This window comes from Geothrix terrae, from assembly GCF_022808775.1.
GTDB lineage: Bacteria > Acidobacteriota > Holophagae > Holophagales > Holophagaceae > Geothrix > Geothrix terrae.
Map to the genome: position 1 here is coordinate 221721 of NZ_JAKZLA010000004.1, position 55664 is coordinate 277384.

The following is a 55664-nucleotide window of genomic DNA, read 5'->3' on the forward strand; positions in this document are numbered from 1 at the left end:
GCCGGCCACCCACGTTCACCATTGACCCTTTCCGGAGGGTTTGGATGGCGCTGGGCAAGTTCGCGACCGATGTTGGGTATGGACCGTGGTCCTCAGGATCGGAGGTTCCCATGACCACCCACGCCCACCCCCATCCTCATGGTCATCCCCACTTTCATCCCCAGGTGCCCCTCGCCCGGTTCACCCTGGATCATCCCTACGCCGCCGAATGGACCCTGGTGATCCTCGGCACCCTGGCCGCCCTGCTGCTCTGGTACTGGAACAGCTGACCCCCGCCCCGCCTGGAGGCTCGACAGCCGCCCCCGTTCCGCTAAGATAGAGCTTCGCGCTGGCGCGTAGCTCAGGGGTAGAGCACTACCTTGACACGGTAGGGGTCGGCGGTTCGAGACCGCCCGCGCCAACCAGCCAAAGGCCGCATTTGCGGCCTTTTCTGTATCTCCAATCGGGCGGTCTCGAGCCGCCGAGAAAGTCCGGCGGGCAGGTAGGGGCCCGCTGGAGGCCCTCCAGTGGAGGGCCGGAGGCGATCAGGCCCCGTGCCCAGCCGGACGCATGCTGACTCGGGGCTCCGCCCCTCGCCCTTCGGGCGGCAATCCGCTCCGCGGATTCCGTCCTATCCTCCCTCCGCTCCGCTTCGGTCGAATGGTCGAGACCGCCCGCGCCAACCAGCCAGGAAAAGCTCGAACCCCCTAGGCCGGACTGTTGGTTTCCAAAAGCCACATGGGCCTGTAACCTTTCGGCGCCCGGATGCGTGTCGTCTGTTGAAGGGGCAGCCGAGCAGGATCCCCATCCCAAGGACGGGCGGGACCCTGAATGACGCGCCAAACCCACAACAAGCATCCTTCGCGGCTTCTTGCCATGGATGCCAGCAAACAAGGAGAAGCAATGCAACCTCGACTGGATTACACCAAGGCTTCATCGGGTGCCTTCAAGGCGATGCTGGGCTTGGAAATACACGTGAGCAAATCGGGGCTGGAGCCGTCGCTGGTCGAGCTCGTCAAGCTGAGGGTCTCCCAGATCAACGGCTGCGCCTTCTGCCTCGACATGCACACCAAGGAACTGAGGGCTTCGGGTGAAACCGAACAGCGGCTCTACCTTCTGAGCAGCTGGCGGGAGGCCGCCCTGTACTCCGAACGGGAACGGGCCGGGCTGGCCTGGGCGGAGGTCCTCACGCGCCTCCCGGAGGGGGGTGTGCCGGATGAGACTTTCGAGCTGGTCCGGAACCATTTCAGCGAGACCCAGTTGGTCGACCTGACTCTGGCCATCGTCTCCATCAATGGTTGGAACCGGCTGAACATCGGTTTCCGGACTCCGGCCGGGGGCTATGTCGCCCGGTCGGCGGCGGCGCTGCTTGCGGGTGACTAGGCCCGGTTCCTCTGGCTGATCGTAGGCGCATCTGGGATGCAATAGCCGGATGGCCAGGTCCTTTGATCTTAGGGATGCCCCCTCCTGAACCAGTGGCCCGGGGGGGGGCAAAGGGCAGGAAATCACCATGCAAGCCAGATCGCAGACCCAAACCCGGAGTACGGAGGGGCTCCGACGTCGGCGCGTGCGATCCTTTCCCTTCCATGCCGAGGGGACCATGGACTCCACCGCCCTGGCCGAAGCCTTCGAAGCCCACCGGAAGCTGCTGTGGGGGCTCAGCTACCGCATGACGGGATCCCCCGCCGATGCCGATGACGTCGTGCAGGAGACCTTCCTTCGCGCGCTCAAGCGTCCACCCGCGGACCAGGAATCTCCCCTTCGCCCCTGGCTGGCGGCCATTGCCGTCAACCTGTCCAAGGATCTGCTGCGGCGCAGGAAATCGCGGCCCTATCCGGGAGTCTGGCTCCCGGGCCCCGTCGAATGGGAGGCCTCCGACTGCGTGGTCGAGGCGCCCCAGGAGCATTTCGACCTGTTGGAGACCGGATCCTACTCCTTCCTGGTGGCCCTGGAGGACCTCAGCCCCCAGCAGCGGGCGGTGTTCCTTCTCCGGGAGGTGTTCGATCATTCCGTGGATGAAACAGCGCAACTCCTGGGCATCTCAGAATCCAACGTGAAGGTGACCCTGCACCGGGCGCGGAAAGTGCTCAAGCGGCCGAGCTACCCGACAAGCAGGAAGCGGGAGCTCACGGGTCGGGCCCTCCGGCGGTTCCAGGAGGCCTTGGCCGCTCAGGACCTGGAGGCCCTGGAGTCCCTGTTCACCCCGGATGCCAAGGCCTGCGGGGATGGGGGCGGGATCTACGCATCTGCCGAGATCCCCATTCTGAGGGCGCGTGCCATCGCCCAGTTCTTCCTGCTCATCGCGCGGCAGGATCCCTCCATGCGGCTGCAACTCCGGGAGGTCAACGGATTGCCTGCCCAGGTCGGAGAGAGGGACGTCCCGGAGACCGGGCCGCGGGCCCCTCGCTGGGTCCTGCTGGTCGAGGTGGACGAAGCAGGGCGCATCTCCTGGGTTCGCTCCGTACTTGCCCCCCAGAAGCTCACACGGATCTCCTGGAAAACCTCCAAGGGGTGAAGCCGCTCCCACCAGGGCCCTCCTTCACCGGACCGACCAGCCTTTCCAACCGGGGAACCATCCAGAGGAGACCAGCCGTGGATCAGCCATCTCAACTAAGGGAGCGTCTGCTGCTCGGGGAATGCTTCCTGACCGAGGCGGCCGTGGTCGAACGCATGCGCCGGGAGTTCCTGATTCCCGCGGATGACCATCTTGTCTATGGGGGATCCATCTACGATGCCCATGCCCGCACGGCTCTGGCCAGCATCTATCGGAGCTATCTCCAGATCGCCCGCAGCGCCTCCTTGCCGATCCTGATCACGACCTCAACCCGGCGATCGAATCCAGACAGGATCAGCGTCTCCCGTTTCGCGAACCGGAACATCCATCAGGATTGGGTGGCCTTCCTCCGTGAGATCGCCGCCGATTTCGGGGATTCCACCTACATCGGCTGCCTTCTCGGTACCAAGGGAAACGCCTATCAACCTCAAGAAGCGCTTCCGGAAGAGGAGGCCTTGTCCTTCCATCGCACCCAATGCCAGGCCTGCCTGGAAGGGGGCGCGGAATTCCTCATGGCTGGCGTGATCCCGTCGCTTAGCGAGGCGAAAGGGTTGGCCAGGGCCATGGGGGAGACAGGGCTGCCTTTCATCATCAGCTTCATCGTCACGCGGAGGGGCTGTCTCCTCGACGGGACGCCCATCCACGAGGCCATTGACGCCATCGACGATGCCAGCACGCCACTCTGTTTCATGGTGAACTGCGTCCATCCGGACCATGTCCGCGCCGGCCTATCGGCTGGGGTCAACCGCAACCGACCCTCGATGAGGCGCCTGATCGGCATCCAGGCGAACGCCTCGACACTGGACCCTGATGAGCTGGATGGCCGTGCAGAGCTTCATTGCGATGGTTCTGCTTCCCTGAGCGAATCGATGCTGACCCTCCGCCGCGATCATGGATTCCAGATCTTCGGCGGGTGCTGCGGTACCGATGCCACCCTTTTGGAGGACCTCGCCGCTCGTCTACACGAGCCCCACCCGCCCTCGAGACCCTGACGGTCCGGCCCCAGTCGTGGCAGCCCCGAGTCCCGGCCCAATCCATGACCAGCCGATCAACCACACGCATGCATATTTCAACACACCGCTCCACCCTCATGCTGAAGTCGGTTTCTGGCGGAGCTGCTTCATCCCTTCTTTCATGCCATCTCTCATTGGAGCCTTCCATGCACCCGGTCTCGATCCAGAATGCTGATCACTATGTGTGGGGCGATCAGTGCGATGGTTGGCATCTTCTGAAGGGCGACGATCTCCACGTCATCCAGGAGAGGGTCCCGCCGGGAAAGTCCGAGAGGCGGCATGTCCACGCCACCGCACAGCAGTTCTTCTTCATCCTCGCAGGCCAAGCTGTCATGGAATTGAATGGTGAGGACCACCAGCTCTCGGCGGGCGAGGGCATCCACATCCCGCGTGGCATGCCCCATCAGTTCAAGAATCCCTTCCGCGATCCCGTCGAGTTCCTGGTCATCTCCCATCCGACGACCCGCGGGGACCGCACCGATCTGGCCTGACCGATCGTTCGCCCCTTCTGCGACATCCGCGAAACACCCCAGTCCATCTCCAGCAGTACGGGGTAATCCCTGCATTCAGGTCCCGCCGCTCGCCTTGACAGGCCTGTCCAAGCCGAGTGAACCTGAAGGAACCGGGTGTTTTCATGCATTCCAACCTCTCCCATCGTGCTGACTGGTGGTGGCGCCACCGATGGGCAAGGCGCGTGAACCCCTAGCAATCTGCTAACCGCTCCTCAGGCCCGTCGGATCGTTCCGGCGGGCTTTTTTGATTTGGACAAGAGACCATCCCATGACCGCACCCACCACGACCCCTCAAGACACCTTCGAAGCGGCTCGCCTCCGCAGCGAGGAGCTGGAAAAGAAGGTGCTGGACCACCCGGATCAATTCCGCGTCCTCACTGGAGACCGGCCCACGGGAAGGCTCCATGTCGGGCACCTCTTCGGCACACTCCAGAATCGGGTTCGGCTGCAGCGGTTGGGTGTCGCCTCCTTCATCGTGATCGCGGACTACCAGGTGCTGACGGATCGGGAGGCTTGCGAAGGCATCGCCAAGAACGTTCGAGAGCTCACCCTCGATTACCTGGCCGCAGGCTTGGACCCCCACTGCGCCCACACCTTCATCTTCCCCCACAGCCATGTGCCCGAGCTGAACCAGCTCCTGGTGGTCTTCCTGACGCTCGTCACCAATGCGGAGCTGGATCGGAACCCCACGGTGAAGGAGGAGATCCAGGCCACAGGGGCGAAGCAGATCAATGCCGGCATGTACACCTATCCCGTGCATCAAGCGGCGGACATCCTCTTCTGCAAGGCCAACCTGGTTCCCGTGGGCAAGGATCAGCTGCCCCACCTCGAGATGACCCGTACCATCGCCCGGCGCTTCAATGCCCGCTATGGCCCGGTCTTCCCTGAACCACAGGCCTTGTTGAGCGCAGCTCCCCAGATCAAGGGTCTGGATGGTTCCCTGAAAATGAGCAAGAGCCGGAACAATGCGATCGCCCTGAGCGCCTCCGAGGATGAGACGGCCGCCCTCATCCGGTCCGCCACGACCGATGGGAACCGCATCATCACCTACGAACCGGAGACGCGCCCCGAGGTGGCCAATCTGCTCTTGCTGGCGTCCCTCGCCAGCGGGGAAGCCCCCGAATCCATCGCGGCCCGCATCGGCGATGGGGGCGCAGGCATGCTCAAACGGATCCTCACAGAGGCCCTCAACGAGCATCTGCGTCCCATGCGGCAGCGAAGAAAGCTCCTGGAACAGAACCCGGACCACATCCGGAACGTCCTCATGTCAGGGATCGGCCACGCGCGGGAGATGGCCGAGAAGACGCTTTGCGAAGTCCGGAAGATCATGGACATGGAGCTGTAGGGGATGAACGCGGTACCACCCCATGGCGCCGGTCGGGAGGGCTCCCAGGCTCCTCTCCTTCCGGGCGATCTCGGATCGCCCGGAAGTGCACAGCGGACGCCTGGAGAGGTCAGGCCCGGGTCACGACCTGGCCGTTCTTTGCGATGACCTTGTCGGCGGCGGCCTGGATCTGGCCACGGAGTTCCGCGTCATGGAGGCCGGTGGCCAGGTCGCGGAGCGCCAGTGCGATGAGGATCTGGGTGGTGGGGCGCTTCCCCCACTCGGGATCCTCCCAGTGGCCATGGAACCAGTCCGTCAGGCGAAGCAGGAAATCCAGGGCGGCTTTGGACAGCATGGGGTCCTCCTGAAACCGGGTTGCTCGTGGGACGCCGCCATGGCCGCAACCCGTTCGCGACAGCGGTGATTGGAGTGCCAGGTCACCCAAATCCATGCGAATGGCCATGGAAGAACCCGGAACGAAGGGCGTCAATATGGGCTCCCGCTTATCTTCAGGAAGAAAAAACAGGCGAACGGTCGTTTTTGGGCCCCCAGCGGTAGACGTCCGCCCCTTCCGATCGGAACCACGTCCTGGAGCAGCCCGCCCCCTCTTCAGGCGGCGGGGGACCGGACCCAGCTCAGAACTGGAATCCGGCCGAGATGAGCAGGCTCTTGAGCTGGGTGTCGCGTTCGTCCTGGGTGCGGGGGCGCCCCATGATGCGCTTCCAGTCGGCGGCGTATTCGAGCTTGAGGGGGATGCCCAGCTTCAGGATCAGGCCCACCCCGAGGGTGGTGCGGAGGGGCGGGAAGGAGGGTGGAATCCGCTGGAGGGTGACGGGATCGGTTTCGGCGGTCAGGCTCCGGTAGACCTGGCCACTGTCCAGGAAGACCTCGGCCCAGACGCTCTGCATGCCGAACAGCGGAAAGCGGTACTCGAGGTTCACGACCGCCAGCCCCTGGCCGCCGAGCGGAATGGGCTGGGGCAGCAGGTTTCCCAAAGAATCCGTGCGCTGGACGTCACCCAGCATGTCCGGTTCCACGCCTCGCACCGTGAAGGATCCCCCGCCGAAGAACCGCTCGGACAGCGGCAGGTCCTTGGCCGATTGCGCGGTGGGACGGGCCAGGCCCAGCCGGACGCTGGCCATGACCACACCGTTCTCCGCATGGAAGCCCATGGGCCAGTTCCATTGCTGGCGCAGATCCAGCTTCACGAAGCTGCTGTTGATGGAGGTGCCGAAGACCTGGTTCGCCAATTCCAGCCGGCCGAAGAAGAAGGTCCCCTGGGTGGGATCGAAGGGCTTGTCCCGGCGGTCCACGACCACCTGCAGGTAGGGGGCTGAGATGATGCTCCGGGCCGGCGTGCGCGCGAGGAGGAAGAGATCCTGGTCCGCGAGCAGGGGTACGCCGTTGCTGTCCGTGTTGGAGGCCACCTCCACGCGCTCGAAGCGGTAGCCGAGCTGCACGGATTGCACGGGGCTGATCTTCCACTCCAGGCTCGGCGTGAAGCGCCGCCGGCGGGCGAAGAAAGCCGCCTGGGCCTCCTCGATGTAGGCGCCCTCCACCCGGAAGCGCGTGCGGGGCGCCAGCAGCGTGTCCAGGGAGCCCGGCAGGAACCAGGGATCGGTGTAGCCGATGCTGTAGCTGTCCACAGACCGCTTGATATCGCCCGTGGGGAAGGCCTTCCGCAGGAAGGGGCTGTCCAGGGTCTGGTCCCCGGCCCGCAGGCCGAAGTCCAGGGTCCGGCCCATGCCGCCCACATTGAGGCGCTGGGCATTCAGGCCGAAGTGGTAGCCCTGGGTCTTGTCGTAGCCGAAGGACTCGGTGAACACCCAGGGGCTGCGTTCCTGAAGGCGCAGGGCCAGGTCTCCGCGCTCCCAGGGCTGGTTCTCCTGGCCCGGAAGGTCCTTCATGGTGAGAAGGTCCACCCGCTGGAAGGCCCCGAGGCCGCCGAGCTGGACCTGGCCCTCGTCCAGCTTCGCCGGATTCAGGGGGATGCCCGAGGCGAGGCCCGATTCGCGCAGCACCGCCTCGGCGCGGGTCCGGTCGCTGCCCTGCACGACCAGGCGGCGCGTGCGATCGAGCGGCTGGGCGGGCACCTGGATGCGCACCACGGGATGGGTCTCATCGTCCTCGAAGGAGATCTTGACCTGCGGGTTGGCCGATCCCACCGAGGAGAGCCGCTGGCGGAGGTCGGAGACCACCAGGGCCAAGTCGTTGCGCACCAGGGGGAGCGGCGGCTTGAAGCTCAGCCGCGCCCCCTCCGGCGTAGGCTCGAGGGTGCCCTCGAACCCCTGGAGGTGCCTCCGGTCCGACCGGTAGCGCTGGGTGCCCCGCACGGACACGGGATGGTCCGCCAGCGAGAGCAGCAGGCTCCGGGCCAGCCGGTCCCTGGGAAAGGCGGGATCGGACGGGAGCTCCAGCACGAGGGCGTCCAGGAACCGCCTCGACCCTTCGCGGATGATGAGGCGCACGTCCACCGCGCCGCTCTTCCCGACTTCGACACGGCGGCGGACCTGCACCTCGGGGAATCCGCGCTGGAGATAGTGGGCCGTGAGGCGGTCCTCCAGGGCCTTCATGGCCTCGGATTTCGCGTGCGGCGACAGGAAGAGGAACCGCTTGGGGAGGCTCACCGCCCGCGCCAGTTCCGCGTCGGACAGCTCGCGGTTCCCCTCGAAGCGCACGGTGCCCAGGACGCGCCGGGGACCAGTCTCCACGGTGTAGGTGATGGTCACGGCCTCGGGCCGCTCGGCAGTGCCCGCCGCCACGACGCGCTCGTGGGACACCTTGACCTCGGGATAGCCCTGGTCCCGGTAGTAGGCGGCGATCCGGCCGTCGCCCTCATCCAGCACGCTCGGCGAGTAGCGCTCGGCCCGGGCCAGAGGCACGAACTCCAGCAGCCGGGGGCGTCCCCAGAGCACCGGGCCGAGCAGGTCCATGCCCTTGGCCTTCAGGGTGACCTCCGGCCCCGGCTTGACCTCCAGCACGAGGACGCCGCCCTCTCCGTCCGCGGGGGCGAGGCGGATGGAGCCCTCCATGCGGCGGTCCTTCACCAGCCGCTGGCGCAGGCGGCGCTGGGCCTCCCGCTGGACGATCGGGGTCCAGTGCGTGCGGCCGGGCGTGATGCCCGCGACTTTCAGCAGGTATTCCCGCGTGTACGGCGCCGGATCCCCCTCCAGGCGAACCTCCTGGATGAGCCGCGGGGCTCCGAGGCTGAGCACCAGGTGAAGCTGCCGGCCCCCCTCGTCCACCACGGCCTTCACATCGGCCTGGCGGTACCCGGCCTCCCTCAGGCGCTGCTCGGCGCTGCGTTCCAGCAGCGCCAGGCGCTGGGTCCCCAGCCGCTGCCCCTTCCGCACTTCCGGCAGGAGGGTCTTGCGCAGGTCGGCGGGCAGGGGATCCCCTTCCCAGCGCCAGGTCTCCAGGGGCAGCAACGGGTCCAGGCGCAGGAGGATCTCGCCGCTTCCACCGAAGGTCCCTTCCACCGTGCGGTAGCGGTCCACCAGGCGCACGGCGGTCAGGGCCTGCTGGAAGGCCGCCGGATCCACCATCTGCCCGGGCTTCAGCCCCAGGGCGGCCTGCGCGAAACGCCGGTCATCGACGCTTCCCCCCTCGATCCGGATCGCCGTCACCACACGGGCGGACGCAACCTCCTGACCCACGAGGGGAGCCAGGGCCAGGAGGCTGCACCCGAGGGCGGCGCGAGAACGCACCGCCTCAGAATCCGGCGAGGGCCTCTTCCTCGGTGTCCTTCACTTCGAAGACCGAGTGCAGGCTGGTCATCTTGATGAGGCTGAAGATCTTGCCGCTCATGCCGCAGATGCGCAGCTCTCCGCCCTTGCCCTTGATGGAGGTGTAGCAGCCCACCAGCTCGCCCACGCCTGAGGAATCCAGGTAGCTCACCTTGCTGAAGTTGATCACGATCTTGCGGGCGCCGTTGGTGAGCGAGGTGCGGACCGCTTCGCCCAGTTCCTGGTCGCCATCGCCCAGGGTGATCTTTCCCTCGGGGTATAGGATCAGCACGTCGTTGTGATTGCGTGAGTTCATGATCATGGGGGCCTCGGGGTGAGGGGCCAGTGTAGCAAGGCTTCCAAGGCTCAGCGCAAGCCCACGGCCGCATGGAATCCTCCGGCATGGGGTGGCCCCGGGCCTCCAGGGCCGTCTGGGCCGAGGCCCAGCGAGCGACCCGGTCGACGGCCCGGCGGGCGGTCCGGCGGACGACATAGGTGGGTACACTGAAATCTTTGATGTCGAGGTCCCATGTCCGACCAGGAACTCCAGCCCCTCGCCCCCCGCCGGAAGACCCGCCAGATCCTGGTGGGCAAGGTGCCGGTGGGCGGGGACGCCCCCATCACCGTCCAGAGCATGACGAAGACGGACACCCGGGACGTGGAGGCCACGGTCCAGCAGATCTACAACTACGCCAATGCCGGCTGCGAGATCGTGCGGGTGAGCGTGCCCACCAAGAAGGCCGGCGAGGTCTTCCACGAGATCTGCGACCGCAGCCCCATCCCCGTGGTGGCCGACATCCACTTCGACTACCGGCTGGCCCTGGTGGCCGCGGACGGCGGCGCCGCCTGCCTGCGCATCAACCCCGGCAACATCGGCGGCCAGGACCGGGTGAAGGCCGTGGTGGACAAGGCCGGGGCCAAGGGGATTCCCATCCGCATCGGCGTCAACGGCGGCAGCCTGGAGAAGGACCTGCTCGAGAAGTTCGGCACGGCCACCCCCGAGGCCATGGTGGAGAGCGCCCTGCGCCACATCGAGGTGCTGGAGCGCGAGGGCTTCCGCGACATCAAGATCAGCCTCAAGGCCAGCGACGTCATCCGCACCGTGCAGGCCTACCGGCTGCTGGCCAAGCAGGTGGACTACCCCTTCCACCTCGGCATCACCGAGGCCGGCACGCCCTTCGGCGGCACCATCCGCTCCAGCGCGGGCATGGGCATCCTCCTGGCCGAGGGCCTGGGTGACACCATCCGTGTCTCGCTGACGGGCGACGGGGAGGACGAGTGCCGCGTGGGCCACGAGCTGCTGCGGTCCCTCGCCCTGCGCAGCGGCGGCTTCCGCATGGTGAGCTGCCCCAGCTGCGGCCGGGTGCAGATCGACCTCAACCGCGTGGCCCACGAGATCGAGGAGGGCCTCAAGGCCATCAACCACGAGAACATCACCTACGCCGTCATGGGCTGCGTGGTGAACGGGCCCGGCGAAGCCAAGGATGCCGACCTGGGCGTGGCCGGCGGCGCGGGCGAGGGCCTCATCTACCGCAAGGGCGAGCTCATCCGGAAGGTGAAGGAGGAGGACCTGGTCCCCGCCTTCCTGGAAGAAGCGCGCAAGGTCAAGGCCGAAGCGGATGCGGCGAAGGCCTAGGGCATTGGACTGGCTGGCGGCCCACCCCCTGGCGGCCATGGGGCTCTACCTGGTGGTGGAGGCCTTCCTGCCCGTGCGCTTCCAGCCCTCCGCCTGGATCTGCCGGGGCGCCATCCGCGCCTACCAGGCCACCCTCTCCAGCCACCTGCCCACCCAGTGCAAGTACACCCCCACCTGCAGCCACTACGGCCTGGGCTGCATCCAGAAGTACGGCACCCTCCGGGGCGGCCTGCTCACCACCTGGCGCCTCATCCGCTGCTCGCCGTTGACGAGCGGCGGCATCGATCCGGTTCCCTAACCGGCGATTCCGTCCGAGGATGAGGGCTGGAGGTCCCACCGTGTGCGGAATCGTTTCGCTCTGCTATGCGTCTGAAGTCGCCGCCATGGGCCATGAGGCCGGGGAGCTGCTGAAGCGGCTGGAATACCGCGGCTACGACTCCACGGGCGCCTCCTTCATCGGCGCGGACGGTGTCATCACGCTCCTCAAGAAGGTGGGCGCCCCCAGCCGCGTGGTGCCGGAGCTGGGCATCGATCAACAGCGGGGCCAGCGCTTCATCGGCCAGGTGCGCTGGGCCACCTACGGCGCCGTGACCGACGTGAACAGCCAGCCCCACCATGTGCGCTGCAAGGTAGAGCTGGTGGGCGCCCACAACGGCAACATCTCCAACACGGACGCGCTCAAGCCCGCCCTCACAACCCAGGGCCACGCGGTGAAGTCCGACAACGACGGGGAGATGATCACCCACCTCACCGAGGACGCCTACGCCGCCAACCTGGCCGAGCCCGGACCGGCCCTGGCCGCCTGCCGAGCCGCCTACGGGGCTTCCGGCCTGGAGGGCGCGGTTCCCGAGGGCGCCTTCCTGCTCATCGATGCAGCCCGGAAAGCGGATGCCCGGGCCGAAGGCTCGTACGCCGCGGCCTTCGCCGATCCCAAGGTGCCCGGGGTCGTGGCCGTGAAGTCGGGCTCGTCCCTCTACGCGGGCCTCGGCAGCGACACCCACGGTGAGTTCGTGGTGGTCTCCAGCGACCTCACCTCCGTGCTCTCCAAGACCCGCATGCTCATCCCCCTCTCCGAGGGCGAGGGCATCTGGTTCACGGAGCGCGAGTACCTGGTGTTCACCCTGGGGAAGGAGCTGGCCTTCTCCGTGCCCCGGCCCAAGCGCTCCAAGCTGAACGTGCGCGACACGGGGCTGCGCCCGCCCTACCGCTACTTCATGGAGCAGGAGATCGCCTCGGCCCCGGACAACCTGGACGAGGTGCTGCGCTACTACTTCCGCGATGCGGGGACCGAGGGCCTCTTCGCCGCCTTCGAGGACCGCCAGGACCTCTGCAAGGCCCTGGTGGCCAAGGTCCTGGCTCTTTACGAGGCTCCAGAGGAAACGGCCCTGCGGAAGGCCTTCGGGGCCCTGCTGGCGGAACCCATCCACCGGGAGCTGGCCGCCCGGGTGGAGCCCCACGCGGACGTGCTGCGCGCCCATGGCCAGCCGGTCTCGGACGAGCGCCAGCTGCTGGCGGACCTGGGCCGCCTCGATCCCTCGGCCCAGGAGGCCCTGGCCCTCTTCGACCTGCTCTTCGTGTGGAAGAAGCGCCGCAGGGTCACCCGTCACCTCCAGGAGCTGGTGCAGGCCATCCGAGAGTCCCAGAAGGAGGGTGGCCGCGTCTTCCTGGTGGCCTCGGGCACCTCGTACCACGCGGCCCTGGTGGCGGCCACCTTCTTCAACAACCTGGCGGGCGTGGCTGTCTTCCCCTGCAACCCGGGCCAGTTCCGGTCCATGTACCTGAACGCGGTCCAGCCGCATGACCTGCTCATCGGCATCACCCAGTCCGGCGAGACGAAGGACCTGGTGGACATCTTCCAGGACGTGCGGGCCCGCGTGCCCGCCCTGCGCCGCATCGCGCTGGTGAACAACGAGAACAGCCGCATCCCGCAGGAGCTGTCGGAGTTCTACCTGCCCATCCTCTGCGGCCCCGAGATCGCCGTGGCGGCCACCAAGAGCTTCCTCAACCAGGTGGCCATCCTCTACGTGCTGGCCGCCTCCTTCTCGCTCACGGAGCGCAAGATCGCGGCGAACCTGGAGCGGGCCAAGGACCTCATCGCCGAGACCCTGCGCCGCTGCGAGACCGATGTGGAGGCGGCCGCCAGGCGCCTCTACCTGGAGCCCTCGCTCCACATCCTGGGCACGGGGCTCATCGGCCTGGCCCGGGAGGGCGCGCTCAAGATCCGCGAGGTGGTGCTCAACCATGCGGAGGGCTACGACGCCGCCGAGTTCAAGCACGGCCCCAACACCATCCTCGGGAAGAACACCCTGTTCTCCATCCAGGACCTGGCGGGGCTGCTGGAGGTCTACGAGCAGCACCGGGACGGCCGCCCCTTCGCCGGTGGCATCGAGGCCCTCCAGGCCTGGCCCGAGCTGGTGGAGACGCGCTTCTCCAACTACCCGCTGCTCTTCGTGTGCCCGGCCGAGGAGCGGGACGTGCGCATCACCATCAGCCAGATCCACACCCACAAGATCCGCGGCGCGGACATCCTCCTCATCGCCGAGAGGAACCCCGAACTGGCCCTGGCGGTGGCGGGGAAGCCCATGGGCCAGGACCGCTACTGGTCCAAGTACATCGAGGTGCCCCCCGTCGGCGATGCCAACCTCTTCGTCTTCGCCGCCACCGTGGCCCTGCAGCGCCTGGCCTTCCGCATGTCCGTGCTGAAGATGGAGTACCTGGACCGCCTGACCGTGGCCGACCACGGCGTCCACCCCGACGCCCCCAAGAACGTGTCGAAGTCCATCACAGTAGATTAAAAACACTGTATTCAATAGTTTGAATATGATGTTCGAGTTATTTAAGAAAATATGACCTTTTTAGTCAAGATGTGACTTCCCTCACGGCCCGGAGGCCCCATCTTGGGTGCCAGGGGGTGATCCCCATCGATGGAGCCGTCATGAACGTGGAACTGGACACCAAGGTGGGCGAGCTGGTGATGGCGCGTCCCGAGACCATGCGCTACTTCGAGCGCCTCGGCATCGACTACTGCTGCGGGGGCCACCGCAGCCTCGGGGAGGCCTGCGGCCTCGCCAAGCAGGATGCCGACAAGGTCCTGGCGGACCTGGCCACCCTGGAACCGCCCGCGGCCGGCGTGCCCTCGCTGAAGGACTGGACCACGGCTTCCCTGGCCGACCTCATCCAGCACATCGTGCCCACGCACCACGACTACCTCCGCGAGGAGATGCCCCGCCTGGAGCTGCTGCTCGCGAAGGTGCTCCGGGCCCACGGCGAGCGGCACCCCGAGCTGGCTCGCGTGGGCGAGCTCTACCGGGCCATGGTGGCCGACCTCACGCCGCACCTGATGAAGGAAGAGCAGATCCTCTTCCCCTACATCACCCAGATGGAGCGGGGCCAGTCAGGCTCCTCCTGCTTCGGGAGCGTCCAGAGCCCCATCCGCGTCATGGAGATGGAGCATGAGGCCGTGGGGGCGCTGCTGGCGGAGCTGCGGGAGCTCACGGACAGCTACACCGTGCCCGCCGACGGCTGCAACACCTTCCGCGCCTTCTACGACGGCCTGGAGACCATGGAGCGGGACCTGCACCTGCACATCTACCTGGAGAACCAGATCCTCCATCCCCGCGCCCTGGCGATGGAAGGCGCCGTCAAGGTCTGATCCGGACCACCCCCGGACCATCGCGGAGAAGCGGCCCGAGGCCCCGAGGCGTCGGGCCGCTTCGCGTCTGGCGGCCTCAGTGCGCGTCTTCGAGGCTCCACCGGTCCGTGCAGCCGTGGCTTTCGACCACCTGCCGGGCCTTCCGCAGGCGCAGGGTGTGCTGGACGTTCTGCATGACGGTGAAGAGCCGGTCGTGGATGCCCAGGCGCGCCAGGTCTTCCGCGGTGAACCAGGTGACGCCGTCGTGGCCCTTCCGCGTGGCGTGATCAGCCAGGATCTGCTCGGTGATGCCCACGGGAAACCTCCGGAACTGATAGGTTGAATATCACGGAGGGGCATTGTGGCCAACTGGCGAAACACCGGATGGGGCGCAGTTGTGATGGCGGTCTGGGGCATGGTCCTGGTACCGGTCGTCGTGCTCGGCATCCTGCTGGCCGTTCCCTTCCTCGGGCGCCGCCGCGCCTTTTTCGGCATCGGGCCGCTGTACGCCCGGGGGCTGGGCTGGTTCTGCCGGATCCCGCTGGCCCTGACGGGCTGGGAGCGGCTGCCGGAGGCCGTCCGGGAGGGACGCCAGCCCGTGATCTTCATGTCGAACCATGAGAGCCAGCTGGATCCTCCAGTCCTCATCGGGATCCTGCCGGTGCCGGCGGTCTACATCGCCAAGAAGGAGGTGAAGTACCTCCCCTTCGTGGGCTGGGCGGCCTGGGTCGCGGGCGTGATCTTCATCGATCGCCGCGACCGGGAGCGGGCCATCCGGAGCATCCGCGAGGCCACCGACGAGATCCGGGGCGGCAAGAACGTGGTGATCTTCCCGGAAGGCACCCGCAGCCGCACCGGCGAGATGCTGCCCTTCAAGAAGGGCGGCTTCGCCCTAGCCCTCGACGCCGGCGTGCCCATCGTCCCCATGGCCACCGTGGGCGGCCGGGAAGTGCTGCCACCGGGAAGCCTCCGCCTCCGCCCGGGCAGGTACGTGGTGGCGGTGGGCGAGCCGGTGGATCCTGCGGCGCTCGCCGATCGGGAGGCCCTCATGACCGAGGTCCGCGGCCGCATCGAAGCGCTCGTGACCGAGGCCAGGAAGGCGCTCTGACCGCTCAGCGGAAGGCGGGGTCCTGCTGGGCGACCCGGCGCTTGCCGGGGTGCAGGCGGTCCGCCAGCTCCAGCAGGCTCCGGGCCTCGACCGCATTCCCCAGCTTCGCGGCCATGCGGGCCATGAAATAGAGGTTCACCGAGAGCACCCGCCGCTCGTTGTGCTTCTTGGCCGCCAGATCCGAGGCGAGGACCTTCTGCCGGTGGGCTTCGAACAGGGCCAGGGCCCCGGCAGAGTCCCCCGCGAGGGCCTTCTTCAGCCCCGCCAGCAGGACGGTGTTGGAGTGGTCCGGAGGCCAGGCCCCTTCCAGCTCCCGCAGGTAGCCTTCGGCGGTGCCGGTGTCCTGCAGGTCCCAGGCCGCATAGACCATGAGGCTGCGCAGCACGTTGGAGCCCGGCACCTCCCGGAGTCCCGCCCGCAGCCGGAGCTCGGCCTCCGCCGACCGGCCCATCCACAGCAGGGCGTCGGCGGCGGTGACATAGGCGTACTCGGCCGCGGGACGCAGGGCGATGGCGCGATCCGCGTGCTGGAGCGCCGCCGCCAGGTCGCCTTCGTTCTGCAGCAGCACCCCGTAGCGGTGGTGGGCCTGCCAGCCCTCCGGGAAGAGCTCCAGGGACTTCTCGAAGTAGCGGCGGGCGGCCGCATGGTTGTCCGACCCCTCCAGCCCTGCGAAGACGTCCGCCAGCACGTCATAGGCCCGGTGGTCGGCCGGGTCGAGGCGCACGGCCTGGAGGGCCGACCGGCTGGCACCCTCCAGATCCCCCAGGCGCAGGAGGATGGAGCCCAGGGCCCGGTAGGCCTGCGAGGCGCCGGGATCCAAGGCGATGGCGGTCTCGGCGGCCGCCTTCCCCTGGCGCAGCAGGGCCTGCCCCTCTGCGAAGCGCCCCTGGCTGAGGGCGCGCGTGGCGCCCAGTTCCGCCAGGGTCCAGGCATACTCGGCGCGCGCTGGCGCGTAATCCGGTTCGATCTCGATGGCGGATTGCAGGAGCGAGTTGGCCAGCTGGACCGAATCCTGGTTGCCCTCGGTGAGCACCTGCTGCGCCTTGGTGTAGAGCTCCCGGGTGCGGGGGTTCCGGGCCTGGATCCTGGGCGCGCCGGCCTCGCCGGCCAGGCCCATTTCCTGCGGGAGGCGCTGCTGCAGCTCGTCCTCGATCTTCAAGAGGTCCCCCACGGGACGGTCCAGCTGGAACTGGTGCGTGGTGGCCCCGTGGGCGGCGTCCACCACCCGGACGCCCATGCGGATCTGCCCGCCCACCACCTGGAAGCTGCCCAGCACCAGCAGCTCGGCCTTGAGCTGGCGCCCCAGCTCGCCCAGGGCCTTCGGGGCCCTCCCCGGCGTGTCGCCCAGCTGGTTCATGGCCTCCACCACCCGCAGGCGGTCCACCACCAGCATGTCCTCCCGCCGGACGAGCCCGTAGGCCATGGCGTCGGCAAAGCTGTTGCTGAGCCAGGCATGTTCCGCATCCGGCTGCAGCTGCTCCAGGGGCAGGATGGCCACCACGCGCCGGCCCTTGGTGAAGTCCACCCGGGAGGCCCGCCGCGCCTCGCCCAGCCCGGTGCCCAGGGCCCGCCGCACCAGCAGGGCGCCGACGCCCCCTCCCGCCACCAGCACCAGCGCCGCCGACACCAGCAGCCACCGGCGCCGGGTCCGCTGGATCCGCACCGCCGACAGGCTGAGGTGCGGGATGGTGGCCGTGGGGTTGTCCTCGGCCAGTCCGGCCGCCAGGGCCTGGAGGTTGGGGAAGCGGTCCCTCGCGGACTTGGCCATCAGGCGGTGGATGGCGTCCTGGAGGGTGCGGGGAAGGTCCGGCCGCAGCTCCGACAGGGCCCGGGGCTCGTCCCGCGTCACCGCGTAGAGCGTATCCACCAGGCTGGCGCGCCGGAACGGGTGGGTCGCCGTGGCCAGTTCGTAGAGCACCACGCCCAGGCTGAACTGGTCGGACTGGCCCGTGAGCGGCTGGCCGTTGGCCTGCTCGGGGCTCATGTAGGCCGGCGTCCCCTGGCTGTAGCCCGGCGCCGTGCTTTCCACCAGGGTCATGTGGTGGGAGGTCTGGCCCATGGGGAGATCCTCGACCCCTCGGCGCGCGATGCCGAAATCCAGGATCTTGAGCTGGCCATCGTCCGTGAGCAGCATGTTCTCGGGCTTGATGTCCCGGTGGACGATGCCCTTCTGGTGGGCATGGAAGAGGGCCGAGGCCGCCTGGCGCGCCAGGTCCTGGAGAGCGTTCCCATCCAGGGGATGGCCCACCAGGGTGCGGAGGGTCTGCCCCTCCACCAGCTCCATGGCGATGTAGGGGATGCCGTCCACCTCCCCGGCGTCGTAGATGTGGGCGATGTTGGGATGATTGAGCTGGCAGGCCAGCTTGGCCTCGCCGATGAGCGCCTTGCGGCGCAGGTCATCGGCATCCTTGAGGATCTTGAGGGCCACTTCCCGCTCGAGGCGCAGGTCCAGGGCCTTCCAGACCTCGCCCATGGCGCCTTCGCCCAGCCGGGCAAGCAGACGGTAGGAACCGAAATGAGTGGCGTCAGGGGTCAAGCGTGTCCTTACGGAGGTAAGGCAGTATACCGATCGGACTAGGCGGGGGATTAGCACCCGATTGGCGGCTTGACTGGACTCTCGAAATATCGAGAATCAAACAGGAGGTGCCCGTGGCCGCGCTGGATCTCGAGACCGCCCTCACGGGAGCCCGGCTGGTGGAGGAGGCAGGCGTCCTCCTCACCCTCGGCGAGGAGCCGGAGCGCATGGTGGCCCATGCCTTCGAGCGCCTGGGCCAGCTGGTGCCCTACGACCTGGCCACCGTCCTGCTCCGGGAGGGGGAGGCCCTCCGGGTGGCCTATGCCGTGGGCCCCCTGGCCACGCCCCAACTCGCGAAGGCCCTCATCCCCGTCCGGGGGAACCTCCGCCTGCTGAACGCCCTCAAGGCCCGATCCAAACCCGCCACCTTCGAAGAGGAGGATCCCGGCGAGGACACCTTCCACGGCCTCCTCGACATGCCACGCGGCCACAGCTGCCTGGTGGCCCCCCTGCGCAGCCAGGGTGAGACCTTCGGCCTCATGACCCTGGATGCCATGGTGTGCCGCCAATATCCCGAGAGCGTGCTGCACCATGTGGGTGTCTTCGCCTCGCTGCTGGCGCTGGGCATCAAGCAGGCCGAACACCTGGGCCGCCTGGCCGAACGAGAGCGGAGCCTGGCGGAGGAGGTCAGCTACTTCCGGGAGGTCCAGCGCCGGGATGTCCTGCAGGAGCCGCTCCGGGCTGAGAGCCCCGCCATGCGCGCCATTCTGGATCAGCTGAGGCAGGTGGCCCCCACGGTGACGACGGTGCTCGTCACCGGCGAGACCGGCACGGGCAAAGAGAAGGTGGCCCAGACGCTGCACCATCTCTCGCCCCGCCGCGAGCGGCCCTTCATCAAGGTGAACTGCAGCGCCCTGCCCGCGACGCTCATCGAGTCCGAGCTGTTCGGCCACGTGAAGGGGGCCTTCAGCGGCGCCGCGTCGGCGCGGAAGGGGAGGTTCGAGCTGGCGGACGGCGGCACCCTCTTCCTGGACGAGATCGGCGATCTGCCCCTGGACCTCCAGCCCAAGCTGCTGCGGGCCATCCAGGAGAAGGAGATCGACCCGCTGGGCGCCGAGAAGCCCCGGAAGGTGGACGTGCGCCTCGTGGCAGCCACCCATGCGGACCTGCGCAAGGCCGTGGCCGAGGGGCGGTTCCGGGAGGATCTCTTCTATCGCCTCAGCGTGTTCCCCATCCACCTTCCGCCCCTGCGCGAGCGGCCCGGCGACATCGCCGCCCTGGCGGAGAGCTTCCTCGACAAGTTCGCCCGGGAGAACCGCCGCGCGGCCATCCACCTGCCGGCCCCGGTCCTGGAGCAGCTGGAGGCCTACCCTTGGCCCGGCAACGTGCGGGAGCTGAACAACGTGCTCGAGCGGGCCGCCATCCTCTCGACGGGCCGTGAGCTCCGGCTGCCTCCGGGCGCCCTGGCCGCGCGCGGAGGCGTGGAGAGATCGGGACGCCCCCACACCTGGGAGGCCCAGGAGCGGGCCTACCTGGAGCGGCTGCTCCACCACACCCGCGGCAAGATCGCCGGTGCCGACGGCGCGGCGGCGGTCGCCGGCCTGGCCCCCTCCACCCTGCTCTCGCGCCTGGAGAAGCTGGGCCTCAGGCCCAGGGACTTCAAGGAATCGTGATAGGTTAGGCACTTCCTTCCGGAGCGACGGATGAGCGACATCCCAGGCCCGATCGATCCCCTGCCACCGGCCACGCCGCTGGACGCGCCGCCTTCCCCTGACCCTGCCCCAACTCAGACTCCGGCCCCCCTCCGCCCCATCCCCTTCGAGGACCTCGAAGCCCTCCCCGGCTTCTGGGCCCGGGTGGGAGCCATGTTCCGCCTGGTCTTCAGCAACCCCATGGAGCTCTTCGACCGAGTCCCCACCACCGGCGGCCTCGGCGCACCGTGGCGATTCCTCCTCCTGATGTCCGTCCCCGTCTTCCTCGTCACGGCCCTGCTGTTCTTCCTCCTCGGCATGGGCATCATGGTCGCGGCCCTGGAAGAGGCCGGCAAACCCGAAGGCCGGGTCATCGCCGCCGCCATGCCCCTCGTCTTCGGCGCCCTGCTGCTGCTCATGCCCCTCTTCACCTTCCTGGGCATGGTGGTCTTCGGCGCCCTGAGCCACGCCTTCCTCTGGATGTGGGGCGGTCTCAAGCCCGGGGTGGGCGTAGGCCAGAGCATCCGCGCCTACGGCTACGCCTCGGCCTTCATCCAGCTCGGCGCCTGGATTCCCACCCTCGGCTTCCTGATCCAGATCGCCGGCCTGGTCGTGATCGGAATGGGCCTGGCACGGATGCACAAGACGGAGGCCTGGCGCGGGATCTGCGCCGTGCTGACGCCGCTCGTGCTCATCTGCTGCTGCGGCTTCATGCTCATCATGGCCGTCCCTGCGATCCTCGCGGCGGTGGGACGGTAGCCTCGAGCCAGGCCCGCACGGCCGGTCCCGCCGAGTCCGCCTCCAGCACCCGGTGGACCGCGCCCGCGGCCAGCGCCTCGGCCGCGCCCCAGGTCTCGAAATGCCGGAACAACCGGTCCGCGCCGTCGCGGCCCAGGATCTCCGGAAGGCGGACGGTGCCACCGAAGCCCGTGAGGATGCCGTGCTTCGCCGCCGGATGGGCCAGGCGGAGACCGCCCTTGCCCGTGACGGGATCGGCCGCCACGGCCCAGCGTTCCTGGCCATGCAGGGCCAGGTCGCAGCCGCCGCCCATAGCCACGCCGGAGATCAGCGTGAGGGTGCGCCAGCCGGGCCAGAGCAGGTGGTTCATCACGCGCTGGCCCCGGCGCGAGAAGGGCTCCGCCGACCTGGGGTCGAGGGCCCCCACCTCGTGCAGGTCCGCGCCCGCTGTGAAGTGGTGGCCCCGGCCCGTCATCCAGGCGGAGCCGCTGAGGGCCACCCGGCGCGCGCCGCCTCCCCGCAGCTCGATGAAGAGACGGTCCAGGGCCACCAGCAGATCGCTGTGGAGGCGGTTGAGGCCATCGCCGGAGCGCAGCCCGACCCAGGCCCAGTCCGCGCCGCGCAGCAGGTCCAGGGAGGTGCGCCCCTCGTGCCAGGCGGTCGGCCTCATGCCAGCCTCAGCCGGGCGAAGGCCGCCTCCAGGGGCTCGGCATCGGGATCCCACGCGGGCGCTCCGGGCAGCTGGTTGCGGAACCAGGTGGCCTGCCGCTTGGCGTAGGCCTGGGTCTCTTGCACCACGGCGGCCTGCAGGGCCGCGGGATCGCCCCCGGCCATCCAGGCCGCATAGCCCAAGGGCCTCAGGGCCTCGAGGTCGCCCCCATGGCCCCCGGCCACCAGGTCCGCCACCTCCCGCGGCCAGCCCGCGGCCACCTGGGCGGCCACCCGCGCGGCGATGCGCTCCCGCTGACGCTCGCGGCCAGGCGCGACCACCAGCACCCGCCAGCCTGCGGGAATGCCCCTGTCCGGGGCGGACAGGAAGCTCGAGGGAGCCCGGCCGGAAGCGAGATGGAGGGCCAGGGCGCGCTGGACACGGGCGCTGTCGTTGGGATGGAGGGCCGCGGCCCGGGCCGGGTCCACCGCCGCCAGGAAGCGGTGCAGCGCGGGCGTGCCGAGGGTCGCGCCCCAGCGCCGCACGCGATCCACCAGGACGGCCGGCACGTCCGGCAGGGCGCTGAGCTGGTCCCAGATGCCCCGCAGGTACAGACCGGAACCCGTCACCAGCACCGGCTCGCGGCAGGCCGAGAGCCGTCCCCGCACCCAGGCGCCGAAGGCCGTGGGGTTGGGACGGGTCGAGAGGGGCAGCTCCCCGTAGCCCAGGTGGGGCACTCCGGCCCGCTCCGCCTCATCCGGCTGCCCGGTGCCGATGGCGAGGCCGGCGATGGCCTGGTACGGGTCCCCGTTCACCACGGTGCCGCCGGTGCGCCGGGCCACGGCCACGGCCACGGCGGACTTGCCGGAGGCCGTGGGTCCGAGGATCGCGATGGGCATGGGTTGAAGCTATCAGCTATCAGCTGTCAGCTGCCAACCCCTGGGAACCTTCGGAGCCCACGGCTCACACCAAGGCCATGCGCCACCTGGTCTGCCTCTGCCTCGCCTCCAGCCTCCTGGCCGGGGGGAAGCCTGCCTCTGAGGTGCCCGAGCCCGGAAAGAACCGGGCCTTCCTGTCGCGGATCACGGGTGACAGCGAGGGCGGGGCCCGGCCCTGGCATACCTACAAGGCCCCTCCGGAATCGGCCTCCGCCGTGGTGGAGGTCATCGGCGAGCTCACCCGGGAGGAGCTCCGCCAGGTCGCCTTCCAGGAGTTCATCGTCTGGTTCCGGGAGGACCTCCGCCGCTTCCTGAAAGCCCACGGCGGCGTCCTGCCCGAGCCCACCAGCCTGGCCTCCGCCACCCTGCCCGTGGACCGGTTCGGCGGCAACCCCGTGCCCCGGAACGTGCCTTTGGGGCGTGTGGGCTTCTGATCGCCCGTCCCTCCAAAAGCGGAACGCGAAGCGCGCGAAGCCGCCTACGGCAGAGCGAAGGGCTTCCCCATTCACATCTCTATTCGCGCCCTTCGCCTCATTTGGCGCCCTTCGCCTTCTTCATTTCTGTTCGGGCTGCCTACTCCATCAGCCGCGGCAGCAGCAGGGCGGCCTGGTCGCGAGCCAGGCGGGCGGCCTCCAGGGCGTTGCGGGCCGCGTCTTCGGGGGACTGGTGGGGCGTGAGCAGGGCCTCGAGCTGGCCCCGGAGACGGGCGGTCTCCCCATCCGGATCGGGGAGGTGTCGCTGGGCCGCCGTCTCGAAGACCGCCAGGAAGCACTGGATGGCATCGCAGGCCGCCGAGACGATGGCCCCGCTGTGCCGGCGGTCGATGTCCAGGGCAAGGGCCGCGGCCAGGAAGCGCAGGCCGTCCTCGAAGCGGTCCTGGGAGGGGTTCGAGGGCCCAGATCCGCTCATGCCGGGCCGCCTGCGGGGGGCATGGCCCAGCGGGTATCCGTGCGCCCGGCAAGCTGGCCTGCGGGATCGAAGCGCCATTCCGTGAACCGCACCGCGCCATCCCTTCCCAGGGTGGTGATCGTCGTGCAGCGGGTTCCATAGGCCGGATCGACGATGAAGGCCGGCGACAGCCGGCGCTCCAGCTCCAGGCCCACGCCCGTGTCCGGCAGGTCGGCGTCGGCGGCGAGCGCCCGGTCCGCCAGCGCGGCCAGGAGGGGCGTCTCGTCGCCATCCCCGGAGGCCACCCAGGCCCCCATGGCCCGCCGGAGCTTCTCGGTCTTGGGCCAGGGCGTGTCCAGATCCGCGTTGGAGACCACATGCACCCCCGGCGGCACCTCCCGGGAGAGGAACCGCGGATGGTTGTTCAGGTAGCGCAGGTCCCTCCCGTCCCAGAGCAGCAGGTTGAACCCCGCGAAGGCCATGGCCCGCTCCCGGAGTTCGTCGGCGAACACCCGGGCCGGTTGCCGGCCGCGCACGAACGAGGCCACCAGACCGCCCCGGGATGGGGCGGACGGGTCCGGGACGACCCGGCGCCGCACGTTGGTGACGCAGGCCAGGCGGCCCTCCCTCGACAGGGCCAGCCAGCTGCCGCCCTGGGACAGGTCGCGGCCCCCGAACACCTCGGGGGCGTCCTCCCAGGCCGCGGCGGGCGCCGTGGGGCGCGCATGGTACTCGTCGCGGTTGGCGGCGATGACGAGTTCGAAGTCCGGGTGGGCGCGGTAGGCGAGCGCGATGAGGCACATGGCTCCCCATCATAGGCCCCATGCCCCCGGCTCAGCCCATGGCTCAACCCGGGGGGGAGTTCCCCGTAGTCCTCCCATCCGAGGTGACCCCATGCGTCCTGGCCTGCCCCTGCCCATGGCCCTGGCCTTGCTGCTCTGCGGCGCCCTGCTCCGAGCCGACGGTCTCTCGGACCTGAAGGCCGCGCTCAAGGGCCTGCCGGCTCCGTCGAAGGTCAAGGTGAAGGTGGAGGCGGAGAGCCTCGAGCGGGAGTCCGGGAAGGACAGCACGGAGCGCCGGACCACCGTGGTGGAGGATGGATCGGAGGGGATGCGGATCCTGGAGGACAGTCGCGCCGCGGCCGCCCCGGCGAAGGCGAAGGGGAGCACCCGGGCCCCGGGGGCGGCGAAGAAGGGCTCCGGCGAGTTCCACGACGAGCTGCGCCCTGCCGAGGGCCTGCTGGAGCAGCTGGAGAAGGCCCGGCTGCTGGAGGAGAAGGCCGAGGCCTACGAGGGCCGGCCCGCCCGCCGACTGCGGCTGGCCATGGACATGGACCTGGATGCCGAGGCCCGCAGCCACATGAAGAAGGCCGACTACGAGGCCACGGTCTGGATCGGGCCCGACGGCCTGCCCCTGGCCATGGATCACCGCATCGAGGTCCGGGCGCGGGTGCTGCTCCTCGCCAGCGTCTGGACGAAGATCGACATCCGGCGCCGCTTCCAGCGCGCCCAGAACCGGCTGCTGGTGCTCGACGAGCACGCGGACGTCCAGGGCTCGGCCCTGGGGAAGTCCTTCAGCGCGAAGGAGACGACCCGCTGCACCGTGCTGTGAGCGAGGTTACGGCTTGGCTTCCGGGACCACCGGATAGTCACCCGTGAAGCAGGCGTAGCAGTACCCGTGGCCGTCATCGCCCATGCAGGATTCCAGGTCCTTCAGGTCCAGGTAGCCGAGGCTGTCGGCTTCCACGAAGCCCTCGATCTCCTTCAGCGACATGTACGACGCGATGAGGTGCTGCCGCTTGGGCGTGTCGATGCCGTAGAAGCAGGAGTGCGTCGTGGGCGGGCAGGCGATGCGCATGTGCACTTCCTTGGCGCCGGCCTCGCGGACCATCTGCACGATCTTCTTGCTGGTGGTGCCGCGCACGATGCTGTCGTCCACCAGCACCACCCGCTTGCCCGCCAGCAGGTGCCGGACGGGGTTCAGCTTCACCTTCACCCCGAAGCTGCGGATGGTCTGCTTGGGCTCGATGAAGGTGCGGCCCACGTAGTGGTTGCGGATGATGCCGAAGTCGAAGGGGATGCCGGACTGCTCGGAGTAGCCCAGGGCCGCGCTCACGCCGCTGTCGGGCACGGGCACGATGAGATCCGCCTCCACGGGATGGCGCAGGGCCAGGAGCCGCCCCATCTCGCGGCGGGCCACCATGACGCTCTTCCCGTACACCAGGGAATCGGGCCGGGCGAAGTAGATGTGCTCGAAGACGCAGGGCTTCGGCTGGACCTTGGGCAGGGGGAAGACGGAGCGGAGCGTGCTGCCGTCCCGGGGCACCACCACCATCTCGCCGGGGGCCACGTCGCGGATGTAGGCCGCGCCCACCAGGTCGAAGGCGCAGGTCTCCGAGCTGAACACGGTGGTGCCGTTCATGTGGCCCATGGCCAGGGGCCGGAATCCATGCGGATCCCGGGCCGCGATGAGGGTGTGGTCCGTGAGGATGAGCAGGGAGTACGCCCCCTCGGCCTGCCGGAGGGCCGAGACCACGGCGTCCTCGAGGGTGTCCGCCTGGGCCCGGTTGATGAGGGCCAGCAGCACCTCGGAATCCGAGGGGCTGGTGAAGGTGTGGCCGTCCGCGATCAGGGCGGCGCGCAGGGTCTCGGTGTTGGTCAGGTTCCCGTTGTGGCAGAGGGCCACCTGGCCGAAGCGGCCGTGGATGAGGAAGGGATGGGCCGCGGAGGCCACGTTGCCGCCGGTGGTGGAGTAGCGCGTGTGGCCGATGGCCGCGTCGCCGGGCAGGGCATCCAGGACCGCTTCGGAGAACACGTCCGCCACGTAGCCCAGGGCCTTGTGCAGGTGCAGCCCTTCGGCGTCGCCGGAGCAGATGCCGGCCGCCTCCTGGCCCCGGTGCTGCAGGGCGTAGAGGCCCAGATAGGTCTGCCGCGAGGCTTCCGTCTGGGGACAGATCCCGAATACCCCGCACTCGTCCCTGAACGGCATGACCCCTCCGAGCCTTCCAGATTAAACCCTGGGGGCCCGAACACCCAGATCGGATGCCGAAGACCACGGTCCTCAGAGGGATGCGTCCACCCCGGTCAGCGGACCGTGCTGCCGTCCTCGGGGTCCTGGCGGGCCTCCTGGGCCCAGCTCCTCAGGGTGCTGAGCAGCACGGTCCCGGCCTCGGCGGGGGCCAGGGAACCGGAGCCGTCCAGGCTCTCCAGGTGCAGCTCGATCCGGGCCAGGTCGCCCTGCTCGAAGCGGGCGCTGAGGTCGCAGAGGGCCAGCAGGCCCGGCGCCACCTCCACCAGGACCGTGGAGGCATGCAGCCCCTTGGGCATCTCCAGGCTCCAGACCGGCACGCTCCGGGGACCGAACCGCAGGGCGATGGGCTCCGCGTGGGTCTGCGGCGAGGGGCCCGCGAGATAGAGCAGGCGCTCGGCGCGCCCCAGCAGGAGGGCCTGGGAGTACGGCGTGCCCTGGCCGCGGTCCGCCTCCAGGCGCCAGCCCCCCATGCGGGGCTTCTTCACGCGGTTGTGGCTGGTGGTGCCCTCGGTGGCCACGAGGCGGAACCGCGTCTCCAGCGGCGCGGTCTCGCCGCGCAGCCACATCTGCATGCGGTACCGGAGGCCTTCCTGTGCCGTCGCGGGAAGGGAGAGAGCCAGAAGGAGCGCCAATCGGATCAAGGAACCACCATCCTCACCTTCGAGCATGCCATCTCATGCGATCCTGGGCCATGCCGCTCTGCTTCGACCTCGACGGAACCCTGGGCCACTTCAGTTCCGGATTCGTGCTGCTGAGGGAGGCCCTGGGCGATCTCTGGGGCGCGCCGCCCACCGCGGAGGACCTGGGCCGCTGCTCGGGCTCCACGGACTGGGAGATCGTGGACGAGCTGCACCGGATGCGCTTCGGCCGGGGACTGGACGAAGCCGGATACGAGGCCTACCAGGCCGCCTGCGTGGGCCGCTTCCGGGCGGCCTTCGCACCCGGCGGACGGGAGGCCGTGGCCTATGGCGGCATCCTCGCCGCTTTGCACCGCCTGGCGGAGCGCCACTCCGTCTGGGTGGTCTCTGGGAACGCCCCGGATCTGCTGGCCTTCAAGGCTGACACCCTGGGCATCGACCCGGCCATCCCCCGCCTGGGCTCCCTGCCCCGCCACGACCGCACGGACCTGCTGCGGCGGGCCCTCCAGGGCTGCCCCGGCCCCCACCTCTACGTGGGGGACCGTCCCCACGACCTGGCGGCCGCCCAAGCCGCGGGTTTGCCCTTCCTGGGCGTGGGGCCCGCCGTTCCCGGGGACCACGTCAGCCTTTCTCCGGATGCCGCGCTCGAGCAGGTCATCGCGTCCGTGACCGGGCAGATGAGGACCTGAAGCCCGAGGCCTCACCGGGCGCGGGCCGGGCATGGACCGGGCGCGACACTTCCTCGGCTCAGCGGGCCGCCACGTCAGTGGCCCTGCAGGGCCTCGTCCAGCGCCCGCTTTGCCATGCCTTCGCCGTAGCCCACCCAGCGCTTCACCACCCGGCCCTCACGGTCGATGAGGAAGGTGGTCGGAATGCCGCGAATCTCGCCCAGGGGTTCCAGCCCCCCCTTCCCGTCGGGCACGTAGGCCTTGAGCCCCAGCTGGGGATTCTTCGCGAGGAAGGGCGTCACGTCGGCCCAGCCGCGCCGGTCCACCGAGATGGGCAGGACCACGTAGCGGTCGCCGCCGGCCTTCTGGAGTTCCGCCACCTCCGGCAGGGACTTGCGGCAGGGCGGGCACCAGGTGGCCCACACGTCCACCAGCACCACCTTGCCCTTGTACTCGGCCACGGTGTGTCGCACTCCATCGGCGTCGAGGAAGGCCACCCGGCTCACGTCCGTGCCCGCGGGCGCCCCCTCCCCGCGGAGGGTCCGGAAGCCCATCACCCCCGCCAGCAGCAGGCCGCCACCCACCAGGGCCACCGCGGCGGCCGTGCGCCAGCGCGATTCGGGGACGTAGGCATCGGACATGGGAGCTCCCGCCATCAAGTCTTCAGGGTACTGTCCCGCCCCGGGACTTCATACTGGTTCGATGCCGCTGATCTCCGCTTCCGACCTCCGCGACCGCTTCGCTTCGATCCGCCTCCTGGACGCCCGCCAGGATCCCGCCGGCTACGCGGCCGGCCATCTGCCTGGAGCCTTCCACGCGGACCTGAACCGCCACCTCAGCGCGGCCTGCGACCCGGGCCACGACCCGGCCCGGGGCGGGCGCCATCCCCTGCCGCCTCTGGCACGCTTCGCCGCCCAGCTCGGGGCCTGGGGCATCGGACCGGACACCGAGGTAGTGGCCTACGACGCCGCGGGCGGAAGCAACGCCGCGGCGAGGCTCTGGTGGATGCTGCGGGCGCTGGGCCATGAGCGGGTCGCCGTCCTGGACGGGGGCTTGCCCGCGGCCCTGGAGGCCGGCTTGGCATTGACTGCCGACATTCCCGCCGCGAGCACCCTTCCGCCCCATCCTGCGGACCGCTGGCGCCTGCCCCTGGTGGACGCGGAGACGGTGGAGGCGATCCGCCGCGACCCCGCGCGGAAGCTGATGGACGCCCGCTCCCCCGAGCGCTGGCGCGGCGAGAACGAAACCCTCGATCCCGTCCCCGGCCACATCCCCGGCTCCGTGAACCTCTACTGGGCCGACAACCTGGGTCCCGACGGCCGCTTCAAGGCCCCGGAAACCCTGCGGGCCCAGTACGAGGCGGCCCTGGGCGGCGTGTCTCCCGAGCGCCTGGCCGTCCACTGCGGCAGTGGCGTCACCGCCTGCCACAACCTGCTGGCCATGGCGGTGGCCGGCCTCCCCGGCGCGGCCCTCTACGTGGGGAGCTGGAGCGAGTGGTGCCGGTCACCCAGGGAGAAAAGCGGATCCGCGAAGGACACGAAGTAAAGAAGGCATGGCCACGAAGAAAGGCCGACGCCACGTGCTCCACCTGCCCCGATCTCCTTCGTATTCTTGATTCATGTCTTGGTGCCCTTCGTGGAGATCCTTAAATCTATGAACCCCTGGCGCGGCCTCCGAGGCCTCCCCCGCGAAGTCTGGCTGGTCTGCGCCAGCACCCTGGTGAACCGGCTGGGCACCATGGCCCTGCCCTTCCTGGTGCTCTACCTCACGGAAGCCCGCCGCTGGACGCCGGAGCAGGCGGCCTTCGGCATGATGGTCTATGGCACCGGAGCGCTGACGGCGGGCCCCTTCGCGGGCCGGCTGGCGGACCGGCTGGGCCACGTCCGAGTGCTGAAGGCCAGCCTCTGGATCTCCGGCGCGCTGATGCTGGTGCTGCCCTTCGCCAATGCGAGGCCCCTGCTCTTCGTGCTCATCTTCCTCTGGGCCGCCTTCACCCAGGCCTTCTGGCCCAGCGCCATGGCCCTGCTGGCGGACCTCGCCGCGCCGGAGCAGCGCAAGGCGGTCTACGCCCTGCATCGGCTTTCGGTGAACCTGGGCATGGCCGTGGGCCCGGCCCTTGGGGGCGTCATCGCCCACCACAGCTACACCTGGGTGTTCTGGACCGATGGCCTCAGCACCCTGGCCGGTGCCGTGCTGCTGGGCCTGCTGCTCACCTCGGCCCCGCGCCCCGCCGCTCCCCATGGCCATGCGCCGGGCGCGAGCCCCTGGCGGGACCGCCGCCTGGCCTTCCTGCTGCTGCCCTTCATCCCCATGCTGATGGTGTTCTTCCAGATCGAGGGCACGCTGCCGCTCTGGGTGGTGCGCGACCTGGGCCTGGGCAGCCGCTTCTACGGCCTGCTGTTCACGGTGAACACCCTGCTCATCGTGGCCCTGGAGGTGGCCCTCAACCTGGCCATGGCCCGCTGGCCCCATGGGCGGCAGCTCTTCCTGGGCTCGCTGTTCCTCGCCTTCGGCTTCGGCCTCACGGCCTGGGCCACGGGGCACATCATGCTGATCCTCACCACGATGATCTGGACCTTCGGCGAGATGACGCTCTTCCCGGCCATGAGCGATGCCGTGGCCACCCTGGCCCCGCCGGACCGGCGGGGCGAGTACATGGGCCTGCTCTCGCTCTGCTTCGCCGTGGGCCTGGCCCTGGGCCCCTGGCTGGGCGTGCTGGCCTACGCCAAGGCCGGGCCGCGGGCCCTGTGGATCGCCACCTTCGGCATCTCGCTCGCCGCCGGCCTGATGCTGGCGAGGTTCCGGACGCCGGCGGCCCAGAAGGTGGCTGGACCGACCGGCTAGAATGGTCTCCAGCGGGAAGACAGCGGGATTCGGGAGGCGCCCATGGGGGTTCTCGAATTGGTCAAGGAAGCCCTGGTAGCCACTGCGCGGAACAAGCTCCGGGCCATCCTGACCATGCTCGGGATCATCATCGGCGTGGGCGCCGTCATCGCGATGATCGGCATCGGCGAGGGGTCCAAGCGGGCCTCCGTCGCGATCATCCGGAACATGGGTTCCAACATGCTGACCATCTTCCCGGGAGTCCCCGGAACCCACACCCACCATGGACCGCAGGCCATGGGCAGCGGCGAGATCCTCAAGGACGACGATGCCGCGCTGATCCAGACGGAGCTGCAGGACTCCAGCGTGCGGGCCGCGACGCCCCAGGTCCAGACCACGCGGCCGGTGATCTACCAGAACGCCACCTTCATCACCCATGTCCAGGGGACCGGGCCCGAATTCCAGACCATCCGAGCCTGGGAACTGGAGGCCGGGCGCTTCTTCACCGAGGGCGAGGTGAGGGGCCAGGCCCTGGTCTGCGTCATCGGCCAGACCGTCAAGGCCACCCTCTTCCCGTACGGGGATGATCCGCTGGGGCAGACCATCCGCATCGGCACGCTCCCCTTCCAGGTCGTCGGGCTGCTGGAGCGCAAGGGCGCCGGCATGTGGGGCGACCAGGACGACCTCGTCGTGGCCCCCTACACGACCGTGATGCGCAAGGTCATGGGGCGGACCACCATCCAGCGGATCGTGGTCAGCGCGCACGAGGGCGAGACCGGCCTCGCCGAGGCGGAGATCACCGCCCTGCTCCGGCAGCACCTGAAGGTGCCCCTCAGCCAAGTGACGCCCTTCAACATCCGGAAGCAGGATGAGATGGTCCAGGCCATGGAGCGGCAGGCGGGCATCCTGACGGCCCTTCTCGCGGTCGCCGCGAGCATCTCCCTGGTGGTCGGAGGCATCGGCATCTCGAACATCATGCTGGTGAGCGTGACCGAGCGGACCCGGGAGATCGGCATGCGACGGGCCGTGGGCGCCACACGACGGGCCATCCTCTGGCAGTTCCTCTCTGAAACCGTGGCTCTCGCGGGGCTTGGCGGCATCCTCGGCGTCGCGCTGGCATTCATGGCCATCGCCCTCCTGGCCCGCATGCAGGTCCCGGCGGTCACGGAGGGATGGGCCATCCTGCTGGGCCTGGGCTTCAGTGCCGGGGTCGGCCTTGTGGCCGGCCTGCTGCCCGCGCTGAAAGCCGCCCGCCTGGACGTGATCGATGCGCTGAGATATGAGTGACCGGGGCTAACTGAGGGCGTCTGTGGACTTCATGCGCTGGCGCAGGACGTACTTCTGGATCTTGCCCGTGGAGGTCTTGGGGATGGATCCGAACACCACCATGGGCGGCACCTTGAAGCGCGCCAGGTGCGTCCGGCAGTGGGCGATGATGTCCTCCTCCTTCGCCGTGGCGCCCTCCTTCAGCTCCACGAAGGCGCAGGGCACCTCGCCCCACTTGGGATCGGGCTTGGCCACGATGGCGGCCACCAGCACGTCGGGATGGCGGTAGAGCACGTCCTCCACCTCCAGCGAGGAGATGTTCTCGCCGCCGGAGATGATGATGTCCTTGCTGCGGTCCTTGATCTTCACGTAGCCGTCGGGCTCCAGCACGGCCAGGTCCCCGGTGTGGAACCAGCCGCCGGCGAAGGCCTCCTCGGTGGCCGCGGGGTTCTTGAGGTAGCCCTTCATGACGATGTTGCCGCGGAACATGATCTCGCCCATGGTCTGGCCGTCGGCGGGCACGGGCTGCATGGTGGCCGGGTCCATCACGGTCATGGCCTCCTGGAGAAGGTAGGGGATGCCCTGGCGACCGTTCAGGCGGGCGCGCTCCCCGAGGGGCAGCTCGGCCCACTCCTCCCGCTTCACGCAGACCCCCGCGGGACCGTAGGTCTCCGTGAGGCCGTAGACATGGGTGATGCTGACGCCCAGCTTCTCCATCCCTTCGATGATGGCGGCCGGCGGCGCGGCCCCGGCCACGGCGGCGGACACTGGGTGGCCCAGCCCTTCGGGGATGAGGTGGGCAGCGTTGATGAGCATGCCGAGGACCACCGGGGCGCCGCAGAAGTGGGTCACGCCGTGGCGCTGGATCAGCTCGAAGATGGCCTTGGGATCCACCTGGCGCAGGCAGACATTGACGCCGGAGAGGGCGGCCACGGTCCAGGGGAAGCACCAGCCGTTGCAGTGGAACATGGGCAGGGTCCAGAGGTAGACCGCGTGCGGCGGCATGTTCCAGCTGAGGACGTTGGCCACCGCGTTGAGGTAGGCGCCCCGGTGGTGGTAGACCACGCCCTTGGGGTTCCCCGTGGTGCCCGAGGTGTAGTTGAGGGAGATGGCGTCCCACTCGTCTGCCGGCAGCTGCCAGGCGAAGTCCGGATCACCCTCCCGGAGGAACTGCTCGTACTCGATGGAACCCAGCAGGTCGCCCTTGGCGGCGGGGTCATCCACGTCCACCACCAGGATCTCCTGGTCCTCCAGCAGCTCCAGGGCGCGGCGGATGGTGGGGGCGAAATCCCGGTCCGTGAGCAGCACCTTGGCCTCGCCGTGCTTGAGCATGAAAGCGATGGACTCCGCGTCCAGGCGGGTGTTGAGGGTGTTGAGCACCGCCCCGGCCATGGGCACGCCGAAGTGGGCCTCGAACATGGCGGGCACGTTGGGCAGCATGGCCGCCACGGTGTCCCCGGGCTTCACCCCGCGGCGGACCAGGGCCGAAGCCAGGCGGCGGCAGCGGGCGTAGGTCTCGGACCAGGTGATGGCCCGGTCGCCGTGGACGATGGCCTTCTTGCGCGGGAAGACCATGGCGGCGCGCTCCATGAAGGTGAGCGGCGACAGCTGGACGTGGTTGGCCTGGTTCTTGTCTAGACCCGTGGCGAAGGGACTGCGGCCCATGGACATCCTCCCGGAGGTCAGATCGTGGTGATGGTTGTGGGGAGATCTTTTCCCAGGCTACTCCCGGGCCCGGGTCCCCACAGCGCCATCGGTCACAACTCCGGGCCGCCACGGACCCGCCGTTCCGGCTGGACCGGGAGAGGGCGGCCCAGAGGACGAGGTGGCCGCCCGCGGAAAGTCCCGTGCCACATCCGCATCAGCGGAAGGGGCCCGTCTGAGGCCGGCAGCCACAGGTCGGCCACCTGGTCCGGGTGGGCCCCGTAGGCCAACGTACGCCCGGGAGACGGGCGTCCCTGCGCGGGTTCGGACATGGGGTTCCCCTGGGAGCGGACCGGCTACAGGTCGATGACCACCTTCCCGAAGTGGCGGCCGGACCGCAAGTGCTCGTAGGCCTCCCGGGTCTGGGCGAAGGGGAAGGCCCGGTCGATCACGGGCCGGACACCCGTGGCGGAGAGGAAGCGGCCGAGATCCTCCGACATGGCCCGGTTGCCCACGAAGATGCCGGCGAGGCGCTTCGCGCCGCCGATCACGGCGAAGGGGTCGAAGGCGCCGGCCCAGCCGCTGAGGCCGCCGATGATGGCCACGGTGCCGCCCATGCGCGTGCTGGCCATAGAACGCTCGAAGGTCCCGAGACCCCCCACCTCCAGCGCCAGGTCGACGCCCTCCCCGCCGGTGAGGCGCCGCACCTCGTCCTGCCACTCCGGGATCTCGCGGTAGTTGAGGGTTTCGTGGGCGCCGAGGGCGCGGGCCCGCTCCAGCTTGGCGTCGCTCGACGAGGTGAGGATGGTGCGCAGGCCGGCGGCGCTGGCGATCTGCAGGGCCCAGATGGAGACGCCGCCCGTGCCCAGCAGAAGCACGCTGTCCCCGGCCTTCAGGCGTCCTTCCACGAAGAGGCTGTTCCAGGCCGTGACGCCGGCGCAGGGGATGGATGCCGCCTCGCGGAAATCCAGGTGGGCGGGCACTTCCACAAGGGCCTCTTCGTGGAAGAGCGCCGCTTCGGCCAGGACGCCGTCCGCCACGGCTCCCAGGGCGCCGGCGGTGTTGGCCGGAGTGGGTCGCCCGTGGATCCACCGCGGGAAGAAGGTGCTGGCCACGCGGTCGCCCACTCGGAAGCGGGTGACGCCTGGGCCCACCGCCACCACCTCGCCGGCGGCGTCCGAGGCCGGCACCACCGGCGCGGGCGAGGCGCTCAGGTAGGTCCCGTCGGCGATCATGAGGTCACGGTAGTTCAGGGCCACGGCGCGGATGCGCACCCTCACCTGGTTCGGACCCGGCGCCGCAAGCTCCCGCTCGACCAGCTCCAGGCTGGTGATCCCGCGGCCTGACGTGATTTGGTAGGTCTTCATGGCTGCTCCTCCACGCTCCTCCCGCGTCCGGCGGGGACGACCCACCATGGGATCGGGCAGGCGGAAGCGGAAGGAGGCACTCTCGCGAGCGGTAGGCACCCCCGGGTGAGGCATGCGCAGGGCGCGGCCCACAGGGCCGCGTTCAATCGCGGACCAGGTCGCGCCGGTCCACCAGGCGGAAGACCTCGCCCTTCCAGCGGACCGCCTCGGGTTCGACCTGGAGGCTGGCCGGCGCGATGCGCTCCACCTTCGCCTTGCCCCTCTCCTTCGGGTAGAGGAAGACCTGTTCGATCTCCCGGAACTCCTCCCGCCCCTCCGGAAACATCACGTACCGCACCAACCACTGGGCCTCGCCCGCATAGACCTCGTAGCCGTAGTGGCGGCAATCCGGGTCGGCCAGGGCGTGCGAGTCCAGCCGCACCCAATCCGGGGGCGCGGGTTCCCCTCGGTACGCGGGGATGGTCCCGGAGAGGTGGACCCCGGCCGGCTCCAGGGGCGGAGCGGCCTGCGCGGAAGCCAGGAGGCAGGTCAGGAGGAGCTCGAGCATGGGAAGGCCTCGTCGAGGGATGTGAAATTCCCGTCTCAGAGGCCTATTTTCCCATTTCCCCGGGACCATGTCAGTCACGGGGGTGTGACTTCGGGGTCCAATCAGGCCTGGAGCACGGCCTCGAGCTGGTCCACGGCCCAGTCGACCTGCTCTTTGGTGATGACGAGGGGGGGCGCCAGGCGGATGGTGTCCACGTGGGTGTCCTTGCAGAGCATGCCGCGGTCCTTGAGCAGGTAGCAGTACTTGCGGGCGCCGCCGGCCTCGGGCTTGAGCTGCACGCCGGCCCAGAGGCCGATGACGCGGACCTCCTTGAGCTTGTCGGTCTTCATGCCCTTGAGGCGGGCCTCCAGGTGCCTGCCCAGCTCGGCGGTCTTCTCCACCAGCTTCTCGTCCACGAGGACATCGAGGGCGGCGCTGGCCACGGCGCAGGCGAGCGGGTTGCCGCCGTAGGTGCTGCCGTGGATGCCGGGGGTGAAGACGTCCATCACCTCGTCGTTGGCCAGGAAGGCGCTCACGGGGTAGTAGCCGCCGCTGAGGGCCTTGCCGATGGTGACGCCGTCGGGGCGGATGCCCTCGTGCTCGAAGGCGAAGAGCCTGCCCGTTCGGCCCAGGCCGGACTGGATTTCGTCCAGCACCAGGAGGAGATTGTTCTGGTCCGCGACCTCACGCAGGCCCTTGAGGAAGCCCTTGGGCGGGATGATGACGCCGCCCTCGCCCTGGATGGGCTCCATGAAGATGGCGCAGGTGTTCTTGGTCACGGCCTTCTTCACGGCCTCCAGGTCGCCGTAGGGCACGATGACGAAGCCGGGGGTGAAGGGGCCGAAGCGGCTGGTGCTGTCGGGATCGGTGCTGAAGCCCACGATGGTGGTGGTGCGGCCGTGGAAGTTGCCGTCGGCCACGATGATCTCGGCCTTGCCGTACTCGATGCCCTTCTTGTCGTAGCCCCACTTGCGCATGGCCTTCAAGGCCGTTTCGACCGCTTCGGCGCCGCTGTTCATCATCAGGGCCTTTTGGAAGCCGGTGAGCTTGCAGAGCTTCTCGAGCAGGGGCGGGAACTGGTCGTTTCGGAAGGCGCGGCTGGTGAGGGCCAGGGTCTTCACCTGGGCGATCATGGCCTCGCCGATCTTCGGGTGGTTGTGGCCCTGGTTCACGGCGGAGTAGGCGGCCAGGAAGTCCATGTACTTCTTGCCGTCCACGTCCGTGAGGAAGACGCCTTCGCCCTTGGTGCAGACCACATCCAGCGGGTGGTAGTTGTGGGCGCCGAACTGGTTCTCCTGCTGGATGAGGGCTTCGGACTTGGTGGAAGTGGCCATGGGATCTCCGAAAGGGGAAGGATGGGGAGGCTCTGGGGGAAAAGGCTCATTTTAGGCCCGGCGGGCCAGTCCACCAGGATTCCCCGGAAGGTCTTGACGAAGTGTCATTCCCGGAAAGATCGGCTCCTGCACCATGGACGGGAGATGGACGGGAGATCTGGCCATCACAAGAAGAGGTGAGACAATGCCGTCTTCTATCCCTGCCGCCGCACCCCCTGGAGACTCCCATGACTGAGCAGCCCTCCTCCCTGTACGGCACCCAGCCCGAGTCACCCCGACCCCAGCCACCAGGCCTGGTGGACCAGATCGCCGGCGTGTTCACGGCCCCTGTGGAGCTCTTCCAGCGCCTCAACAAGGCCCCCAGCTGGGGCTGGGCCCTGGGCGCCATCATCGTCGCCAGCCTGGTGGTGGCCGTGATCTGGGGCCTGAAGGTGGACGTGGACGAGATGCTGCGACCCATCCTGGAGCGAAACCCCCAGGTCCAGTCCGCGCAGATCGACACGATCATCGAGATGCAGAAGAAGTTCATCATGCCCTTCGGCATCCTGGGCGCCCTGTTCGGCACGCCCGCGGTGCTGGCGGTGCTGGGTCTCTTCTACTGGCTGGTGGGCAAGGCCCTGCCCCAGGATGAGAGCCCCACCTACCTCCAGGCCTTCAGCGCCGCGGTGGTGCCCGGCCTGGTGAAGCTGCCCCTCATGCTCCTCATCGCTGCGGTCTGCCTGATGCGACCCATCGGCGGCCTCACGCCCGATCGGATCGCGCCGACATCCCTGGGCTACTTCCTGCGCCCGGAGAGCCTGCGCCTCCAGGCCGCCCTCTTCAATGTGGAGCTGTTCCGGCTGGCCGAGGCGGTCCTGGCCTTCCTGGCGCTCCGCTACCTGGTCCGCATGAAGACGGCTGGCGCCCTGATCTGCGTGCTGCTGCCCCTGCTCCTCTCCCTCGGCTTCGGCTTGATGAGGGCGCAGTAGATGGCTTCCAGGAACACCAAGCTCCTCCTCAGCGGCGGCGCCGCCCTCGTGGTCCTGATCGTCCTGGGTCTCGCCTTCGGCGGCGCCCGGGACGAGGACAGCGCCTACTCCTGGGACGCGGTGGGCCGCGGCGACATCCGCGAGACCATCAGCGCCAGCGGCGAGATCCGCGCCAAGACCCAGATCAACATCGGCACTTCCGTGGCCGGCGAGATCAAGGCCATCCACGTGAAGGACGGCCAGGACGTGAAGGCCGGCGACCTGCTCGTGACCATCGACCAGGAGCGCTTGAAGCAGGCCATGGTCCAGGCCCAGGCCGCCGTCGAGGCCGCCCGCCAGGATGCCTCCCGCCTCGAGGCCGCCATGAAACGCTCCGTGGACAGCTTCCCCCGCTACGAAGCCCTGCGCCGGGATGGCCTCATGTCCGACGAGGACTTCCGCCAGCAGAAGCTCGCCAAGGAGAGCGCCGTGCTGTCCTACAGCAGCGCACGCGCCGCCGTGGCCCAGAGCGAGGCCAACCTGAAGGGCATGCAGGACGGCCTCTCCAAGGCCACGCTGCGCGCTCCCATCACGGGCCGAGTCACGAGCCTGAAGGCCGAGAAGGGCGAGACGGCCATCCCCGGCATGAGCAACCTGCCCGGCGCCACGCTCATGATCATCTCCGACATGAGCGAGATGCAGGCGGAGATCAAGGTCAACGAAAGCGAAGTCGTCCGCACCAAGGTGGGGCAGACCGCCCAGGTGACGGTGGAATCGCTGCCCGGCAAGCTCTTCCAGGGCTCGGTCATCGAGGTGGCCACGGGCACCGAGAAGACGGGCACCGACGCCAACCTCTACAAGGTGAAAGTGGTGCTCCAGGGCCATCGGGAGGATCTGGACAACCTGCGGCCCGGCATGAGCGCCCGCGCCGTCATCCTCACCCACGAGGTCAAGGGCGCCCTGCGCGTGCCCCTCCAGGCCGTGCTGGAGCGCGAAGGCAGCCTGGAGGAGGCCCAGAAGCAGGGCCTTCTGGCCCCGGCTTCGCGCAACATCGTGATGGTCTTCCGGAGCGGCAAGGCTGAGGAGCGCACCGTGCAGGTGGGCATCGCCAACACCCAGTTCTTCGAGCTGAAGGAGGGCCTGGCCGAGGGCGACAAGGTGCTCACGGGCCCCATCCGCAAGCTGAAGGAGCTGAAGGACAAGGCCTCCGTGAACCTGCGAGTCAGGTCCGACAGCGAGCTGGCCCGGACCAAGGACGTGAAGAAGTAATGGACGTCCGCGAACCCCTCTCCGCCGCCATCCGGGCCCTCAAGGCCAACAAGCTGCGCTCGGCGCTCACGACGCTGGGCATCATCATCGGCGTGGCCGCGGTCATCGTCGTGGTGAGCCTCGTCCAGGGCCTCAAGACCAGCGTGCTGAAGCAGGTGGAGCGGGCCGGCAGCCAGACCATCTTCATCCGCCCCGTCTTCCCCATGGACATGCCCTTCGCCGAGTACACGAAGATCAAGAACAAGGACATGACCCTGGACGAGATGCGGCGGCTGGCCCGCTCCGTGCCCCAGATCACCCAGGTGACGCCCCTCTTCTTCAACGGCACCGAGGTGAAGGCCGAGGGCCGAAGCGCCAACGTCAACCTGATCATGACCGACGAGACCTACCTGGAGCTGAACAGCATCGCCCTCGTGGCGGGCCGCAACTTCGTGCCCTCGGACCTGCGCCTGGGCAACAAGGTGGCCATCATCGGCCCCCGGGTCATCGAGAAGCTCGGCCTCAAGGGCAACCCCCTGGGCCGCCTCATCAGCACGCCCACCCTCAGCCTCGAGATCATCGGCGTGCTGGAGGAACAGGGCGCCCAGCTGGGCAACGACCCCGACCAGAACATCCTCATCCCGCTCACCACCGGCATGGCCCAGCTCACGGAGGTCCAGCGGCGCCAGCTCTTCTTCCAGGCCCGGGTGGATCCCCGCCTCAGCGCCGACGATGGCGCCGAGCTGGTGGAAGAATCCCTGCGCCGCATCAAGGGCCTGCGCGGCACCGAGCCCAGCGGCTTCAAGGTCTTCAGCCCGAAGCAGATCACCGGCATCATCAGCGGCATCACCGGCACCATCACCGCCGTGGCCGGGGGGATGGTCTCCATCGCCCTGCTGGTGGGCGGCATCGGCATCATGAACATCATGCTGGTGAGCGTCACCGAGCGCACCCGAGAGATCGGCGTGCGCAAGGCCGTGGGCGCCAAGCGCCGGGACGTGATGCTGCAGTTCCTCATCGAGGCCGCCTTCCTCTGCATCATGGGCGGCGCCCTCGGCGTGGGCCTGGGCTTCATCCTGGGTGCCGCCATCGGCAAGGCCCTGCTGGGCACCATGGGGTCGGTCCCCGTCTGGGCCCTCGTGAGCGCCCTGGCCGTGCCCGCCGGCATCGGCCTCCTCTTCGGCCTCTATCCCGCCGCCAAGGCCAGCAAGCTGGATCCCATCGAGGCACTCCGCTACGAGTAACTCCGCACCTCTGGATCCCTCGGCTTCGCCGACAACCCCCAGATCGGACACGCCCCCGGGCGTGTCCTCCCGTTCGGCTTTGCCTGGCGGATGGAGCCCCGTCCCATCGAGGCGCTTCGCTACGAGTGACCGCTCCTCAGATAGACTGGTCATCCGTCTCGATCGGAGTTGAATATGTCGAAGGTTGTGCGCATCGCCAACGGGCAGGGTTTCTGGGGGGATAGCATCGATGCCCCCGTGCGGCTGGTGGAGGCCGGCCACATCGACTACCTCACGCTCGACTACCTCGCGGAAGTGACGCTCTCCATCATGCAGAAGCAGCGGCGGAAGGACCCGCAGCTGGGCTACGCCACGGACTTCGTGGACCTCATGAAGCGGGTGCTTCCCCAGCTAAAGGCCAAGGGCATCCGCGTGGTGGCGAACGCCGGAGGCGTGAACCCCGAGGCCTGCCGCACGGCCGTGCTGGAGGTGGCGCGGAAGCTGGGCGTGAAGGGCGTCAAGATCGCCACGGTGACCGGCGACGACGTGCTGGCCCGGCTGCCCGAGTTCAAGGAGAAGGGGCTGAAGCTGGCCAACATGGACACGGGCGAGGGGCTCTTCGACGCGCCCCGGGAGATCCTCAGCGCCAATGTCTACCTCCAGACCCAGGCCATGGTGGAGGCCCTCGACACCGGTGCGGACATCGTGCTCACGGGCCGCTGCACGGACCCCGGCCTCACCCTGGCGCCCCTCATCCATGAGTTCAAGTGGGCCGCCGACGACTGGAACCGGCTCGCCGCGGGCACCGTGGCCGGCCACATCCTGGAGTGCGGGGCCCAGAGCACCGGCGGCAACTTCACCCGCTGGTGGGAGGTGCCCGAGCTCTGGAACGTGGGCTACCCCATCGCTGAAGTATCGGAGGACGGCACCTTCGTCATCACCAAGCACGCGGGCACCGGCGGCATGGTCACCGTGGACACCGTCAGCGAGCAGCTGGTCTACGAGATGGGGGATCCCCAGAACTACATCACCCCCGACGTGGTGGCGGACTTCACCAGCATCCGCCTTGAGCAGGCCGGCCCCGACCGGGTGCGTGTCTTCGGCGTGACCGGCAAGCCCCGCACACCCTTCCTCAAGGTGAGCGGCGCCTACCTCAAGGGCTACAAGGCCTCGGGCCAGCTGACCCTGTGCGGCCCCCGCGCCCTGGAGAAGGCCCGGCTCTGCGCGGACATCGTGTGGAAGCGCCTGGAGGCGGCCGGCTTCGTCTACGAGCACACAGACGCGGAGTTCCTGGGCGCCAGCACGGTCCACGCGGGCATCGCCCCCGCCCCCGAAGAACCCGCCGAGATCGTCCTGCGCCTGAGCGTCAAAGACCCGGATCGGAAAAAAGTGGAGCGCTTCGGCCGTGAGATCGCCCCCCTGGTCACCGCCGGCCCCGCGGGCGTCACCGGCTTCGCCGGGGGCCGCCCCAAGGCCCAGGAGATCGTGGCCTACTGGCCCGCCCTGCTGCCCAGGGAGCTGGTCCAGTGGAAGGTGAGCATCGAGGCGGTCTGAAGGCTCAACCGCGGGACCTCTCCCGGGGTCCATTCTCAAGCCTTCTTGCAAGTCCGTGGTTCATCGCACATCTTTGTCCCCACAGGTTCACGGAGCCGCCATGCGCCCACTCCCCTCCCTCATCCTCGGGTCCCTCGGCATCCTTGCCCTGCTCGGCTGTTCAGGCTCGGACTACCATGACGGCCCCTCCTCCAGCTACCTGGTGAACGCCATCGCCGTGGCGGACATCGACGCCAACGGACAACCCGACATCCTGGGCCTGGTCTCCACGGACCTTGGCGGCGTGGCCACCCAGGGCTATGTGTCGACCCGCCTCCAGGGGCCCGCCGGCGCCTTTGCCCTCCCCACCCGCTTCGGCGTCGGCACAGAGCCCGCCAACCTGGTGGTGACGGACGTGGATGGGGACGGCCGGCCCGATCTCGTGGTGGCCAACGCAACGGACCAGACCGTGAGCGTGCGGCTGGGGGACCCGGCCAAGCCTGGGTTCTTCCTGCCCGCCGTCCTGCTGTCCACCCCGGGGCGGACCCCGCTGGACGTGGCCGTGGGCGACCTGAACGGCGACGGGAAGATGGACATCGTGGTGGCGGCCAGCGGCGCCAATAACGTCATGGTTTTCCTTCAGGGATCCACCCCGGGGACCTTCCTCGCCCCCGTCACGTTCCCCGTGGGCGGCGATCCCCAGGCGGTCACCGTGGCGGATCTGGATGGCGACGGCCAGCCGGATATCGCCGTGGCCACCACCGCGAACACCGTGTCGGTCCTATGCAAGATCCTGTTCTCCCCGACCCTCGTCGCCCAGAGCGCCGTGGACTACGCCACCGGCGTCCAGCCCGTGGCCATCAAGGCCGCGGACCTCAACGGCGACGGCAAGCTGGACCTGCTCACCACCAACTACGGCGCCACCCTCAGCCCCGGCACCCAGGGCCTGAGCGTCCTCCTGCAGGGAGCGACGGCCGGCACCTTCCAGGCGCCCGTCCACTACGCCACCGGCTACCGCTCCACCGCCCTGGTGGTGGGGGATCTCAACGGCGACGGCAAGCTGGACGTGGCCGTGGCGAATTCCGGCCTGCCCGGCGACCCCGGCAGCGTGTCCGTGCTCCTCCAGGATCCCACCACCCCCGGCGCCCTCCTGACACCCACGAGCTACCGGGGCGCATGGGGCCCCATGGGCGTGGCCCTCGGCGACATGAACGGGGATGGCCTCCCGGACCTGGTGCTGGCGGACGGTGACATCGTGGTGCGCTTCAACAACCCGGCCGCTCCCGGGACCTTCGGTCCCCCCCAGTTCTTCTACAACTGACACGAAGAGGCCCCGGAAACCGGGGCCTTTTCGTGTCGTATAGGAAAAGCGTAGGCCCAGCTTTGCCGGGCCTACGCGGGGGACCGGGGGTGTGCGCGCCAGCGCGGCCTCAGATCCTCGCAACGCGCGCGTTGCGAGGGAAACCCCCGGACAGCATCAGCCCAGGTGGACGCTGATCTTGCGCGGCCGCACCTCGGGCCGCTTGGGCACCATGAGGGTGAGCACGCCGTTGCGGAGCTCGGCCACCACCTTCTCGCCCTCCACATCCTCGGGAAGGGTGAACGTGCGGCTGAAGCGGCCGTGGCTGCGCTCGGCGAGATGGATGCGCTCGCCCTCCTTCACGGCCTCCTCCTCGCGCTTGCCCGCGACGGTGAGGCGGGTGCCTTCGAGGCTGATCTCCAGATCCGCCTCAAGGATGCCGGGCAAGTCCGCCCTGAATTGGTAGGCATCCGGCGTTTCCTTCACGTCGAAGCTCGGCATGAAAGCGGCTGTCGGGGCGCCGAGGTCGTAGTCCCGGAGCGGGTCCCAGCGCATGAAGTCGCGCATGAAGCGGAAGGGTTCCAAAGTGGCGGCCGTGGCGGGCAGCGCCTGGGGGTTGCGGGTGCGAAGGATGGTCATGAGTTCCTCCTGTGTGAATGAGGGCCCCGTACATCCATGCGCCTGAGACGCAGGCCATGATGACGTTCCCGAATAAAATCTTAGTGCATTCAAGTCATGTGTCAAGGCCTGGCTTCACGAAAAACATAACTATTCGATTGCATGGGGTTGACCTATCTCCAGAAACGGATAGATTGGGGTCCGCCCTGGAGGTCCCATGCGTCGGAACGTCCTCATCCTCGGCCTGTTGTCCGCGGGCCTCCTCGCCGGCTGGTGCAGCCACGCCCTCACACCCAGCCTCGCCAGGCCCCGGTCCGTGGAGGCCCGGGGGGCCCTCTACGAGTGGGAGAAGATCCAGGTCCAGCGGTTCAAGGAGGCGGCGCCCAGCGTGGTCTACATCACCACCACCGAAGAGCGGGCCCGGGACTTCTTCGGGCTCGATGTGGTGGAGGTTCCCGCGGGATCCGGCACGGGCTTCATCTGGGATGCCGAAGGACACATGGTGACGAACTTCCACGTGATCCAGGGCGCGACCCGGGCCTTCATCACCCTCTCCGATGGCAGCCGCCACGAGGCCGCCTACGTGGGGGGCGCCCCGGACAAGGACCTGGCCGTCCTCCTCATGACGAAGACCCCACCCAAGCTGCGGCCCATCCCCCTGGGCACCAGCGCGGACCTGCAGGTGGGCCAGGCCGTCCTGGCCATCGGCAACCCCTTCGGGTTGGACCAGACGTTGACCACCGGCGTGGTCTCCGCCCTTGGCCGCGAGATCCAGAGCGTCACCCAGCGCCGCATCTCCGGCGTCATCCAGACCGACGCCGCCATCAACCCCGGCAACAGCGGCGGCCCCCTGCTGGACAGCGCGGGCCGGCTCGTGGGCGTGAACACGGCCATCCAGAGCCCCAGCGGGGCCAGCGCCGGCATCGGCTTCGCCGTGCCCGTGGACACCGTGAACCGCGTCGTCCCCCAGCTCATCGCCCGCGGGAAGCTGGAGCGGCCGGACCTGGGCTTCGAGCCTGTGGCGCCCCGCCTGGTGGAGCGCGCCTTCGGCCCCCAGAGGGGCGTGATGGTGGGAAAGGTCTACCGGGGCGGGCCCGCCGCGCGGGCCGGTCTCCAGGGCGTTGGCGCCGAAGGCCGCCGCGTCGTCCCCGGCGACCTCATCCAGTCCGTGAACGGGAAGACTGTCGAGGACTGGGATTCCCTGCTGGACGCCATCGAGGCCCTGCCCCTGGGCGGCACCGCCCAGCTGGACATCCAGCGCGAAGGTCGGCGGATGCGTGTGCCGATCCGGCTGGAGGCGGCACGGGATTAGGCGTCTTCAGCGGCCGTTCTCGAGCGCCTCGGCGATCCGCTTGGTGTGCATCACCGAGCTGCGGATGAGGGCCAATGGTTCCTCGGGATCGCGATCATCCACACAGCCCGGACGGGCCGTCCAATCGAGTTCGAAGGTCAGCCCCACCTCACCCCCCGGCGAAACCTGGAGCCGGTTCACCACCGTCCCTTCGTAGACTGGGTGGTCCAGCAAGGTGAAGGTGACGGTCCGCCTGCGGGAATCCGCGGTGATGCGCTCCCGGAAGGCCACGCCCCCGGGCAGCACCAGCTGCCGCACCACGCTCGAGGCGCCCCGCTCCAGGATCTCGGCGTCCAGCGCGTCCTCGATGTAGCGCTGGGGGTGCTCCATCTTGTCCAAGAGCACCGCCCACACGGTTTCGGGCGAGGCGTCGACGCGGCTGGTGACCCGGTGCCTGGGCATGGGATCCCCGGAAGGGACCCCAGGCTACGCCCACCGGTCTCCCCGTGCCAGGGCCTGCCCCCGGGATCCTACTCCTGCATCCTGGCCCTGGATCCTAGCCCTGGATCCACACGGGCTCGAGGCCCAGCAGCTTCTCCACGGCTTCGCGCCCGCGGGGGCCCGGGTCCACGGTGAAGTCGTTCACCCAGGCATTCACGTAGCGGCCGATCATCTCGCGGTCCATGCCGCGGCCGAAGGACTGGCTGTAGTCCACGCTCTCCCAGTGGCGCGCGCGGGCCATCTCCACGCTCTTGCGCATGAGCACGGCGAAGCGCTGCTTCACGTCCGCGGGCAGGTCGCGCCGGATGGCATTGCCGCCCATGGGCAAGGGCAGGTCGTAGGCGTGCTTCCACCAGGCGCCCAGATCCACCACCAGGCGCAGGCCCGCGTCGTGGTACATGAGCTGGCTCTCGTGGATGAGCAGGCCCGCCTGGAAGCGGCCCTCGGCCACGGCGGGCAGGATCTGGTCGAAGGGCACCAGCTCGACCTTGGGTTCGAAGCCCAGAGCCTTGCACCAGATCCGCATGGCCAGGTAGGCGCTGGTGCGCCGGCCGGGAATGGCGATGGTGAGCCCCTTCAGCGCCGCGGGCTCCAGGGGCTTGCCGCTCACCACCAGGGGGCCCGTGCCCTCCTGGATGCTGGAGCCCGCCGTCAGCAGGTCGTAGCGGCCCAGGAGTTCCGGGTAGGCCCCGAAGCTGATGGCCGTGACGTCGTAGCGGCCCTCCGTCGCCTCGGCGTTGAGCGTCTCGATGTCCTTGCGGACGAAGGTGATCTCGAATTCCTCGGGATCCAGCCACCCCAGGGCCAGGGGAGCCATCATGTAGGCGTCGTCGGAATCCGGGCTGTGGGCGATGGTGAACTTCATGGCGTCTCCGGCCTCCAGTTCAGCATAGATCCACAGGGTCCGATCCAGAACCCGGCCCAGAAGGTCACGGGACAGCTGGACCCGGGAGTGGACAAGGATTGGAAGGGCATTCCCGATGCCCTAGTCTATGATGATCCATTCCCCGCTTTGGAAACGGCCGTCGATCGCCGCCGGACTTTCGTTCCTCCGGAGCCTGCTTATGCCCGGACCCCATGATCAGACGCATCTCCGCCTTCCTCCTCGCCTTCAGTGCCCTGACGGTCGCCTCTGCCGCGGATGGCCCGGACCTTTCCTATTCGAAGACGATCCACTACCAGATCAAGGGAGGGCCGGCGGGCTACCGTCTGAGCTCTGAAACCACGGTCCAGCGGACGGCGCTGACGGAGCGGGCCGCCCGGGCTCATGCCTTTGACGTGGTGGAGCAGCCTTTCACCACCGTCAGCGGGCTCAGGGGAGAGAGCCGGGGACGTGAACTGAAGCAGGACCGCATCACCTTCCATTTCCCGAGGCTCGAAGACACCTTCATCCCGCCTGCCCGGGTGCATGAGCTCGAGTTCCCGGCCGATCTCAAGATCGGCGACACGATCACCTACTCCTGGCATGAGGACTACAAAGACCTGGCATTCCTCCCGATCGCGAGCATCCCGGCGATCGACCAGGTGGTCCGTTTCGAGATCAGGATCGACCATCCGGCCGATCTCCAGATCACCTTCGCGCCATTCTTCCCGCACGGCGATCTTCCGTTCAAGGAGGACCGGAGCGCTCCCACCCGGACCGTCCTCGTGTTCCAGAACCTCCCCCGGACAAGCCTGCTCCCCTGCGACCCCTATCAGGGTCTGCAGGCGGCGGTGTTGGTGGGCATCCACAAGGGGGCCGCGCCCCTCACGCCCGGTACACCAAGCGCCTTCTCGGCCTGGTACCTGGGGCTCCTGCGCGACATGCCCCAACCCAGCGCGGCCATGAACCAGCTGCTGTCCGAGGAGCTCCGCCGGGCCGCGACCCCCCGGGAGAAGGCCCGGATCCTGTTCGACTACGTGAAATCCGAGATCCGGTACATCGCGGACGAAGGCGCCATGCACGCCTTCATCCCTCACGACCCGGCCTCGGTACTGGAGAAGAAATATGGAGACTGCAAGGACAAGGCTTGGCTCCTGACGGCCCTGGCCCGAATCCATGGCCTGTCCATCCATCCCGTTCTGCTATCCACGGTCCCTCCGCCGGATTTTCACGAGCTGGCGCCGGGACTCTTCAACCACGTGATCTGCGCCCTGGAGGAGCAGGACCAGCTGACCTTCATGGACCCCACGGCCACCTACAGCGAGATGGGAGACCTTCCAGATCTCGATCTGCAGGTAAAAGCCCTGGTGCTGGACCCCGCCCGGCCCCGCCTGGTCACCATCCCCTCGCAGCAGCGGTCTGAAGGGGTCGAGATTCAGATCGAAGGCGACCTGGCGAAACCGCGGGAGGCCAAGGCCAGGATCACCCTCCGCCACAGCTGGCGGGCCCAGGCCATCCGGTCCCGCAGGGACCTGAAATCCATGGACCTGGAAAACACCCTCTCCAACCGCCTGAACCGGCTGCTGGCCAGGCTGTCGCTGGACGGCTTCCGGTTCAAGGATGTGGATCGGGAGAAGGTCATCCTCGAGGCGAACGCGGACCTGACGGATTTCTTCATCCGCACCGACCTTCGTGTCTATGCCCCATCCGCGCCCTTCCGCGCCATCTCTCCGGACTACCTCGAGCGGGAGGGGGACACCCACCCGCTGGATGCCCAGGGACCCGACTCCTATCGCCTCGAGCTTGACCTGAAGCCGGATGGCCTGCGGCCGCGGCCGGATCGCCTTTCGCTGGGTCGCGCGGATGCGGCGAGCCACACCGCCACTTGTTCAGGCAAGGCCGGAAACATCCGTCTCTCCTACACCTTCAGGCAGCCGTTCCGGCTGGTGCCCAAGGGGGCCAGGGCGGAATTCATGGCGTTCTGCACACAGTACCTCCAGCTGAACCGCAGGCTCTTCGTCCTCCAAAGGAGCGAATCGTGAAATCCGCCCTCGTCCTCCTCGCCGCGCTCGCCATGTTGGCAGTCGGCTGCCAGACCTCCGAGCGCCTCGTCACGTTCCCCACCCAGACCGTCGCCGAAGTCAAAGCACCGCTCGATGTCCCGGCCCTCGAGAAGCGCTTCCCCGGGCAGGATGGCGTCTACCTTCAACGTGACACGTCCTTCGAACACGTCACCAGCGATGGGTGGCCAGTCGGCATCACCTGGACGTTCTTCGAGACCCAGACTCGCAGCTACGTCGTATTCAACCCCGACGCGAAATGGCTCTCCACCTTTGAAGTCCAGGTATCCCCCGGCTCCGAGCTGGAACGGGTGGCCCTCGAGATCCGCGGAACAGATGGGAAGAGCCACCAGTTCGGCGCGGGGGATCTCAAGCAGGAGCAGGACTCCAAGGGTCTCGTGACCTACAAGCTGGCCTACCCGGATGTCCGGAAGGGATGCGTCATCACCGAGGCCTACGTCATCAAGAAGACGAACTGCTGGGCCGCCCCTCCGCTCCACCACGAAGTCCCGCTGCAATTCTCGATCCCCTGCCTGCAGGCGAGCTACCGGTTCCTCTACCCCAACTGGTGGGCAACCAAGGTGAAGGCCCTCGGCCAGGGCCGGGCGCTTCCCGTGGAGGTGAAGAAGGAGGAGCAGGCGAAAAAGACGATCATGACCTACACCGCCAAGGACATCCCGGCCGTCGAGAAGGAGCCTTTCTCACCCTTCTTCAAGGAGGTCTCCAATTACGCGGAGATCATGGTCACCCAACTGAGCCTCGGCAAAGCCTATTACGCAGCCCCCTTGACCTGGGATGCCTATGCCAAAGAGTTCAAAGGCTACGTCATGGACAAGAACCCCATCTTCTCGCAGCGGGTGGACCGGGCCACCGTCGAGGCCACCCAATCCTGCAAGACGGATCGCGAGCGTCTCGAAGCCCTGGTGGGCTGGATCCAGGCCAACATGGAGATTGGCGCCACCAAAGGGAATTTCGCGGACGTGCTGGCCGCCAAGAGGGGATCGGTCTATCAGCTCACGGGGCTGGCGCAGAGCATGCTCCGGAAGGCGGGGATCAACAGCCGCTTCCTGCTCATCCACTCCGCGGAAGACGGCTACTTCGACAAGGATTTCATCTCCAGTGAAGAGCTCTACATCCCGGCCCTGATGGCCGACCTCGGGGGCCGGTCCTACGTGGTGCTCCCCTACGCGAAGAACCTCCCCGTGGACATCATCCCCGAGCGGTTCCAGGGGCAGACGGCCCTTGCCATCGAGCCATCCGGGGCGGCCCAGCTCATCACGGTCCCCACCGGCAACCTGGCCACCAACGAAGTGTCCGAGGACTACGCGCTCACCTTCTCCGAAGACGGCAAAGTCCGGGTCACCGAAGAGAAGACCTTCCAGGGGCCCAACGCCTACAGCGTGCGGCGGAGCCTTGCCGACCTGAACCGGGAGGAGACCGAGAAGCTGCTGAAGGGCCTGCTGACCTACACCGAAGGCAAGGTCGAGTTCACGAAGTACGAATTCGTGGACCAGAGCGACTACAAGAAGCCGCTGAAGGTGCACCTGGAATATGTCATCGACAATCTGGTGACCCTCACCCCGGAGGAGGTGCTCTTCAATACGGGCGGCCTCTTCGCCCCCGCCTCGCGGCTGAAGACCAAGGTGGCCCCCAAGGATCGCCAGAACCCGGTCCGGATCTACTACGACGAGGCCTCCAGGAAGAACATCCTCCTGACCTTCCCCGCATCCTGGAGGCTCTCCCGTGTCCCCCAGGACTTCCGGTTGGAGAACCGTTTCGGATCGATCAGCGGCTCCTACAAGAGCGGCCCCCGGAAACTCCAGGTCCAACAGGCTCTGACGCTGAAGAAGAGCTTCGAGCCCAAAGAGCGGATCGAGGACCTCCTGGAGCTGACCGGTAACCATTCCAAGCTCTATGTCCCCACCCTGGTGTTCAAAGTGAAGGGGTGAGTCACCGAACGGCCGGCCGGCCGCCCAGCTCCGCTCGGGAGCCTGGGCGGCTTCGCCGGACGGCGGCGACCCTCAGCCGATCGTCTCCGGGTCCTTTGGCGCCAGCTTGCCCTTGACCCGCTCCACGGCCTTGGCGGCCAGGGTGTAGCGGGGGTTCTCCTCCAGGGCCTTCCGGTAGTGCTCCAGGGCCTTGTCCAGCTGGCCCTTGGCCTCGAAGACGCGGCCCAGGTTGAAGTGGGGGAAGCAGTAGCTTTCGTAGCGCTTCGCCTTCAGGGCCATGCGCAGCCAGGGGATGGCCTCGTCAGGCTCCCCCTGCTCCACGTAGTAGGCGCCGATGTCGTTGTAGGGGTTCCCGAACTCGGGATCCAGGTCGATGGCCCGGTGGCAGTCCTCGATGGCCGAGGCGTAGTCCTTCTCGAAGGACCGCGTCCAGCCCCGGAAGGTGTAGGCCTCCGCGGTGGGACAGATCTCGATGGACTTCGTGTAGAGGGCGATGGCCTTCTGGATCTCCCCCTTCATCTGGAGCTGGTAGGCCTTGCCCACCCACTCCATGGCCTCCTGCCGCTTGTCCTGGCGTTCCTGCTCGTCGCTCATGGGCCGCCCTCGCGGGCATCAGGATAAAACCTTCAGCCCGCTGGGGCCAGCTATCCTGGAATCATGGCCAACGACCTGCCCGGTTCCTATTGCCAGAACTGCCTGACCTGGAACCCCGGGGATCGGGAGACTTGCGTGAAGTGCGGCACTCGCCTGCTCATCCTCGCCGGGGACCAGACCTGGGAGGACGAGCCCGAGGAGACGGAGGGCGGCGAGGACCTGGAGGAGCACCTCCTGGAGCGCATCACGGGGCTGGAGGAGACCCTCCGCCGGGTGGAGACCTACCTGGAGACCGTGTCGGACCAGCTGGGCAAGCTGGAGCGCAGCGAGGTGATGCTGCGCAATGGCCTGATGGCCCTGGTGCAGGAGATGGAGCAGAAGCGCCAGCTCGACGCCCACGCCTTCTCGGAGCGGTGGGAGAGCCTCGTCGAGGAGAACCTCCACCTCATCAGCGCCCGGGAGCTGTTCACCCGCTACCGGGCCCGCATCCTGCCCATCGCCCGGCCCAAGTCCATGTCCCAGCTCAAGCGCGCCCTGCTGGAGACCACGGCCCTCCTGGAGGCCGCGGACCTCCCCGGCGCCGCCCAGCGCCTGGGCCAGGCCCTGCCCCTGGATCCGAAGAACTACGAGCTGATCTTCACGGCCGCCTCCCTGCACGAGGCCGCCCAGAACTTCGAGGAGGCGGAGAGCCTCGCCCGCAAGGCCGTGGGCCTGAGCCCCCGCCACTTCGAGGCCTGGATGCTGCTGGCCAAGCTGCTCCAGGAATTGCCCGAACACGCGGACCAGGCCATCGAGGCCCTGCACCAGGCCTCGGACCTGCGGCCCGAGGATGCCGAGCCCCGCATGCTGCTGGCGGAGCTGCTGCTGGACGAGGAGGATCTCCAGGGCGCCCTGGAGGCGGCCCAGGAGGCCGTGGCCCGCCGCAAGGACGGGGAGACCCTGCTGCTGCTGGGCCAGGTCCATCTGGCGCGGGGCGAGAGCGGCATGGCCGTCCCCGCCCTCAAGGAGGCCAGCTCCTACCTGCCCGGCGACCTCCACGTGCGCGAGTCCCTGGCCGAGGCCTACCTCCTCCAGGGCGACCGGTCCAAAGCCTTCGCCATCCTCCAGGAGCTGCTCACGCAGAACCCCGGCGATCCCCACCTCCTCCTCATGGTGGACGCCGAGGACCACCTCCAGCTGCGCGAGGCCCGGGACGGCAAGGCCGGCACCCAGGTTCTGCTGGACGAGGCCGAGACCCTGCTGGACGAGAACCAGCTGGAATCCGCCGCCATGCTCCTCAAGCGCGCCCGGCGGAAGGGGAAGAGCCAGCGCTCCGAGTGGCTGGACCTGCGCCTCTCCTTCCTCCAGGATCCGGAGAAGACCCTGCGGTCCGCCCTGGCCTTCGCCTGCTCGGACCGCCACCCGCGCCTCTGCTTCCTGGCCCTGCGCCTGGCCCTGGAGCACCTCATGGCCCAGAAGCGCGAGGCCGAGATCGCCCGGACCTTGGACGCCTTCCTCACCCGCCACCCCAAGAGCACCGGCGCCTGGGAGGCCGCCCTCATGCGCCAGGCCTACCGCCTGATGAACGGCCAGGCCACCGAACAGGACCTGATCGAGGTCCGCCGCCTCCATGCCCACCCCCTGCCCGGCATGGAGCCCCGCGCCCGCACCCTGCTGGGCCAGTACCTCCTGGCCCTCAAGCGGCACCAGGAGGTGCTGGAGCTGATCGATCCCCTCATCGAGAAGGAACCCACCCTCATCAACCACTTCCAGCTCGGCGCCGCCCTGGCGGGCCTGGGGGAGCGGGAGGAGGCCCGGGTCCTGCTCAAGGCCGGGCTGGATGCCGAGGCCGGCGATCTCAACGACAGCCAGGCCAAGGGTGTGAAGAACCAGATCCGCGGCCTGTTGAAGGAATTGAGCGGGGCCGGCGAAGCCTGAGCAGGCGTGACCGACCGCACGGGGTATTAAGTTGACAATTTTAGTCGAGATTCCAGAATGGGATGTCTCGGGAGTGGTGTATGACCTCGACCTTCAACGTGGTCACCAGTCAGGAATACAAGTACGGCTTCGTCACGGATATCGAGGCGGACAGCGTCGCGCCCGGCCTCAGCGAGGACGTCATCCGCTTCATCTCGGCCAAGAAGGGTGAACCCGACTGGCTGCTGGAATTCCGGCTCAAGGCCTACCGCCACTGGCTGACCATGGCCGAACCCGAGTGGGCCAAGGTCGAGTATCCGAAGCCCGACTTCCAGAAGATCGTCTACTACAGCGCCCCCAAGCCCAAGAAGCCGCAGTACGCCTCCATGGACGAGGTGGATCCCGAGCTGCGGCGCACCTTCGAGAAACTGGGCGTGCCCATCCACGAGCAGGAGGCCCTGGCAGGGGTGGCCGTGGACGTGGTCTTCGACTCCGTCAGCGTGACCACCACCTACCGGGAGAAGCTGGCGGCCGTCGGCATCATCTTCTGCAGCTTCAGCGAGGCCGTGAAGTCCCACCCGGACCTGGTGAAGCAGTACCTGGGCAGCGTGGTGCCCTCCTCCGACAACTTCTACGCCGCCCTCAACAGCGCGGTGTTCACGGACGGCAGCTTCGTCTTCATCCCCAAGGGCGTCGCCTGCCCCATGGACCTGAGCACCTACTTCCGCATCAACAACAAGGAGTCGGGCCAGTTCGAGCGCACCCTCATCGTGGCCGAGGAAGGCGCCAGCGTGAGCTACCTGGAAGGCTGCACCGCGCCCCAGTTCGACACCAACCAGCTGCACGCGGCCGTGGTGGAGCTGGTGGCCCTGGACCGGGCCTCCATCAAGTACAGCACCGTGCAGAACTGGTACGCCGGAGACAAGGATGGCAAGGGCGGCATCTTCAACTTCGTGACCAAGCGCGGCCTCTGCAAGGGCAGGGCCTCGCACATCAGCTGGACCCAGGTGGAGACCGGCAGCGCCATCACCTGGAAGTACCCCAGCTGCGTGCTGCTGGGCGACGACAGCATCGGCGAGTTCTACAGCGTGGCCCTCACCAACCACAAGCAGCAGGCCGACACCGGCACCAAGATGATCCACATCGGCCGCAACACCAAGAGCACCATCGTCAGCAAGGGCATCAGCGCCGGCGACAGCTCCAACAGCTACCGCGGCCTGGTGAAGGTGCAGCCGAAGGCCGAAGGCGCGCGCAACTTCAGCCAATGCGACTCCATGCTCATCGGACAAAGCTGCAGCGCCAGCACGTTCCCCTACATCGAGGTGCAGAACCGCAGCGCCCGGGTGGAGCACGAGGCCACCACCAGCAAGATCGGCGAGGAGCAGCTGCTCTACTTCCAGCAGCGCGGCATCCCCGCCGAGGAAGCCATCAGCATGATCATCAACGGCTTCTGCAAGGACGTCTTCCGCGAGCTGCCCATGGAGTTCGCCGTCGAGGCCACCCGGCTGCTCTCCCTCAAGCTCGAAGGAAGTGTGGGATGAAAAGAATGAACCACGAAGACAGGAAGACCACGAAAAGAGCATGTCTTCCTTCGTGGTCTTAGTGGTCTTCGTGGTTCATCTGTTTGTTTTGGAGATGGAATGCTGAGCATCAAGAACCTCACCGCCTCGATCAACGGCACACCGGTGCTGAAGGGAATCGACCTGGAGATCAAGGCCGGGGAGATCCACGCCATCATGGGCCCCAACGGCTCGGGCAAGTCCACCCTGGGCAAGGTGCTGGTGGGCCACCCCGCCTACGAAGTCACGGGCGGCGAGGTCCTCTACGAGGGGCGGAACCTCTTCGAGCTGGCGGCCGACGAGCGGGCCCGCGCCGGGATCTTCATGGGCTTCCAGCACCCCATCGAGGTGCCCGGCGTCAGCAACGCCGCCTTCCTGCGCCTGGCCTACAACAAGAAGGCCGAGGCCGAGGGCCGCGACGAGCTGGACCCCCTGGAGTTCGACGACTTCATCCACGAGAAGATCAAGCTCGTGTCGATGAAGGAGGAATTCCTCGACCGCAGCCTCAACGAGGGCTTCAGCGGCGGCGAGAAGAAGCGCAACGAGATCCTCCAGATGGCCGTGCTGGAGCCCAAGCTGGCCATCCTCGACGAGCTGGACAGCGGCCTGGACATCGACGCGCTGCGCGTCCTGGGCGACGCCGTGAACAAGCTCCAGCGCCCCGACCGCGCCCTGCTCATCATCACCCACTTCCCCCGCATCCTGGAGACCATCCAGCCCCAGTTCGTGCACGTGCTCTCCGGCGGCCGCATCCTCAAGAGCGCCGGCAAGGAGCTGGCCACGGAGCTCGAGGACCGGGGCTACGACTGGGTCCTGGAAGAGGCGGCCGCCGGGGGCGCCCGATGAGCACGGCGGTTGTCGGTTCCAGCCTGCTGGCGGATCTGCTCAGCGGGCCCAGGCCCGCCGAGTGGGCTTCGCTGCGCGAGGCGGCAGAGCTGCGGCTGGCGGGACGCGAACTGCCCGCGACTCGCGAGGAGGACTGGAAGTACACGGACCTGAAGGCTCTGGCCACCAGCACCTTCGAACCCGCCCCCAAGGTCACCGTGGACATCTCCAGGCACCTGCTCCCCGAGATGGTGGGCACGCGCCAGGTCTTCGTGAACGGGCACCATGCCCCCCACGCCAGCTGCGCTTCCGCGGTGCCGGCGGGCGTGCGCTACTTCCCCATGTCCCACGCCAGCGAGGCCTGCCACGCGCTGGGCAGCGTGGGCAACGGCGCGGCGAAGGGCCTCTTCGAGGACCTGAACACCGCCCGCTTCCAGGACGGCGCCGTCATCCTCGTGCCCAAGAACCTCAAGGTGGCCCTGCCCCTGCACGTGCTCTTCGTGACGAAGGCCGAGACCCCCGTCGCCGTGTTCCCCCGCCTTCTGGTGGTGCTGGAGCGGGGCGCGGAGCTGGAGCTCGTGGAAGAACACCACGGCGAGGGCGCCTACCTGAGCTGCCCCGTGGTCGAGGTGCATGTGGCCGAAGGCGCCATCCTCCGCCACGAGCGCGTGCAGCGGGAGAGCCCCGAGGCCTTCCACCTCGCCACCCTCCGGGCCGAGGTCGGCAAGGGCGGCCAGTACCATTCCCGCACCCTCAGCTTCGGCGCCCGCCTCTCCCGGCAGGAGCCCCGCGTGCGGCTGGCCGAGGGCGCCGAGGCCAGCCTCGACGGCCTGGCCCTCCTGGATGGCAGCCAGGTGGCGGACACCCACAGCTTCCTGCACCACGCCGAGCCCGGCGCCACCAGCCGCCAGCTGCACAAGTGCATCGTGGATGGGAGGGCCCGCGCCATCTTCAACGGCCAGGTCCTCGTGGCCAAGGGCGCCCAGGGCACGGACGCCCAGCAGCAGAGCCGCAACCTGCTGCTCTCGGAGGCGGCCCGGGTGGACACCAAGCCCCAGCTG

General features: G+C 68.4%; 52 protein-coding genes and 1 tRNA gene (2 of these 53 cut by a window edge). 33 read left to right on the forward strand and 20 right to left on the reverse strand.

The features are described from left to right. The 8 genes from MLE42_RS16140 to trpS form a co-directional block, all read left to right on the forward strand. Positions 1-25: the final stretch of a hypothetical protein gene (locus tag MLE42_RS16140; protein WP_275975836.1), read on the forward strand. It extends 98 nt beyond the left edge of the window; only the last 25 of its 123 coding nucleotides appear in the window; its start codon lies off the left edge, out of view; its stop codon occupies positions 23-25. Positions 26-110: 85 nt separating this feature from the next. Next, positions 111-269: a hypothetical protein gene (locus MLE42_RS09780; RefSeq protein ID WP_243287699.1), complete on the forward strand. Its 159-nt coding sequence runs from the start codon at positions 111-113 to the stop codon at positions 267-269. A gap of 60 nt (positions 270-329) precedes the next feature. Beyond that, a tRNA-Val gene (locus tag MLE42_RS09785) sits at positions 330-404 on the forward strand. 478 nt (positions 405-882) lie between these two features. Then, positions 883-1362, forward strand: a complete 480-nt coding sequence (locus MLE42_RS09790; protein WP_420843091.1) for a carboxymuconolactone decarboxylase family protein — start codon at positions 883-885, stop codon at positions 1360-1362. 217 nt (positions 1363-1579) lie between these two features. Next, entirely contained in the window at positions 1580-2494 is a 915-nt protein-coding gene (locus tag MLE42_RS09795) for a sigma-70 family RNA polymerase sigma factor (protein ID WP_243287701.1), read from the forward strand. A 77-nt stretch (positions 2495-2571) separates the two neighbouring features. Next, positions 2572-3525, forward strand: coding sequence for a homocysteine S-methyltransferase family protein (locus tag MLE42_RS09800; RefSeq protein WP_243287702.1), 954 nt, complete (start codon positions 2572-2574; stop codon positions 3523-3525). A gap of 167 nt (positions 3526-3692) precedes the next feature. Next, the gene (locus MLE42_RS09805) at positions 3693-4037 is read left to right on the forward strand and encodes a cupin domain-containing protein (RefSeq protein WP_243287703.1); all 345 of its coding nucleotides are present in this window, start codon (positions 3693-3695) and stop codon (positions 4035-4037) included. A gap of 289 nt (positions 4038-4326) precedes the next feature. Beyond that, positions 4327-5403, forward strand: coding sequence for a tryptophan--tRNA ligase (gene trpS / locus MLE42_RS09810; RefSeq protein ID WP_243287704.1), 1077 nt, complete (start codon positions 4327-4329; stop codon positions 5401-5403). 109 nt (positions 5404-5512) lie between these two features. Here trpS and MLE42_RS09815 read toward each other — a convergent pair whose 3' ends face one another. The 3 genes from MLE42_RS09815 to MLE42_RS09825 all read right to left on the reverse strand — a co-directional run bounded on the left by MLE42_RS09815 (position 5513) and on the right by MLE42_RS09825 (position 9429). Then, entirely contained in the window at positions 5513-5737 is a 225-nt protein-coding gene (locus tag MLE42_RS09815; RefSeq protein ID WP_243287705.1) for a hypothetical protein, read from the reverse strand. A 280-nt stretch (positions 5738-6017) separates the two neighbouring features. Continuing rightward, positions 6018-9089: a BamA/OMP85 family outer membrane protein gene (locus tag MLE42_RS16290; protein WP_243287706.1), complete on the reverse strand. Its 3072-nt coding sequence runs from the start codon at positions 9087-9089 to the stop codon at positions 6018-6020. 4 nt (positions 9090-9093) lie between these two features. Then, positions 9094-9429 carry an STAS domain-containing protein gene (locus tag MLE42_RS09825; RefSeq protein WP_243287707.1) on the reverse strand — a complete coding sequence of 112 codons (336 nt, stop codon included), beginning with the start codon at positions 9427-9429 and terminating at the stop codon, positions 9094-9096. A 207-nt stretch (positions 9430-9636) separates the two neighbouring features. Between MLE42_RS09825 and ispG the strand changes: the two genes are divergently transcribed. From ispG to ric, 4 genes are all read left to right on the forward strand, one after another. After that, positions 9637-10743 carry a flavodoxin-dependent (E)-4-hydroxy-3-methylbut-2-enyl-diphosphate synthase gene (gene ispG / locus MLE42_RS09830; protein ID WP_243287708.1) on the forward strand — a complete coding sequence of 369 codons (1107 nt, stop codon included), beginning with the start codon at positions 9637-9639 and terminating at the stop codon, positions 10741-10743. Between the two features lie 37 nt (positions 10744-10780). After that, entirely contained in the window at positions 10781-11041 is a 261-nt protein-coding gene (gene yidD / locus MLE42_RS09835) for a membrane protein insertion efficiency factor YidD (protein ID WP_420843092.1), read from the forward strand. A gap of 40 nt (positions 11042-11081) precedes the next feature. After that, entirely contained in the window at positions 11082-13538 is a 2457-nt protein-coding gene (locus MLE42_RS09840; RefSeq protein WP_243287710.1) for an SIS domain-containing protein, read from the forward strand. 140 nt (positions 13539-13678) lie between these two features. After that, the gene (gene ric / locus MLE42_RS09845) at positions 13679-14395 is read left to right on the forward strand and encodes an iron-sulfur cluster repair di-iron protein (RefSeq protein WP_243287711.1); all 717 of its coding nucleotides are present in this window, start codon (positions 13679-13681) and stop codon (positions 14393-14395) included. Positions 14396-14471: 76 nt separating this feature from the next. On the opposite strand, the gene MLE42_RS09850 is transcribed toward ric, so the two are convergent. After that, positions 14472-14690, reverse strand: coding sequence for a hypothetical protein (locus MLE42_RS09850; RefSeq protein WP_243287712.1), 219 nt, complete (start codon positions 14688-14690; stop codon positions 14472-14474). 45 nt (positions 14691-14735) lie between these two features. Here MLE42_RS09850 and MLE42_RS09855 point away from each other — a divergent pair, with 45 nt between their 5' ends. Beyond that, entirely contained in the window at positions 14736-15482 is a 747-nt protein-coding gene (locus MLE42_RS09855; RefSeq protein ID WP_243287713.1) for a lysophospholipid acyltransferase family protein, read from the forward strand. Between the two features lie 4 nt (positions 15483-15486). Here the strand turns inward: MLE42_RS09855 and MLE42_RS16150 are convergent, their stop codons facing one another. Next, a complete protein-coding gene (locus MLE42_RS16150) occupies positions 15487-18018 on the reverse strand; it encodes a serine/threonine-protein kinase (protein ID WP_275975837.1) in 2532 nt (843 codons plus the stop codon). Positions 18019-18131: 113 nt separating this feature from the next. On the opposite strand from MLE42_RS16150, the gene MLE42_RS09875 reads away from it, so the two are divergent. Both MLE42_RS09875 and MLE42_RS09880 read left to right on the forward strand, forming a co-directional pair. Further along, the gene (locus MLE42_RS09875; RefSeq protein ID WP_243287714.1) at positions 18132-19670 is read left to right on the forward strand and encodes a sigma 54-interacting transcriptional regulator; all 1539 of its coding nucleotides are present in this window, start codon (positions 18132-18134) and stop codon (positions 19668-19670) included. Positions 19671-19700: 30 nt separating this feature from the next. Next, positions 19701-20447, forward strand: coding sequence for a YIP1 family protein (locus MLE42_RS09880; protein ID WP_243287715.1), 747 nt, complete (start codon positions 19701-19703; stop codon positions 20445-20447). Here the strand turns inward: MLE42_RS09880 and MLE42_RS09885 are convergent. Together MLE42_RS09885 and MLE42_RS09890 are read right to left on the reverse strand one after the other, a co-directional pair. Then, a complete protein-coding gene (locus MLE42_RS09885) occupies positions 20407-21096 on the reverse strand; it encodes an enoyl-CoA hydratase/isomerase family protein (protein WP_243287716.1) in 690 nt (229 codons plus the stop codon). The two genes, MLE42_RS09880 and MLE42_RS09885, sit on opposite strands and share 41 nt — an antisense overlap. Next, on the reverse strand, positions 21093-21974 hold the full coding sequence (locus tag MLE42_RS09890) for a tRNA (adenosine(37)-N6)-dimethylallyltransferase (protein ID WP_243287717.1): 882 nt from the start codon (positions 21972-21974) through the stop codon (positions 21093-21095). The genes MLE42_RS09885 and MLE42_RS09890 overlap by 4 nt, the downstream gene beginning before the upstream one ends. 77 nt (positions 21975-22051) lie before the next feature. Between MLE42_RS09890 and MLE42_RS09895 the strand changes: the two genes are divergently transcribed. Next, on the forward strand, positions 22052-22447 hold the full coding sequence (locus MLE42_RS09895) for a hypothetical protein (RefSeq protein WP_243287718.1): 396 nt from the start codon (positions 22052-22054) through the stop codon (positions 22445-22447). Between the two features lie 139 nt (positions 22448-22586). On the opposite strand, the gene MLE42_RS09900 is transcribed toward MLE42_RS09895, so the two are convergent. Continuing rightward, positions 22587-22922, reverse strand: coding sequence for a hypothetical protein (locus MLE42_RS09900; RefSeq protein WP_243287719.1), 336 nt, complete (start codon positions 22920-22922; stop codon positions 22587-22589). Further along, complete coding sequence (locus tag MLE42_RS09905; RefSeq protein WP_243287720.1) at positions 22919-23704, reverse strand: NRDE family protein; 786 nt, start codon at positions 23702-23704, stop codon at positions 22919-22921. The genes MLE42_RS09900 and MLE42_RS09905 overlap by 4 nt, the downstream gene beginning before the upstream one ends. Positions 23705-23795: 91 nt before the next feature. On the opposite strand from MLE42_RS09905, the gene MLE42_RS09910 reads away from it, so the two are divergent. Continuing rightward, positions 23796-24512, forward strand: coding sequence for a hypothetical protein (locus tag MLE42_RS09910; RefSeq protein ID WP_243287721.1), 717 nt, complete (start codon positions 23796-23798; stop codon positions 24510-24512). A gap of 6 nt (positions 24513-24518) precedes the next feature. Here the strand turns inward: MLE42_RS09910 and purF are convergent, their stop codons facing one another. After that, complete coding sequence (purF, locus tag MLE42_RS09915; RefSeq protein WP_243287722.1) at positions 24519-25889, reverse strand: amidophosphoribosyltransferase; 1371 nt, start codon at positions 25887-25889, stop codon at positions 24519-24521. A gap of 95 nt (positions 25890-25984) precedes the next feature. After that, a complete protein-coding gene (locus MLE42_RS09920) occupies positions 25985-26599 on the reverse strand; it encodes a hypothetical protein (RefSeq protein ID WP_243287723.1) in 615 nt (204 codons plus the stop codon). Between the two features lie 8 nt (positions 26600-26607). On the opposite strand from MLE42_RS09920, the gene MLE42_RS09925 reads away from it, so the two are divergent. Continuing rightward, positions 26608-27258 (forward strand): HAD family hydrolase, encoded by a 651-nt coding sequence (locus MLE42_RS09925; protein ID WP_243287724.1) that lies wholly within the window; start codon positions 26608-26610, stop codon positions 27256-27258. A gap of 74 nt (positions 27259-27332) precedes the next feature. Here the strand turns inward: MLE42_RS09925 and MLE42_RS09930 are convergent, their stop codons facing one another. Next, the gene (locus MLE42_RS09930) at positions 27333-27878 is read right to left on the reverse strand and encodes a TlpA family protein disulfide reductase (protein WP_243287725.1); all 546 of its coding nucleotides are present in this window, start codon (positions 27876-27878) and stop codon (positions 27333-27335) included. A 61-nt stretch (positions 27879-27939) separates the two neighbouring features. On the opposite strand from MLE42_RS09930, the gene MLE42_RS09935 reads away from it, so the two are divergent. The 3 genes from MLE42_RS09935 (at position 27940) to MLE42_RS09945 (ending at position 31347) form a co-directional block, all read left to right on the forward strand. Beyond that, the gene (locus tag MLE42_RS09935; RefSeq protein WP_243287726.1) at positions 27940-28782 is read left to right on the forward strand and encodes a sulfurtransferase; all 843 of its coding nucleotides are present in this window, start codon (positions 27940-27942) and stop codon (positions 28780-28782) included. Positions 28783-28890: 108 nt separating this feature from the next. Beyond that, complete coding sequence (locus tag MLE42_RS09940; RefSeq protein ID WP_243287727.1) at positions 28891-30081, forward strand: MDR family MFS transporter; 1191 nt, start codon at positions 28891-28893, stop codon at positions 30079-30081. Between the two features lie 42 nt (positions 30082-30123). Next, positions 30124-31347 carry an ABC transporter permease gene (locus tag MLE42_RS09945; RefSeq protein ID WP_243287728.1) on the forward strand — a complete coding sequence of 408 codons (1224 nt, stop codon included), beginning with the start codon at positions 30124-30126 and terminating at the stop codon, positions 31345-31347. Between the two features lie 6 nt (positions 31348-31353). Here the strand turns inward: MLE42_RS09945 and MLE42_RS09950 are convergent, their stop codons facing one another. The 4 genes from MLE42_RS09950 to rocD form a co-directional block, all read right to left on the reverse strand. Next, a complete protein-coding gene (locus MLE42_RS09950; RefSeq protein ID WP_243287729.1) occupies positions 31354-32991 on the reverse strand; it encodes an acyl-CoA synthetase in 1638 nt (545 codons plus the stop codon). Between the two features lie 335 nt (positions 32992-33326). Next, positions 33327-34337, reverse strand: coding sequence for a zinc-dependent alcohol dehydrogenase family protein (locus MLE42_RS09955; RefSeq protein ID WP_243287730.1), 1011 nt, complete (start codon positions 34335-34337; stop codon positions 33327-33329). Positions 34338-34479: 142 nt separating this feature from the next. Further along, positions 34480-34884 (reverse strand): hypothetical protein, encoded by a 405-nt coding sequence (locus MLE42_RS09960; protein WP_243287731.1) that lies wholly within the window; start codon positions 34882-34884, stop codon positions 34480-34482. Positions 34885-34985: 101 nt separating this feature from the next. Next, positions 34986-36197: an ornithine--oxo-acid transaminase gene (rocD, locus tag MLE42_RS09965; RefSeq protein ID WP_243287732.1), complete on the reverse strand. Its 1212-nt coding sequence runs from the start codon at positions 36195-36197 to the stop codon at positions 34986-34988. Positions 36198-36424: 227 nt separating this feature from the next. Here rocD and MLE42_RS09970 point away from each other — a divergent pair, with 227 nt between their 5' ends. The 5 genes from MLE42_RS09970 to MLE42_RS09990 all read left to right on the forward strand — a co-directional run bounded on the left by MLE42_RS09970 (position 36425) and on the right by MLE42_RS09990 (position 42469). Beyond that, the gene (locus tag MLE42_RS09970; RefSeq protein ID WP_243287733.1) at positions 36425-37165 is read left to right on the forward strand and encodes a YIP1 family protein; all 741 of its coding nucleotides are present in this window, start codon (positions 36425-36427) and stop codon (positions 37163-37165) included. Beyond that, entirely contained in the window at positions 37166-38413 is a 1248-nt protein-coding gene (locus MLE42_RS09975) for an efflux RND transporter periplasmic adaptor subunit (protein ID WP_243287734.1), read from the forward strand. Next, complete coding sequence (locus MLE42_RS09980; protein ID WP_243287735.1) at positions 38413-39636, forward strand: ABC transporter permease; 1224 nt, start codon at positions 38413-38415, stop codon at positions 39634-39636. The genes MLE42_RS09975 and MLE42_RS09980 overlap by 1 nt, the downstream gene beginning before the upstream one ends. A 174-nt stretch (positions 39637-39810) precedes the next feature. Next, entirely contained in the window at positions 39811-41169 is a 1359-nt protein-coding gene (locus MLE42_RS09985) for an acyclic terpene utilization AtuA family protein (RefSeq protein ID WP_243287736.1), read from the forward strand. A gap of 100 nt (positions 41170-41269) precedes the next feature. Then, complete coding sequence (locus MLE42_RS09990) at positions 41270-42469, forward strand: FG-GAP repeat domain-containing protein (RefSeq protein ID WP_243287737.1); 1200 nt, start codon at positions 41270-41272, stop codon at positions 42467-42469. 156 nt (positions 42470-42625) lie between these two features. Here MLE42_RS09990 and MLE42_RS09995 read toward each other — a convergent pair whose 3' ends face one another. Next, positions 42626-43087: an Hsp20/alpha crystallin family protein gene (locus MLE42_RS09995; RefSeq protein ID WP_243287738.1), complete on the reverse strand. Its 462-nt coding sequence runs from the start codon at positions 43085-43087 to the stop codon at positions 42626-42628. A gap of 196 nt (positions 43088-43283) precedes the next feature. Between MLE42_RS09995 and MLE42_RS10000 the strand changes: the two genes are divergently transcribed. Next, a complete protein-coding gene (locus MLE42_RS10000) occupies positions 43284-44378 on the forward strand; it encodes a S1C family serine protease (protein ID WP_243287739.1) in 1095 nt (364 codons plus the stop codon). A gap of 6 nt (positions 44379-44384) precedes the next feature. On the opposite strand, the gene MLE42_RS10005 is transcribed toward MLE42_RS10000, so the two are convergent. Then, on the reverse strand, positions 44385-44819 hold the full coding sequence (locus MLE42_RS10005; RefSeq protein WP_243287740.1) for an AtaL-like protein: 435 nt from the start codon (positions 44817-44819) through the stop codon (positions 44385-44387). Positions 44820-44913: 94 nt separating this feature from the next. Beyond that, positions 44914-45723, reverse strand: a complete 810-nt coding sequence (locus MLE42_RS10010; RefSeq protein WP_243287741.1) for an MqnA/MqnD/SBP family protein — start codon at positions 45721-45723, stop codon at positions 44914-44916. Between the two features lie 212 nt (positions 45724-45935). Here MLE42_RS10010 and MLE42_RS10015 point away from each other — a divergent pair, with 212 nt between their 5' ends. Together MLE42_RS10015 and MLE42_RS10020 are read left to right on the forward strand one after the other, a co-directional pair. After that, a complete protein-coding gene (locus MLE42_RS10015; RefSeq protein ID WP_243287742.1) occupies positions 45936-47762 on the forward strand; it encodes a transglutaminase-like domain-containing protein in 1827 nt (608 codons plus the stop codon). Continuing rightward, entirely contained in the window at positions 47759-49729 is a 1971-nt protein-coding gene (locus MLE42_RS10020) for a DUF3857 domain-containing protein (RefSeq protein ID WP_243287743.1), read from the forward strand. The genes MLE42_RS10015 and MLE42_RS10020 overlap by 4 nt, the downstream gene beginning before the upstream one ends. 72 nt (positions 49730-49801) lie before the next feature. Here MLE42_RS10020 and MLE42_RS10025 read toward each other — a convergent pair whose 3' ends face one another. Next, positions 49802-50323: a tetratricopeptide repeat protein gene (locus MLE42_RS10025; RefSeq protein WP_243287744.1), complete on the reverse strand. Its 522-nt coding sequence runs from the start codon at positions 50321-50323 to the stop codon at positions 49802-49804. A gap of 63 nt (positions 50324-50386) precedes the next feature. On the opposite strand from MLE42_RS10025, the gene MLE42_RS10030 reads away from it, so the two are divergent. From MLE42_RS10030 to sufD, 4 genes are all read left to right on the forward strand, one after another. Continuing rightward, entirely contained in the window at positions 50387-52240 is a 1854-nt protein-coding gene (locus tag MLE42_RS10030; protein ID WP_243287745.1) for a tetratricopeptide repeat protein, read from the forward strand. A gap of 80 nt (positions 52241-52320) precedes the next feature. After that, on the forward strand, positions 52321-53760 hold the full coding sequence (gene sufB / locus MLE42_RS10035; RefSeq protein ID WP_243287746.1) for a Fe-S cluster assembly protein SufB: 1440 nt from the start codon (positions 52321-52323) through the stop codon (positions 53758-53760). A gap of 99 nt (positions 53761-53859) precedes the next feature. Beyond that, entirely contained in the window at positions 53860-54624 is a 765-nt protein-coding gene (gene sufC / locus MLE42_RS10040; protein WP_243287747.1) for a Fe-S cluster assembly ATPase SufC, read from the forward strand. Then, a protein-coding gene (gene sufD / locus MLE42_RS10045; protein ID WP_243287748.1) for a Fe-S cluster assembly protein SufD crosses the window boundary here: on the forward strand, positions 54621-55664 show its 5' portion. 237 nt of this gene lie beyond the right edge of the window; the window shows 1044 of its 1281 coding nt (coding positions 1-1044); its start codon is at positions 54621-54623; the stop codon falls past the right edge of the window. The genes sufC and sufD overlap by 4 nt, the downstream gene beginning before the upstream one ends.

Bases quoted from the DNA above. Each gene is read 5' to 3' on its own strand.
- MLE42_RS09780 (WP_243287699.1), top strand. From the start codon at position 111: ATGACCACCCACGCCCACCCCCATCCTCATGGTCATCCCCACTTTCAT.
- MLE42_RS09790 (WP_420843091.1), top strand. From the start codon at position 883: ATGCAACCTCGACTGGATTACACCAAGGCTTCATCGGGTGCCTTCAAG.
- MLE42_RS09795 (WP_243287701.1), top strand. From the start codon at position 1,580: ATGGACTCCACCGCCCTGGCCGAAGCCTTCGAAGCCCACCGGAAGCTG.
- MLE42_RS09805 (WP_243287703.1), top strand. From the start codon at position 3,693: ATGCACCCGGTCTCGATCCAGAATGCTGATCACTATGTGTGGGGCGAT.
- trpS (WP_243287704.1), top strand. From the start codon at position 4,327: ATGACCGCACCCACCACGACCCCTCAAGACACCTTCGAAGCGGCTCGC.
- MLE42_RS09815 (WP_243287705.1), bottom strand. From the start codon at position 5,737: ATGCTGTCCAAAGCCGCCCTGGATTTCCTGCTTCGCCTGACGGACTGG.
- MLE42_RS09825 (WP_243287707.1), bottom strand. From the start codon at position 9,429: ATGATCATGAACTCACGCAATCACAACGACGTGCTGATCCTATACCCC.
- ispG (WP_243287708.1), top strand. From the start codon at position 9,637: ATGTCCGACCAGGAACTCCAGCCCCTCGCCCCCCGCCGGAAGACCCGC.
- yidD (WP_420843092.1), top strand. From the start codon at position 10,781: ATGGGGCTCTACCTGGTGGTGGAGGCCTTCCTGCCCGTGCGCTTCCAG.
- ric (WP_243287711.1), top strand. From the start codon at position 13,679: ATGAACGTGGAACTGGACACCAAGGTGGGCGAGCTGGTGATGGCGCGT.
- MLE42_RS09880 (WP_243287715.1), top strand. From the start codon at position 19,701: ATGAGCGACATCCCAGGCCCGATCGATCCCCTGCCACCGGCCACGCCG.
- MLE42_RS09885 (WP_243287716.1), bottom strand. From the start codon at position 21,096: ATGAGGCCGACCGCCTGGCACGAGGGGCGCACCTCCCTGGACCTGCTG.
- MLE42_RS09890 (WP_243287717.1), bottom strand. From the start codon at position 21,974: ATGCCCATCGCGATCCTCGGACCCACGGCCTCCGGCAAGTCCGCCGTG.
- MLE42_RS09895 (WP_243287718.1), top strand. From the start codon at position 22,052: ATGCGCCACCTGGTCTGCCTCTGCCTCGCCTCCAGCCTCCTGGCCGGG.
- MLE42_RS09900 (WP_243287719.1), bottom strand. From the start codon at position 22,922: ATGAGCGGATCTGGGCCCTCGAACCCCTCCCAGGACCGCTTCGAGGAC.
- MLE42_RS09905 (WP_243287720.1), bottom strand. From the start codon at position 23,704: ATGTGCCTCATCGCGCTCGCCTACCGCGCCCACCCGGACTTCGAACTC.
- MLE42_RS09910 (WP_243287721.1), top strand. From the start codon at position 23,796: ATGCGTCCTGGCCTGCCCCTGCCCATGGCCCTGGCCTTGCTGCTCTGC.
- purF (WP_243287722.1), bottom strand. From the start codon at position 25,889: ATGCCGTTCAGGGACGAGTGCGGGGTATTCGGGATCTGTCCCCAGACG.
- MLE42_RS09920 (WP_243287723.1), bottom strand. From the start codon at position 26,599: ATGCTCGAAGGTGAGGATGGTGGTTCCTTGATCCGATTGGCGCTCCTT.
- MLE42_RS09925 (WP_243287724.1), top strand. From the start codon at position 26,608: ATGCGATCCTGGGCCATGCCGCTCTGCTTCGACCTCGACGGAACCCTG.
- MLE42_RS09930 (WP_243287725.1), bottom strand. From the start codon at position 27,878: ATGTCCGATGCCTACGTCCCCGAATCGCGCTGGCGCACGGCCGCCGCG.
- MLE42_RS09935 (WP_243287726.1), top strand. From the start codon at position 27,940: ATGCCGCTGATCTCCGCTTCCGACCTCCGCGACCGCTTCGCTTCGATC.
- MLE42_RS09940 (WP_243287727.1), top strand. From the start codon at position 28,891: ATGAACCCCTGGCGCGGCCTCCGAGGCCTCCCCCGCGAAGTCTGGCTG.
- MLE42_RS09945 (WP_243287728.1), top strand. From the start codon at position 30,124: ATGGGGGTTCTCGAATTGGTCAAGGAAGCCCTGGTAGCCACTGCGCGG.
- MLE42_RS09950 (WP_243287729.1), bottom strand. From the start codon at position 32,991: ATGGGCCGCAGTCCCTTCGCCACGGGTCTAGACAAGAACCAGGCCAAC.
- MLE42_RS09955 (WP_243287730.1), bottom strand. From the start codon at position 34,337: ATGAAGACCTACCAAATCACGTCAGGCCGCGGGATCACCAGCCTGGAG.
- MLE42_RS09960 (WP_243287731.1), bottom strand. From the start codon at position 34,884: ATGCTCGAGCTCCTCCTGACCTGCCTCCTGGCTTCCGCGCAGGCCGCT.
- rocD (WP_243287732.1), bottom strand. From the start codon at position 36,197: ATGGCCACTTCCACCAAGTCCGAAGCCCTCATCCAGCAGGAGAACCAG.
- MLE42_RS09970 (WP_243287733.1), top strand. From the start codon at position 36,425: ATGACTGAGCAGCCCTCCTCCCTGTACGGCACCCAGCCCGAGTCACCC.
- MLE42_RS09975 (WP_243287734.1), top strand. From the start codon at position 37,166: ATGGCTTCCAGGAACACCAAGCTCCTCCTCAGCGGCGGCGCCGCCCTC.
- MLE42_RS09980 (WP_243287735.1), top strand. From the start codon at position 38,413: ATGGACGTCCGCGAACCCCTCTCCGCCGCCATCCGGGCCCTCAAGGCC.
- MLE42_RS09985 (WP_243287736.1), top strand. From the start codon at position 39,811: ATGTCGAAGGTTGTGCGCATCGCCAACGGGCAGGGTTTCTGGGGGGAT.
- MLE42_RS09990 (WP_243287737.1), top strand. From the start codon at position 41,270: ATGCGCCCACTCCCCTCCCTCATCCTCGGGTCCCTCGGCATCCTTGCC.
- MLE42_RS09995 (WP_243287738.1), bottom strand. From the start codon at position 43,087: ATGACCATCCTTCGCACCCGCAACCCCCAGGCGCTGCCCGCCACGGCC.
- MLE42_RS10000 (WP_243287739.1), top strand. From the start codon at position 43,284: ATGCGTCGGAACGTCCTCATCCTCGGCCTGTTGTCCGCGGGCCTCCTC.
- MLE42_RS10005 (WP_243287740.1), bottom strand. From the start codon at position 44,819: ATGCCCAGGCACCGGGTCACCAGCCGCGTCGACGCCTCGCCCGAAACC.
- MLE42_RS10010 (WP_243287741.1), bottom strand. From the start codon at position 45,723: ATGAAGTTCACCATCGCCCACAGCCCGGATTCCGACGACGCCTACATG.
- MLE42_RS10015 (WP_243287742.1), top strand. From the start codon at position 45,936: ATGATCAGACGCATCTCCGCCTTCCTCCTCGCCTTCAGTGCCCTGACG.
- MLE42_RS10025 (WP_243287744.1), bottom strand. From the start codon at position 50,323: ATGAGCGACGAGCAGGAACGCCAGGACAAGCGGCAGGAGGCCATGGAG.
- MLE42_RS10030 (WP_243287745.1), top strand. From the start codon at position 50,387: ATGGCCAACGACCTGCCCGGTTCCTATTGCCAGAACTGCCTGACCTGG.
- sufB (WP_243287746.1), top strand. From the start codon at position 52,321: ATGACCTCGACCTTCAACGTGGTCACCAGTCAGGAATACAAGTACGGC.
- sufC (WP_243287747.1), top strand. From the start codon at position 53,860: ATGCTGAGCATCAAGAACCTCACCGCCTCGATCAACGGCACACCGGTG.